Consider the following 54,147-nt stretch of genomic DNA (forward strand, 5'->3'; position numbering starts at 1 on the left):
CAATCGCAATCTCATAGCTGCCGACTGCTGGGAATAACGATGCATCCAACGTAATTTTGTCCGCCGCAACACGATATTGACCCATGTTCAATACAGTTCCATTGACCTTCACAGCGTTGATCGCACTACTCCAAGCTACATCTTGATTGAACGTAATGTCAATCGGCTGACCAACTCTATTCATAGTCGTATCTGCTGTTAATTCCGGTGTATCCAGAACACCTGAAGGGGTGCCGAATACTTCGATTTCCCAAAGAGAATAGCCATATTGCGTTGTACGTTTCGTTCCGTTCACTTTTACATATCTAGCATCCACAGCTGGGAACGTAATGTCATCGATCCCTTCATGTCCGCGTGTTGTCGTGTAAACAGTTGTCCATTCTACGCCATCCTTAGAAACTTGAACGGTGTAGTTTTTGCCTGCGGCATTTTCCCAGTTCAAGCGTACTCGGCTAATTTTGTAGGCCGATTTCAGATTCACTGTAAGGAACTGTGGATCACTGAAATCAGACTCCCAACGCGTATCCAACTTGCCATCTACGGCAAAAGCTCCATCTTTGTTCGCCTTTTCCGTAAGGGTTGGTTTATTCAACGCAAGATTAACCGTGGAACTCGTGATCACATTTTGCTGAATCGCAGCATCCGGGTATCCGTCCGCTAAAATCGTAATTGTATAGCTGTTTTCCTCTACAAATAAGCTGGAATCCAACGTGATTTTACCTGCTGCTACGTGATATTTTGAAGCATCCACGTTGTTTCCGTTCACTTTTACCGCTTTAATCGCATTTCTCCATGCTTCATTATCAGCATAAGTCAATTCAATCGCTTGCCCCGTCGTATTCTGTGAGGAATCCGGCGTTAATTGTGGAGCTATCTTGTGATTCATGTCACTAACTTTCGTAGGATCAACTTTCACAAGGCTTTTCGGACCTACAATAGCCGAACCGGTAACGCCAGCTGCATTGTGGAAAGTGACCGTAACAGGCGCATTCGTCGGGTTCCAAATCATCGAGGAATACGTTGTACCCTTTTTATAAACCGTAGCTCCAGACCAGCCTGTCGCCCAGATCTCGTTGGAACGCTGACCCAGTGTGGCCATGTTATGAACGAACCAATACGTGTCGAAAATTTCGTTCTTCTGTGTACCTTCAACTGTCCATTTGTTCAGAACACTTTGTGAATCGCTTAACGATTGGATTGGCCAAACGATGTGCTGCCAAGCCGTCTCAGGCCCTTTATTATCTTTTACAAATCCATTGTACAAATCTGCAGCCTTTTGTGTATCAAAGCCATAGCTTGTCAAATATTCCCCAGTAGGCAGCCAATGGATACCGTATACATTAACAGGATCGCCACTGAAGAACGTACCGAAATTATAAGCACTTCCGTACACTTGACCGACCGATTTGTGCTTAAACCCTGGCAGCCAGTTATCGTTGTCGTAATTGAACCAATATTGCTCTACAGCTTTCAGCTCAGTCGTAAAGCCATAAATGGCGATATCGCGACTATCTTTATTACCGGATAGCAAGCTCCACATGTACTCCCCGACCCAGCCGAAAAGTGCCTCGCCCGCTGCTTCTTGGTTATTCCCGCTGTTATTGTCTCCATATCCGCCAGCCCATGAATGGCCTTCATACGGATCAAAGTTGCGAAGGAACGGATAAAGTGGATCGTTTTTGGACGGGTTGCCATAATCACGGATAAGATGTTCAACCATGCCGCCGTAATTGTCTTTAAAATCTTGATCGTAGGTAGCTAGAATAGCGGAAGCAAACGCATAATAACCATATGTAAAATGGTGATCGGTTAGTCCTGTGTTGGCGCCGAATTCACTGGATTTGTAATACATCGTACCCCAAGTCGGATCGTAATACATGAAGTATTCCGGTTCGCCCTTCGTGTACGTATACCAATCAGTTAATATCGTTTTCAATCTGCTTAGGAACACATTTTTATAATAGGTATCGCCAATTTGATCAGCAATCAATACCCCCATAGCCAAAGGATGAAGTACTTTTCCTTGCCAGTATGCATCGCCAGCCATGATGTTTTTGGAAGTCGACTCATCGAGGAAGTCCAATTGCTCTAAGAGGGCAGTACGTGAGTATGTGGGATCACTCGGCTCCGTGAACTGAGGCACGATTCCATTGAATTTGTCTACCGTGGTAAACGAGTTGCCTTCATGCAGCTTCAATGTACCTCGAATGGATGCATATGCAAGATTCGTAAGCGTGGAATCTGTCTGTTTCCATTGATGCGGCAGCAAGGTCATCAAGGTCGTTGGTGCTAAATCAGCCCGCTTCTGATCAATCGTAACTTCGAATTTCGTCGTAACATCCGAGGTATTTTCGTTAAAGTTCGGAGTTACCGTCGTATTCGTGACGAAAGCATACGCGTGTTGATAGAAATAGTTCAAATCGCCAGCTGTAGGAATGGTAGCCAAAGATAAATAATTTTGCCCATTACCAAGTCGTACTTTAATTTTACCCCCGACTTTCGTAAAGGTGGAACCTTCTGGTGCGAACACGCCGTAGTGGCGAGTAACCGTTTGCGGTTTCGGAGCGCCATCCAAGTTGGTGACAGTGAACCCGATATGGTCCGCTTTTACAGTAGCACCTTCTGTTGCCAAGATCGCATTGTTGTTGTCATCGAAAAACTTCGTTGTAGCAGGAAAGTATAATTCCGGTGTTGTAGGATCACTGAACTCGGAGTATAGATAAGGCGAGCCTTTGACAAAAGTTGTTTTCATTTTTTCTGTCTCATTGTCGCTTAACACAACAGTGGCAGCCCAGTCGCTATACCCGGATATTTTGTTCTTGATACGGGATGCACTGATATTGCCAGACATCAAGTACACATCGGGATCTCCACCTGCGTACTGTGAATTCCCACTTTCGTCCACCCAGCCCGTGCCGGGGTTTAGAATACTAAGACCTTGATTCGTATATTTGGATTTAAGCGGAAGCGTGATGAGGCTGTCACTCAAATCTTTAATCAATACCGACTGCCACCAGTCATTGGATGCAATCGGCGCAGCGACATTATCCGTTTTATTGACCGGTGGTCTAGGCTGGGGCATTGAAACATCGTTGGTTAAATAACTGCCCTTTCCAACGTTTACCGTAGAAGCAGTAGGCAATGTCGGAATGGTATAGGTTGGTTGAGGATCCCCTTGCACGTAATCATACACGGAGAAATTGAATAGAGAATAACCGAAGCTAGTCGTTCTGCTAATGCCTTTCATTCTCACATAACGGCCACTAGCATAGACAGGCGTGTCCATTAGTCCTTCTCGTCCGTTCATTTCTCTGTAAATGGTTTTCCAATTAACAGCATCATCCGATACTTGAAGGTCATAGATTCTACCAGCTGCATTTTCCCATTGCAGACGAATACGACCGATCGTGTGAACGCTCTCTAAATCCACATACAACCACTCATCACTCGTATCTCGGGAAGACCACCGCGTTTTCAAATCCCCGTCTACCGCATTCTGTGGAATCATCAGTGGTTTGTCTTTCTCAGCAACTTGGTAGGAGGAAGCGACAACTGGTTTATTTAATGCGACATCTTCTCCAAGAACAATCGGCCGAGGATTACTTCCGCCTGTCCCGTATACCTCAAATTCATAGAGTGAGACACCATAATTGCCAGCGCGCTCAAGCGACAGCATCCGAACGTAACGCCCAGCTCCCGTTAGCGCAATCGTATCCACGCCTCCATCACCGTTCTTGTTCTCGTAAATATCTTTCCACTCTGACTCATCGTTGGACACTTGAATCTTATACGACTTGGAATAAGCATTCTCCCAACGAAGAACAACTTGATCAATGGTTGCCGCAGCACCAAGGTCAACATAAATCCACTGTGGATCTGCACTAAAGGCACTGCCCCAACGAGAGTCTTTGTCTCCATCTACCGCTTTGTCTGGTGACAAGCCTCCCTCCATCGAGGAAGCATACGTTGCTCCTTCATACGAAATTAGTTGTGAAGTACCGGCAGCTTTGGCAGCCGTTGCCCTTGGGGTAGGTACAACGTTAAAAACACTAAGTGCCATAGATGAAGCGATCGAGAAAGTAATCATCTGAAAAAACTTCTTGCGCATACTTCTAGCTTGTAAAGCCATACCTATTTCTCCTCCTTAGATGTTACCCCTGTGGGGCTCAAGCTGTGAGTACAGTCATGGGCAAAATGGAACGATTACACGCAAATTTTGTCGACTAGTTTTCACAGCCTGATTATATTATCCACTGGTAAAATAAAACAATGAGCCCATCTACCTAAGGATTCCAGTCTAGATAGTCCAACTTATCTGTATGCAGAAAGCACAGTAACCCTATTTTCACATTCATTTTTTAGAGAAGTTAGAACCACAAATCCAAGATGGACACTGCACTCAACGCGTGTGCAACCCCTCTATAAACTCATGTAAATTAATGGGTATAAATTACTATAAAATGTTATTTATGATTGTAAGTTTTATATTATATTTTTTATGTAAAAAAGATAAATTATCATTGTACGGAAGTTTTGGCGAAAATGTCGAAGACGCACGTAAACAGAACCAGCCTATTTCTCTGGAACTATTTTTCATTGCAAATGATATGTACTAGATTACTTTACCCCTTTGGAATGTTTAGCCATTGATAAAAAGAGATCACTCACACAACTTCTGGCAAGGGATCTAGATTCAGGTGTTGCTCCCATACCCACGTACTGACATGATCCTCGACTACATATTCCTATGGTTATCGCTGCTTTTTCAGCTGGTGGAAACTGACTGAACTTGAATTCCAGCGGACCTTCCTTGAGTTCAATGTAACCAACATTTTCTACAACACCTACTTGGCATACCGGACAATTGCAAACACCCATGATGTCTTCATCCTTTTCTGTTCTGACTGTTGGAGTCCCAACGACACACATTCGCAACTTGAAGGAAGGGCGATGGTGATTTTCATCATCAAAAAGCTTCTTTTTTAGGTAACAGAAAACTATTCGTAGCATAACATATAATTACATATTTAACTAGTTATTTAGTCTTTTATGTCAACATTTCCATATGCTTTTTAGGGTGATTTGTTTTTATTTTGTAGAGTGATGCGATATAATAAAGCTTGTCAAGCTACAGAAAGGTGATCATTCATGGACGAAAAAAAGCTGCCACTTCGAGTAGCTCCAGACCTAGCCTTTAATGTGAATACGCAAATCAAGGAACAATTGAAATGGCTGATTGGTATTGGCCATATCGAACCTGGCGATATGCTTCCATCAACAAGCCAATTGGCTGATGAATTAGGGCTTAATTTAAATACAATTAATAATGCTTTCACTCAACTTCGTTATGAAGGGCTTGTCACCATGCAGAGAGGGCGAGGCACACAGGTTGTAGATGGCATCCAAACGGAAAGGCTCCGAAAGGAACGGCTTTCTATGCAAAAGCTGTTAGAGAAGACCATTTGTGAAGCCGTTTCCGCAGGCCATGATTTACAGCAACTTTTCACTGCCAGTCTCGCATATGTACTCTTGAGCACACCTCGAACCCAAGAGAAGTTACATATTGTTCTTGTCGAATGCAGAGAACATGACCACCAGTTCCTAAGTGAAGCTATTGCACAAGCAACCGATTGTACGGTGTCGTTGCTTTTTCTAGAGGATCCTTATCCGAACGGGGAGGAGTCTGACGAAATTCTGCGCCATGCTAATTTCATTATTACGACGCTTATTCACGAAGATGAAGTCAAGTCCCGCTTCGCCTGCTACGACAAAAAAATAGTGGTCATCGGCACTACCGTCGACACTTCCTGTCTTCTCCAAATTTCCAGGCTAGAATCGGATACGAATGTCACGTTCGTTTGCCTTGGCAAAACGGGCGGAGAATGGATGGCGAATCAAGTACGTGATGCGGGTATTGATCACATTCACTTTGGGACATTAGGCTGGAATGACCGCGAGAGATTGCCCAGCGTATTGCAGCAATCAGACATCATTTATGCTTCCTCCTCTGTCTTTCCTGAATTAAAGAAGTTAGCTTCCGAGAAAGTGGAGTTGTTCCCCATCCGATTAGAGAAAACCAGCAAAAGCTTATTAGACGAAATCTCCAAACAAAGCATTAGACGTTAGAAGTACAACCAACTGCAAGGATTTCCTCCCCTGAATGGCGTCTACCTATCATTCTTCCTTAAACCACCATTCGTTACCCTTATGACGTATATAAAAATAATATCCCCTTCGATTCCACTCATCCCTCATGTTTCATAAGGTTGATTCTGAGTGTATCTGCAAGGGGATATTTGTCTCTTGTTACCCTACCTTAGGCGTGATTGATGGTGATACCATAGCCATCCGGTTTTTCAACGATAGGAATAATGTAAAGATTGCAAGGAAGGCCACAACGATAGCCAGAATCCATATCGCGTTGTTGAAGCCAAACACTGTGGAAGCTACCCCACCACCGTAGGCGCTTAGGCCTTGGAACAAATAAGCAACTACCAACACAGCGGAGATAAACTGTACACGATACTGAGCAGGCGAGTTGATAACCACAATCCCGATTCCCCCTGAAGCAGAGAACCCGTAACCAAGTCCACCGAGGACGGACGAGACAATGAACAGAGCGAAAGAATGTAATTCCGAAGCGCTGACCAACATAACGACTGTTAAAAAGACAGCGATCATGCCCGCCCGAATGGATGTCCGTGGCCCTAAACGTCCTGCAATGGTTGCACTAACAGCACCGAGTAGATACGATATCGACAGAACGATTCCAATCACTAGAATGTCATTCGTTCCAACGACATCACGCGCGATCTGCGCTCCTAGCGATAAAAATACAGCACCATTGGCGAAACCCACTCCTACGGCTAAGGCGGCTAACGCATAAAGTCCGCGTTGTCCTGGTGGGATTTGAATGCCTTGCGGCCTCCAGCCCGTTTTTCTGACCGCTTTATTGTCGGGAATAAAGAAAGATAAGACCATGCTAATTAACACAATGGCGGTCAACACCCAGTAACTAAAATGCAGTGGTGATGGGGCATATTTAATAAGAACTGCACCGATAATCGTTGCAAAAAATAGCCCGCTAGCTTGTGTGATGGTATTAATGGAGCCAGGATATTTCTGATTGGACTTCGGGTTAAATTCGACAAGTGCCGCGGCACCAGATCCTGCTGTCAGCCCAACCCCAATACCTTGTAGGATACGACCGCCAAATAGCCAAAATACATTAGGGGCTGAGGCAAAGGCTAGTGCACTTATGAGAAGAAAAGTAAGTCCAATCAATAACGTGTTCCTGCGACCAATGTAATCCGATATGTTTCCTAAGATAATGAGGACCAGAATCAGTACGATCGGATAGGTGGCAAAGATACCTGTCGTTACTGCCTTAGAAAGATGCCATTCCGAAGCATAAATGGGAAAAACAATCGAAGGAGCTGTACTTGCCCACAAGCTAACCGTCAAAATCCAAGCTACCGCCCAGAAAGCTGCTTTCGTTGACAATGTTTTCATTCACATTTCCTCCTTCACTTTAAAGTTGTTCAGATTCTTCAAGCGAAAGAGATCTCGTTTACTCCTTAGCTTGAAATAGTTGTGGGTACAAGCTCGCAACTCCACCTGCTAGGTTTTTCTGCACCTTACGACTCGTGTCGTCAGCTAGGATCTCCAAGCTATCGGCTTCAATGCCGTCAATAGCAATTTTGGCGATATCCGTAGGATTCACTTTTGGCGCTTGAATATTCGCGGTCATATCTGTATCCATAAACCCAACGTGAAGACTGGATACTTTTATGTTGCGAGGAGCCAAATTCAGTCTCAGTACGTTAGTCAATCCCCACTCCGCTGCTTTGGCTGCGGTATAAGCACCTGCGCTATCAATACTGAACCAGGACAGGGCTGATAGTACATTCAGAATGCTGCCTCCACCATTCCGCTCAATGATTGGTGCAAATGCACGGGTCATGGCAAGTGTACCGAACACGTGCGTATCAAATTCAATATGAATGGTTTCCAAATCACTCTCCAGCAAGGATGCCCCCGTCGAGGATCCTGCGTTGTTAAGCAACAAGGTCACATCCGTTGCTATCTCCGCGGCAGCTGCGACCGATTTTGGATCTGTAATATCTAATTGGAGCGGAATCGCTCCAGGAATATCAATTGTCTCTGGGTTTCTAGCACCTGCGTATACTTTAGTCCCTCTAGCAATCAGTTCAAGCGCTAATTGGCGACCAAGTCCTCTGTTTGCTCCAGTAATTAATGCGATTTGATTTGACATGTTCATCGTATTTCCTCCGCTCATTTTGAGTTATTTTTTAAACATTAAAGAATGATCATTCCTAAATGGGATAAAAAAAAGTGATGTGCTCTGCCCTACGCGATCTAGCATATCTTATTTAAGAACGATTGGTCAATAACTATTTCTAGCCATTCCTTATATAATTAGGTTCTCCATCTCACAATCGCATTATACTTACGGAAAAATGAGGTCATTTAAAGAATAATCATTCTTAAAATAACAAAAGAATACCTATGGCTACGGTATCTTACATGAAGATAGACATAGCCACCGCGACAGCATCTTCCAGCACTTTGCGATCCGTAGCCGTTTTGGCCAAGACCAACAAACCATTTCTTGTGCTTAAGAGAAATCGAGCCAGCTCACGAATCCCATGTTTGCTCTTGAGTGCCCCTTTTTGTTGGGCGCGAATCAAGAAATGATAGAACGACGTTTCCATATCGATCATGTAAGCTTCCACACGCAGCGATATGACTGGGTCGCTATTCCCTATATTCATCGCCGTGTTAGCCACAAAGCATCCGCGGCGTTGCTTCTCATCCTCAAGTGATAAATCAATCAACTTCGTAAAGAAGCGCTGCAATACTTCCTTAGGCTCCCCCTCTTCTTCAAGGATGTGGAACGTACGTTCCTTCGCCACCATCCGGGAATGGTCTAAGCACGTTAAGAATAATTTCTGCTTATCCCCGAACGTATCATACAAACTTCCGCGGTGAACACCGGTATGCTCGACTAAGTCTTGAATCGAAGTTCTTTCGTATCCTTTTTCCCAGAACAGCTCCAGCGCTTTATCTAACGCTGCTTCCTGATCAAACTCTTTGGGTCTAGCCATGGATGATAACCCCCTTCCCCTGCTATCATACATGTTTAAGAATGTTCAGTAAAGAATGATTGTATAGGTAACAACAGCCTTTACTACTAAAATAAAGCTCCTGAGGAATAAAATCTCAGAAGCTTTTATTTGTTGGCTCTTCGTCAACCGTTGGCGAGCTTCATGACACAATCAAAATCATGCTTCAGACGCTCGAAGCCGGATTCTGGTGTATGGCACTCCAACGTCACCCAGTTGTTGTAACCTGTTTCTCGCAACGCCTGAAACAGCGGTTCATGATCGACTTCACCCTCGCCTAGCCGACATGGGGAGAACGTCTCAACTCCCCTCTGGGTTCTGTTCGTGAAGCTGCCTGGTGCACTGCTGTCTGAGGTTCTGCGTTCATCTTTGATATGCACATGCTTCAAGTGCCTGCCCAGCTTCTTGACCGATTCAAAGCCGTATTCGGTACCTGCAATGTACATGTTTCCGGCATCATGGATGAAACCCATCCGTTCACTGTTCACAAGTCGACTAAGCTTCAATGCGTCATCTGCCGTCTCGACGAGGGTTTCGTTATGCAGCTCAACCAGCACATCCACGTTATAAGCCTTCGCTTCTTCCGCACAGCACCCCAACCAATATGCAGCCTTTGAATAATGATAATCCTGCGCTAGAAAAGCGTTCGGCCCTCCCGCCAACACGCGTATCATGGAGGCCTCTAGTTGGCCGGCCGCCTCCAGCAACCGACGAAAGTCGTCGAAAGTCGCTGCAGCTTCTTGATCGCTTGCCGACGAAAACCTGCCTGTATACGTAGCTAAGACAGGAATGGCAAGCTGCAGATCTTCAGATAATGCGTGCAATTCCTTAAGCTGGGTTCTGCTTGTCATTGGAGAGAGATGATGTTCGCGGGCAGCAATCTCGATTCCGTCAAAGCCCAATTGCTTTGTGAGTCGCATCGCCTCCTGTATACTGTAGTCGATCAACACGCCGCTGAACGCTGCGAATTTCATGAACATGACTCCTTCCAAATTAGAGGATACTTATTTTTAACCCAAGTTGCACTTTGATGTCGTTCAATTGGCTTCATTTTATCAATTTCCAACCTGCCGTAGTTGACTTTTCTATTGAAGAAATTTTACATTTCTTTCGTTATGAGAAGCCTAAACACAAAGAACCCCGAAATTATGAAAAACATAATCTCAGGGTGGAATAAATCGACCGAACGTCGGATACAATATTCCTGCACTTTTATCTTTAATGAATCGATCTATTCAACCATCAGCGTGGCTGTAGTCCATAAAATGCAGCTTCAACCAGTTGTTTTACAAACGTATCTTGCAATGGTTCGCCTGTGACCAGCAGACGATAAAAAAGAGGACCATAAATCAAGTCCACACAGATCACTAAATCAATCCCCTGTCTCAACTGCCCTCGTTCTATCCCCTTATGCAATATCGCAAGCGCCTCTGCTCTACGAGGGAGGATGTAACGGGTCCGGCAAGCTTCCATTAAGACAGGATCAACTTGACCCTCGCCGATTATCGCAGCAATCATATGTCCTTCTTGGCTAACCATGAATCTACATAGGTTCGTAGTGTGGGTCAACACGTCTTCGAACACGTCACCTGAATCTGGGACTGGCAGCCTCTCTGTTGCCGCGTCCAAGAAACCATCCATTACCACAGCTGCTTTATTGGGCCACCATTTATAAATAGTCGCTTTGCTGACTCCCGCACGTTCCGCAATCTTCTCGACTGTGACACCTTTGAATCCATATATCAGAAGAAGCTCATAGGAAGCAACCAGGATGGACTTTTGCGTGCTCGGATCTCGCGGTCTTCCTCTTTTGGATGACATGATTGCCCTCTCCTTCGTCCAGGAAATATCTATAACTTAGTATAATAAGATTCTAGAACTTGATAAAGATTAAAATCCCCTATTTACAAAACGATACGTTCAGTATATATTATTCCCATCTCAATTAATAGACGTACCGTTCAGTAATTAGGAATTTTACTTACTATGTGAAAGGATGATGACAATGAATCAACCTAATGTTCATGATAAGAAAAGCCTCTCAACCGGCATGATGTTTCTTTTAGCCGCAGCATGCGGACTTATTGTTGCCAACCTCTATTATTCGCAAACGCTAGTAGGCCCGATCAGTTCAGACTTGGGTCTTCCTTCAGGAAGCGCAGGCCTTATTGTCACTATTACACAAATTGGATATGTCGCTGGCTTACTATTCATCGTGCCTCTTAGCGATATGTTAGAGAATCGCCGTCTTATCGTTACGCTAATTGCTTTTATAGTTCTTGCCCTGTCTGTGGCTGCTTTTTCTCGAGGGAGTTTTCTGTTCATGACCGCATCTCTCATGATTGGGCTAGGCGCTGTCGTCGCGCAGATTCTAGTGCCCTTCGCGGCTTATCTATCGACCGAGGAACAGCGTGGCCGCGTGGTTGGCAATGTGATGAGCGGGCTTCTGCTCGGCATCATGTTAGCACGTCCCGTTGCAAGCTTAGTTGCCGGCGTGTGGGGATGGCAAACGATTTTTGCCATATCGGCTGGACTCATGGTGTTATTGGCGCTTTTACTGAGAAGTCGGTTGCCTGTTCGGCAGCCAAGGCAAGGTCTGACCTATGGACGATTAGTTGCCTCCCTGCTCCAATTATTCAAACAAACCCCTATTCTCCGACGTCGTGCCTTCTATCAGGCTTGTCTATTCGGCGCCTTTAGCTTATTCTGGACGACTGTGCCCTTACGATTAGCAGACCAATACGGAATGTCTCAACAAGGCATTGCCCTGTTTGCCTTAGTCGGTGTTGCTGGAGCCATTGCAGCGCCAATTGCAGGAAGGTTGGCTGATCGAAACTGGGGCCGCGCCATTACGCTCAGCGCCATAACTATTGCTCTTATCTCCTTCATACTCCTAGCACTTGTTCACAACAAATCCAATGTTTCACTTGTATTGCTTTTCATTGCGGCGATTACATTAGATATGGCTGTTTCCGGCAATCTCGTTGTCGGACAACGGGCGATCTATTCATTAGGAAATGAAACGAAAGGGCGGCTCAATGGCCTTTTCATGGCTATCTTCTTTATTGGGGGAGCCGTAGGATCATTCGTAGGCGGCCTAACCTATGCGCATGGGGGATGGGTGCTAACAGCTTGGATTGGTGCTTTACTTCCATTCCTTGCCCTCTTATATTTCCTTACTGAATCCAGAGCTAAAGCTTAAAGTACCTGGCACACTCAACTACAAAAAAGGCATATCGACTGCATGAATAGCAGTTAAATATGCCTTTTTTCATACTAACGTTCCATCCGTTTCTTGAACTCGGCAGGCGTCAATCCGAATTGCTCCTTAAAAACTTGAGAAAAGTGAACACTATTATCATAGCCTACGGCATTGGCAATCTCGTAAACTTTTTTATCGGTTCCGAGCAGCATTTCCCTTGCCTTGCCCATGCGAATTTGAATCAAATAACTCCATACGGTGGTACCGGTTTCTTGTTTGAAGATTTGCGCAAAGTGATTTCGGCTGATGGCTACCTGATCCGCAATTTCTTGCAGGTTCAGCTTTTCCGCATAATGCTTGCCCACGAAATCCTTTACTTCCTCAACAGCACGACGTGTTGGATGGTCCTTCATCGCCTTCGATACCGCAAATATGCGATAAGCCCCTTCCTCCAAGCGCCTCACCGCACATAAACGAAAATAACTGCGTACCTTCTCCTGCGGAATCGTTTTTTCCCACAGCCCAAGATCCTTACCCTCATGCAACTCAATTCGGACTTTTTCCTTCTTGAGCTCCTCAACGATCATTTCGAGCCATGCCATCGATAAGGGATTCAGCAAATAGAATCGTTCACCAGCCAAGCTCTCGAGCATATCGAGCGTGTCGACGACGAGCAGGGGCAACGTCTCAAACTGAACGGTCTGCATCTGATTAATCCAGCGACGTACCATGCTTTGATGATGTGGTAGAGACCGCATGAGCTGAATGCTCGCTTCTGCCCTCCTACGGGAGGATACTTCTTGGGCTGCTCTCGCTAGTGCGCCATCTAACTGCTGCTGATCGACCGGCTTAATAATATAATCAAGAGCACCCAGCCGCATGCTGGATTTGGCAAAATCAAACTCATCATAGCTGGACACAACTAACGTAGTCATCCAAGGATAACGTTCGTTCACTCTCCCGATCAATTCCAGCCCGCCCATAATGGGCATCTTCATATCGGTCAAACATATATCCGCATAATGAGCATCAAGCCACTTCAGCGCAATTGCACCGTTTGCCGCTGTTCCAGCGACGACCGTCTCTTCGCTATACTGCTCCACTTTACTAGAGAGACTTTCTCGAATTAGCGGTTCATCATCGACAATAAGCACACGCAGCATAAAGGTTATCGCTCCTTCTCGATGTTCTTTTTGAAAGGTACTCGTACAGTTACTTTCACTCCGCCTAGACGGCTATCTGAATCGATGTCAACACCGATCCCGTTCATTTGGTAGAAGGCGAGAATCCGATAATGGACATTCAGCAGACCGACGTTCGTTAAGGTCGTATATTCTTCTTGATTGCGCATGGGTTCGCGCAGACGTGATCGGAATGCCTCCAGCCGCTCTGGATCATACGCATTCCCGTTATCCTCGAAAACGACACAGACCAGATCCCCCTCCCGATGGACGGTCACCTCTAGTCGAGTGGGCTCCCCGGTTGTTTCAATCCCATGCTTGATCGCATTTTCGGCAATCGGCTGCAGCACGACCTTGAGACATAGAGCATCCCGACAGTCATCAGGTAAATTAATATGAAAGCTTACCCCTTCACCATAACGAATCTGACTAATATTCATGTAGTGAATCACATGGGATATTTCATCCTCAACTCTCACATAGGTATCTCTGAAATTAGACGTATAACGGAGCATGCGTGATAGTGAAATGGAAGCTCTTTCGATTCGATCGTGTCCGGCCAAATGGGCCATCGAATTAATAGATTCTAACGCATTGTATAAGAAATGAGAATGGATCTGTGATTGCATCGCTGAGAAGGCAGCCCGCTGCTGCATGAGCTTCGTATCGGTCAGCTGTTGGATCGAAGAATCTAGTTCCTCGAGCATTCGGTTAAAGGAATGGCTAAGATCCGATACTTCATCCTCGCCTTTAATATGAAGGCGACTTTTGAAATTGCCGAACTGGGCCTGCTTCATATTCGAGCGAAGACTAGACAGACGGCGGGTGACAGACGTAGCGACAAGAGTCACAAATATAATCCCCATGATCATTCCGAGCGAGGCGACCACAATCGTTACATTGCGAACGCGATTAATGCTATTCGTAATATCATCCAACGATAAGATGACGACGGTCTTCCAACCTGTATAAGGTATCGTATCGAACACAATCAGCTGGTTCGTTTCCTTCCGAATGAAGCTGCCGCTATCTGAGGTTAAATGTGCAATGATGTCAGATTCCAACACGCTTCCGATCTTGTCTGCGGACTGGTGCACGAGAATCGTTCCATCCGGTTTAGCAATCAGGCTGCTCCCTTGTTTGCCTAGCTGCATTTGACTCAGAATCGATTGAGCGGGCTCCAAGGTAATGTCCATTTTGAGGATGCCCTTCGATAAAGGCCTCCCGAACTGACCTGCCATGGTCAGTACAAATTGCTGCTTCGGATTTTTGTTAACTTCCAAGTAATTCGTACTCGGCCCCACCCGATGCTGAACCTTCTCCCAGCTTCTGACTTCACTCAACCAGCCTTCATCCAGGAGCGAGTAATCTTTAGATAACCCCACTGACAAGGCGTAATGGAATTCCCCGCCTTTATCCGACCGCATCGATACGGACAAAATTTCAGGATGACGTAAAAGCAAATAGTGTAAAAAATTATTTTCTAAAGAATGATAGCCTGAAATAAGCTCAAACTGATCCTTCGGATCGATCTGAAGCCACTTAATAAATTCGTCACTCGTACCCAGCACTAGAAAGCCTCGCTCATATTCCATGTATTGTCGGTCCAAGTTCAGATTGGCCTGTCGCAGTATTTGCTCACTCGAATGAATCGCATCTTGTCGAATCGTTCTAGACGTATCGAAATAACTGAAAAATCCAATCATCGCTACAACCGATACTAGTATCGTGATTAATAGGCTAATCAGCTTCCATTTCAAGGACGTTTTTATTTTCTTGAACATAGAAGCCTCCCCTGCTCTATATCTTCGCATGTAGCGTAAAAAGCACAATCCTCGCCTAGTACAAGACTTGGCGAGGTTATACTTTCTAGTTTTAAACCTTATTTCTTCCTGTTTTTATTGTACCAGTCCGTACGTTCCTTGACCATCTGGTCTCCACCTTGCTTGCGCCAAGTTTTGACGAATTCGTCGAAGGAATCAATCGGCTCTTTGCCCAATAGAATCTTACTGGTCGCTTCAAGGTACATCGTGGCGATGTTGTAGCTTTCCTTCGCAGGCGGCATACCAACAGATTCGCTAGGGTAGCCTTCCTTGGAGGCTATCTCACGCGCTGTTTTCAGTTTACCGTAGGCAACTGGATTATTCAGCTTCGCTTCTTCGACAGCTTCATTGGTATCATGCAGCTTGAACATAATGTTAAACGGAGCCAGCTTCTCGATTTTGGCGGCGTCTACAACGATTTTGCCGTTCTCCTTCTTATACGAGTCGCCCTCTTGACCCAAATCTGTCAGCATTTGCCCTTCATCACTCATAAGCCAATCGAAATATTTAATAATAGCTTCTGGATTTTTTGTGTTTTTCATCACGATATAGGTTTTGCCAACTGGGCTCCAACGCGTTCCGAGTGGACCTGTATACCCTGTACCGCGCGGAGTAGGAATCGCAATAACATTCGGCTTCTCATTAGGAAGCGCCTTATCGAGGTCTGACTGCCACTGCCAAGCTAGGCCAATGGAATGTGTCCACATGCCAACGACACCGGATCTAATTTTCTGCTCCCAAATCGCTCTGGAGTTCGTCAAGAACTCGGAATCCATCACTTTTTCATCGACCATCGATTTAATATAAGAGATCGCCGGCTTCATATTCGGATGAATGTTTTGGAGGATGACTTCATTATTGTAGAGCACTTCTGTCCACTGTTGGTTCACGCCCCACATACCGAACAAATTCTCGCCCCAGGTTAATTTCTCGCGCATGGAGTACGGAATCTCATCCTTCTTCCCATTCCCATTCGGATCTTTATCCCGGAAAGCTTTCAGAACCGTCATCAATTCATCCGAAGTTTTCGGGACTTGCAATCCTAACTTATCGAGCCAGTCTTTACGCACATATGTCACAGCGCCCGAAAAAGCGATCGGTTGAGGAATAGCCAAAATTTTACCGTTAACCGATACCGCATCCCATGAGGCTTGCGGAATATTTTTCTTCAGATTCGGTCCGTATTTATCAATTAATGCGTTTAGCTCCAGCACTTTCCCGGATGCAACTAAATCACTGTCGGGCCCAGACCAAGACTGGTAGACATCTGGGAAATCACCAGAGGCAAATTTAAGCGTAAGCTGATCAGCGTACTGTGCATGCGGTAAAGTGACGATGTCCAGATCGGTGTTCGTTTTCTTTTCCAAATATAGAACATTCGAATCATCAGCTGCGACAGGTGGTTGCGAGTTGTCGGATGTGAACAGGCGAATTTTCGTTGGAACAGATGGTGTAGGCGCTGCAGATGCGGATGCACTTGCTGGTACGCTCGTGCTTGTACTTGATGGGCTTGGCTTTTCATTACTACAACCTACGACGAGCAGTGAACCCGAAGCTAACAGTATTGCGGTTTGCTTGATCCCTTTTCTCATATAAACCCTTCTCTCAAATAATTTATATCAAAGAATGGTTACTCTTTGATTGAGCCGATAAGCGCACCTTTGATGAAGTGCTTTTGGATGAATGGATAAACCAAGAGTATGGGTACAGTTGCTACGAGTATGGTTGCCATTTGCAAGCCTTGTGGGGAGAGGACGACATTCGATTCAGCAGCAGCAGCGAGCTCCTCGTTCATATTGAACTGTGAAATCAAGTAATACATGTACAACTGCAGTGGTCTAAGCTCGTACGTATTAACATACAGCAGGGCGGAGTAATAATTGTTCCAATGGCCAACGGCGTAGAATAGAATCAGCGTCACCATGATCGGTTTCGACAACGGCACAGCTATTTTCCAAAGGATAGAGAATTCCTTCATGCCATCAATGCGAGCCGATTCGAACAATTCCTCGGGGAGAGATCGAAAGAAGGTCAGGCAGATAAACATATTGAATGCGGCGAGCGCGCCCGGAATGATTAGCGCCCATACGCTGTTTAATAGGTGTAAGCTTTTCACAACTAAGTAAGTAGGAATCATCGGGGCTTGAAAAATCATGGTGAAAACGATCAGCATCAGGATCAAATTTTTACCCTTCAATCCATGCTTCGATAACGGATAAGCGGTGATTAACGTCATGAACATGTTGAGCGTTGTACCGACAATGACGACGAAGACCGTAATGCCGAATGATCGCCAAAATACCGAGTTCTCAAAGACAACTTGATAATTATTCAGGTTAAAACCTTTCGGCCATAAAGTGACTTCGCCTTGTATGATCGCCTGTGGTGAGCTGAGCGAGCTTGCTACGATATAGAGAAAAGGCAGCAATACGGCAGCGCAGGCTATCAGCAGGATGGTGTAGTTAAATGTATCAAAAACTTTTTCTCCGATAGTAGTACGGTAACGCATCTTGTTGAACCTCCTCTGCTAGAATAGCCGCTCCCCCGTCGTACTTCGGCTGATCCGATTCGCAATGATCAATAACCCAAAGCCAACGACCGATTTAAACAATCCGATTGCCGTTGTAAAGCTATACTTCGTCTTCATAATCCCTTCGCGATAGGCATACGTATCGATGACATCCCCAACATCGTAGGTTATCGGATTAAGGAAGACGTAAATTTGCTCAAAGCCGAGATCTAGAATGTGTCCGATCTTCAGGAGCAGCAAGAGCATGATGGTCGGCAACATGCCAGGCAGCGTAATGTGCAGGAGCTGCTTCCACCGGCCCGCGCCGTCAATACGTGCTGCTTCATAGAGTGCGGGGCTAATTCCCGCAATAGCGGCTAGAAAAACGATGGCGCTCCAGCCCATTTCCTTCCATATGCCTGATCCAACGACGATGAAGCGGAACCAGCTGGTTTCTTGCAGGAAGAAAATCGGTTCATAGCCGAAGGCTTTTACCACATGATTGACTAGCCCGATCTGAGGAGAGAGAAGCATATAGCCGAAGCCGGCAATAATGACCCAAGATAGAAAGTGGGGCACGTAGACAATGGTCTGAATTGTGCGACGCAGCGCCATCCTGCCAATTTCATTCAAGAGAATCGCGAGTATAATCGGTGCTGGGAAGGCGAATATCAATTGATAAAAGCTGATCGCCACCGTGTTCCATAGCAAACGCCGGAAATGGATAAACTCGAAAAACTGTTGAAACCACTTAAAACCTACCCATTCGCTTTGGAAGAAGCCGCCATACACGTTATAGTCCTGAAATGCGATCACACTTCCCAAAAGAGGTACGTACTTAAAGACTAAGAAATAAAAGAGTCCCGGAATCAACATAACGTATAAGGGCCAAAACCGTTTCATGTATCGATAGCTGGCAAACTTGGCTTTGGGATTCGATTTGAGTTGTGTTTCTGAAACACCTTTATTGGTTGAAACTGAGTGAATGACGTTCACCTCCTCGTCTAAGCTGCATTTTTACTTTATACCCTTATTGTAAATGAAGCGTTTCCATTGGGGAATGAGGGCATCCACCGAAAAGCATAGGAATCGTCTGCTCTTCATTCTTTCTCCCTATGAGCTAAGTAGCAGAACCCGAATATCTTGAGCCGCTAATTCGATCGGACCACTAACGGCCTGATTCGTCCAAACGTCGCGATAGCCGGAGCTAAGTGGTACGGACACTTCAGAGAAGGAGTGGTTAATAATAAAGAGCAATTCACGCCCACCTGCTCCCGCTTCTTTTCGAATAACAGCCTCCACACCATCTGGCAAATGAGCGAAATCTGTCTTAACCCTTGTCTCTTCTACAAGCTGATCCAGCAGTCGATACAATCCGTCCTGGTCAGGCGCCGTTCCAATATATACAGCGCAGCCCTTGCCATGCGCTCTTCTAGTGGCTGCAGGGGTATCACGATAATAACCATCCGTGTAAACCGCTATTGGCTGCGCAGCCGAATCAAGATCCAGTATGTCAATGACTTCATACCATTTCTTCGCAGCACTTACTTCACCACTTTTCAAATCTCGCATGCCGATCTGCTGACTAGCTTCGATGATCCCATAGTCTTCAATGCCGATGCCAAGTAAATCTCGAAATGCGCCTGGTAAACGCTTTTGTGTAATCTGGTTGCTCATTTCCTTCGCACCTGAGCGGAAATCCATGATCAAACAGCCGCCCTCTTCCACGTAACGGTACAGCGATTGGACCGTTTCGTCCTTAGCCATCATTAGATTAGGGGCGACAAGCAGCTCGTAATGCCCAAAGCTAGCTTCAGGTGATACGATATCCACCGTAATGCCGCGATCGTAGAAGTAGTTATAGTACGTCTCGAAATGCTTGATGTATTCATACCCTTCCATATGAGGCTGCAGCTCTAAGGACCACTCATTGTCAAAGCAGCGAATCATGGCAACTTTAGCCTGCGGGGAAGTACCTGCGAGCAGCGGTGCTAATTGCTCCAGCTCCTGCCCGATCTGCTTTACCTCTTCGAACTTCCGCCCAGGCTCGCCATGATGCTGCAAAATGCCATGCCATAGATTTTCGATGGAATACGGAAGCGTTCGAAAGCGGAAATACATGATCGCATCCGCACCGTGGGCGATGGATTGATACGTCCATCTACGAATCTCACCCGGCACGGGTGTCGGATACAACACGACCGCTCCTGGCGAACCGCTTTGGTGCTCTGTTATCCAAAAGTTCTGTCCACCTTTGAACCCTCTCGTTATATCAAGCTGCTCCGCCATGTAGGAAGGACGAGCCTTGGGATCCGATTTCATATTCGGGTACACATCCAGCGCGCACAAATCTAGTTCTTTGTTGAGGTCATAGTGGTCAAGTTGATTGAACTTGCCCATCGTGTTCGTTGTAATAAGATGACTAGGCGCGTACTTCCGGAGAATTTGGAGTTGCAGCCGCTGGTAATCGACAATAGAATCTGAAGCAAAGCGGCGGTAATCAATCGCCAGACCTGGGCTGTGGTGCGGATGCACGGAATAGGTCGGCAGATGCAGTTCGTCCCAAGAGCGATACATTTGGCTGGAGAAAACCGTCCCCCATGCTTCATTGACCGCATCAATCGTATCATATTTTTGCTGCAGCCAAACTTTGAAAGCCTGAAGGCAATGATCACAGTAGCAGCGTGCCGTATCGCATACGCCGAATTCATTATCGATCTGCCAGCCGAGCACATCCGTTAACGCGCCATAGTGCTGGGCCATCTGTGTCACAATGCGCTCTGTACAACGGTGAAAATCCGGATGGTTCATGCAATAATGCTTTCTTGTCCCGAAGCCTCTAACTTGCCCGTTCAAATCTCGCTGATACGCATCATATCGATCCATCAGCCACTTCGGTGGACCAGCCGTAGGCGTGCCGAGTACAAATTTTATCCCATATTGGCGCATGACATTCATCGCACGGTCAAGCCACGAGAAATCGAACTCCCCTTCAGACGGCTCCAATTTACCCCAAGCAAACTCAGCCAGCCGAATGACGTTAAACCTCGCCTCATACATGAGCTTAGCGTCTTTTTCCCAACGCTCCTCCGGCCAATGCTCCGGATAATAACACGCACCAAAATACATATTGTTTCCTCCTACTCTTAGTTGATTACTACTGAATATCGAACAGGCTTCGAATGGTTAGTAATTCCCGATTTACCGAAAAGAAGCGAGAAAACTCATAATCATGTCTTAATAGCTCCAAGGTCGGATCCACGTTGTCTCGATAATAAGGATCTTCAATCGCCCCATTATCCAAAAGAGTACGCAGCACTGATCCAGGGATTGCAGCCGCGTATGATTGTTCCATTGCGTCCGTGGAACATTTCCGCATGTTCCAAGTACCGTTTAAATCAAAGATCTGCATGTTTGGTTACACTCCTCGCTGAAATTAACATAAGCATTTAGTTCGATTTTGCACAATTAAATCCACCTTATGCTTCCTCATTGGGCGAATAGTCAGGTTTTGCTCAACTAATTTGCCCTTTTCAACTCTCGCACCTGAAAGATGGGCAAATAGTTCGTCAGAAACGGACTAAACGTGATATTTCGCTCGGAATCTCCGATTTAGTACGGCGAAACCGGACTAAATGAGATAACCAGCTACGCCGTCCACCAAGAGAACCTTATAAAGTCTTATATTTCAAAAAAGGGAGCGTCATGAAATTGACGCTCTCTCTTGGAAACTTATTTAACTTCTCGCGCATCATTATCCGGAAGGCTAGGGAACGGGGCATGCGGCTCCGCTTGATACCAGAACACCGTCGATGCAATGTCGCTTTGCTGTGGCAGATACCGACGGTCCGCACGCCAGCCGAGATCTTGAATCGTCACTTTCAGATCGTTTTCGAAGCGAATTGGATCCAAAACATGCCAACGATACATCCCAAATCGCTGCTGACTCCGATATAAGCCATCCGGCTTGATCGCTTGATGCATGCCCAGATATGCCGTCGAATACGTTCCGTAAGAACCGGCCGGCTGCTCCCAGTTCCATGCACCGCCGAAATAATCTTCCGTCCCGGTTCCACAGATCGTTGGAAATTCTTTGTCTCCGTCCATGTAGAACTTGATTTCTCCTTCTCCCCACCATCCACAGTTGTTGACCTGCCAAGCTAGGTAGGTGCCCACAAAATGGCCCTTTCCTTGGATGCCATCAATAAGCGTGTGTACGTCCTTGTAGGCCACTGGATGGCTTCGGCGCCATTGTGCATGGAAATATGCCGAATCATCAGGCACGTCCGTCAGCGTGTAATCGATCTGGTAATACAAGACAGCATTGTTGTCGTTCTTGTTTTCCATCGTGATCCTGGCGCTCTTACGGAAAGGCATTAGCCAATAGCTATTAAAGCCGCCTGCCGGATTAACGGCGATCGGAATGGAGTTGACGTTCGCCCGCTCCTGCCAGCCGTTGCAGAAGAAGTCACACACGGGCACTTCGACCGAAGGGTGCTCCTCATCATCCCAGTAAAACCGGAAAATCAGGTTTCGCCATCCATTGGGATGACTGGTAAGCCAAATATGCTGAATCGCGCCAGGACCTTGGATTTCTCCCATCGTGAATTCCACACCTGGTTCGATTTCCACAGAAGGGGAAACCTTCCAACCGATGCCGAGATCGCGCGCGCCAGCGGCTCCAGTCCCTTCCGTCGCCATAGCTCCTTGACCTTTGGCGCCCGTGAAGTTCTCGGGGCTAATCGATCTTGTCACCGCGTTCGATAGGCGTGACAAATTGCCCAATCCCATATCCAATCCGTTAAATGAATTCATGTTGTCTTCCAGCTCCTTATATATGATCTATTTCCACTTCAAAATAGCAACGTCATACGATTCCAGCTCGATCCGTTCCGCAAACGAACTTCCCGTGATGAGATCGACGCAAGATCTGCCTTTCAAATCAATCACGACGGGGTGTTCGAGGTGATTGAGCACAAATTGAAAAGATTTTCCGTTATCCTCGCGAACTGAAGTCTCCACGCCAGAAGGCACCAGGATATCCGGGAGCAAATCCAACCTCTCGGCAAGATGGCGAATCAGCTTATCCGCGAGCTTCTGCTCCGGAAACATGCCAACATAAAGCGCGCTGCCCTTCCCGTAAGCGTTCTCAGTGACCGCAGGATATCCTTCGTAATAATCCGCGGTAAACACGCCGAGTGCTTTTGCTCCCTCCAACCGGATGATATCGGCCCACAAGCTGCACGAATAGTCTCCCGAGCAATCGGGGTCCACCATTTGGAGACTTGACGTTTGCTCCGGTGTGAACGGATCGAACTCTTCCACGTGGATACCCAGAAGTTTGCGAAGAGGAGCCGGATATCCGCCGAGATGAATGCGGTCGTTCCGGTCAACCATACCGCTCCAGAAGGTCGTCAGCAACGTCCCGCCGCTCTCGACGAAGCGCTCCAACCGATCTGCTGTTGCAGCATCGATCATATAGAGCGTCGGTGCAAGCACCAGGTCGTATCCGCTCAGATCCGAGTGCGGCTGCACGATGTCTACGGCAACGTTCAATTCGTGCAGCGCCGTATAATATTTCATGACCTGTTCACGGTAGCGAATGTCGGCGCTCGGTTTGCCCGCCATCTCCACCGCCCACCAGTTCTCATAGTCGAACAGAATTGCCGTTCGGGCCTTGATTCGGGAGCCGACGACCGCTTCCAGACGTTGGAGTTCTTCCCCCAGCTGCCTCACCTCGCGGTAAACGCGGCTGTTGACATCGCCGGAATGGGGAACCAGCGCGCCATGGAATTTTTCTGCTCCTGCTTTTGACTGCCTCCATTGAAAAAACAGAATGCCATCGCCGCCTCGGGCAATGGACTGATAGCTCCACAGACGCATCTGCCCCGGTTTTTTCTGGGCGTTGTTCCGCCTCCAGTTCACTTGGGTCGTCACCTGTTCCATCAGCAAGTACGGCTGGCTATCCTTCATGCTGCGCAGCATGTCGAAATCCATCGCTTGGCTAACAGGAATACCCAGTCTCGGATCGGGATACGTATCCAAGCCTACGACGTCCATATGCTTGGCCCACTCGTAGTAGTTCAACCATTTGAACTCCATCATAAAGCTGGCGAGAATCGGCACGTCTGGCGTCACTTCTCGGAGTATCCTGTATTCATTCAAATACAGCTCTAGTAGGCAATCGTTCATGTAACGACTGAAGTCCAGCTCCTGACCAGGATTGCAGAAGGCGATAGGCGTCGTGCTAGGCGGCCCGATCTCCTCCCAATCGGAATACTTCTGGCTCCAGAACGCTGTTCCCCACTGATCGTTCAATTCATCTAACGTTCCGTAACGTCGTTGCAGCCACTCGCGAAAACCCGTGATTGCATCCGGCGTGTAGTCTTTTTGCAAATGACCGCCGTGTTCATTATTGATATGCCACATGAACAGCGCCGGGTGGTTCTTGTACCGTTCGGCAATCTTGCGTACAAGCTCAGCGCAGTACTGTCTGAACACCTTACTAGCCGGACTGTAATGCTGCCTCGAACCATGACGGTACGGATGACCGTTGACATCCACGTTCATGGTCTCGGGATATCGATGGGTCAACCAGGCTGGAGGTGATGCCGTCGCTGTAGCCAAATGCACGGCGATTCCGTTCTCTGCGAGCAAATCCATGATCCGGTCCAGCCATCCAAACTCAAATCGGTGTTCTTCTGGCTGAATCGACGCCCAAGCAAAAATGCCGAGGCGTACGATGTTAACCCCTGCTTCTTTCATCAACTTCATATCTTCGAGCCATACTTCTTCTGGCCATTGTTCGGGATAATAATCCGCGCCGTACAAAATTTGCCCCATCTTCTCTCTTCTCCACGTCATCGGTAAAGCTCCTCCCAGTCAATCGTTCAGTCATTAGGCTTGTTCATTATCTCAACATTCAAACTATACGCTTCCATCATAACAAGTTGCTCAGTACCCACCAATATGGGGATCGAACGATTTGCATTGTTATGGTCAGGTTATCCCCTCGCATTACATAAAAAAACACCCACCACCTCATAAGGTAGTGAATGTTGAACAGTAAAAATCGCTCTTGCCACATTGGTGAGGTGGATATATAATTACGCTAATTCAACTAGGTTGAATATCAAGATATTATGTTTAACGATCGGAGAGTGTGCGATGAATTTTTCACCCGTGCAATATAACTTCGAATTTGAGAAAAAACTGCGCATTTGTTTTATCGGGGCAGGTGGACACTCGTTCCGGAACATTTACCCTACGCTGCAATATGCGCCGGTAGATCTAGTCGCCATATGTGACACGAATGGGGATCGGGCAATGGCTTATGCACGTCAGTTCGGTGCGAATGCGACTTACACCGATTATAAGCTGATGTTCGCAAAGGAGAAACCGGACGCCGTCTTTATCGTTACAAGCTATACGCCAGATGGGCGTGTGCAAGCAACCGATATTGCAATGGACGCTTTGCGTGCAGGCATTCACGTGTGGATGGAAAAACCTACAGCCACTAGCAGTGACGAGGTGCATCAGCTGATTCAAGCAAGCAGGGATAGTGGATATTTCGTGATGACCGGACTAAAGAAACAGTTTTTCCCAGGCGTAGAGAAAGTAAAACAGATCATTAGCTCTCCTGAATTTGGTACACCGACATCGATCTCCATCAAATATCCGCAATCGATGCCGCCTTTTTCCCAGCGAGCTGACCTCAACAACGTAACAAGTTTTCTGGATCACATCTACCATCCCGGTTCTATTCTTCATTATTTAATGGGCAAAATCGGCACAATATCGTATCAGTGGGAGCCTGTAAATGGCAGCTCAGTAACTAATCTGCGCTTCTTATCTGGTGCAATCGGCACGTTGCATATGGCTCCTGGCATTGCTCGCAGCTCTCCGCTCGAACGGCTTGAGGTCTTCGGCCAAGGAGCCAACGTGGTTCTGGAGAATGGCGTAAAATTAACCTATTATCGCAAAACGAAAAGCGCTAGACCGTATGGAAGAACCGCTTCCTACCTGGTTGAGGACGATGAGGCACCGCTTTATTGGGAGCCTGAATTTTCATTAGGGCAATTATATAACAAGAACATATTCATGCTTGGTTACGTTCCGGAAGTGCTCCATTTTTGTGAAAGCATTCTATCTGGACAGCCGCCTCAAAAAGGAACATTGGAGGATTCCCTGGAAATTGCGAAGCTATTTGAAGCTTATCGGACAACACCGGAGGACACTCTGGCAACAATTAATGAATCTTGACTCAGAATGCTGGAGAATTCACAGAAAAAAACGAAGCACATTATTTCGTATGTGCTTCGTTTTTTTTATTCCGGTGTCCACCTTTACTCTGGTTCATGTTAAACCAAGACCATAACAATGCAAATCGTTCGATCTCCATATAGGTAGATAGTGGGCAACTTGTTATGATGTAAGCGCATACGAGTAAAAATCTTTCCATTTTAGAGGTCAAAGAGAATGGAGGTGTATTCCAAAGCAAGTAAGAAGGAGGTGCTCACTCTCTTTTTGATAAAGATTCGTTTTACCACGCGTACGTATCGGTAAAGCTGAAAAAGGATCACCTTGTCTCTAAAGTAGCCAATGGAAAACTTATATGGAGGATTGCTTAATGAGAAAATTCGCAAGAGTTCCATCCCTTATTCTCTCAATTTTTATCCTGCTTACCTCTTTCTCTTCAAACGTTTTAGCTGCTCAACCACCAACAGGTAGTCCGTCTAATTTCCTGGAGAAAGCAGTGAAGAGAACCTTCACACAAACGGAACCGGGGCTGACTAATCTTCCATACAGACTATATGTTCCGGAGGGAGCTGCGAGCATGGGACCTCTTCCCGTCGTTCTGTTCCTGCACGGAACCGGAGAATCTGGCACGGATAACGAAAAACAAGTCAATTCGAATGCTGACATCCTGTATCGACTGACCGACACCTATTATCAAGACCACCCCGCTATCATTATAGCGCCGCAGTCTCCTACTGTCGGCACCGCTGGATGGGGAAATGAACAGATGACCAAATCCCTGTGGGCCCTTGTCAATAGCGTACAGCAGGAATTTAACACGGATCTGAGCAGGCTGTATGTGATGGGTCTGTCTATGGGAGGTTGGGGAACTTGGGGGCTGCTTGAGCACTATGCCGATAAAATAGCTGCTGCAGCAACATTCTCGGGCTGGAGCAATGATCCCAAGACTCAAGCTTCCCTTAATAAAGACATACCCGTTTGGATATTCCACGGAGACGCTGACACCACAATCGTTCCAGCCCACTCGAGAAACGTGTTCAACGAGTTGAAAGCAGTCGGAAACACGAAAGTCAAGTACACCGAATTCCCTGGTGTCGGGCATAGCAGCTGGGTTAACGCCTATACGTATACGGATCCGAACGATGGTAACACAAACTTAGTCGATTGGTTGTTCGCACAGACCAAACCGACATACAATATTACCACGACTACGTCGTCGGTTTATGGCACAGTTACGGCAAATACTTACAGCAGTATCGCCGGGGAAACAATTGGGCTCACGGTTACACCTGCAAGCGGTTACAAGTTGACACTCAACTCACTTAAGGTGGGCGGTGGGGCTATTGAGCTGAAGTCTATTGGCAACAATGTTTTCACGTTTGTGATGCCTGCCGAGGATGTTACTGTCGCTGCTTCGTTCGAGTCCGCCAGTGCTTCAGTCCCGTACAATGTGAACGTGGCTGGTCCGTCTGCAAACGGCAGTGTCGCATCGGACAAGGCCACGGCCCAGACTGACGACACAGTTACCCTATCCGTCTACTCGGCAACGAACTATAAGCTTAAAACACTCACAGTCTCACCGAACGGATTTGGCATGAAGGTTGCGTTAACACCTGCTGGCAGCAACCAATTTACATTTAAAATGCCCGCTGGAAATGTCAACATTACGGCTGAGTTTGAGATCATCTATCAAGTCCTCTATGCTGAAACCTTTGACGCCAGTACTAGTGTTGGTGGAGGTGCGTGGGCCGGTGACACAGCCGCCATTGTCGCACGTCCAGGGGGAACTGCAGGCGACAAAGTCGTTGAAATTACTCAGGGCACAGGCAAAAACTTATATCAATTACCTGAGCTTTCCTACCAGTCGGGTGTCGACTATACCTTTGAATATGACTTCAGGGGTGACAACAGTATCGGTGGAAACAGTTTTTATTTTAACGACAGCCAAATGGTGTTCGATGACAATGGTTCTGCTACGGCAGGCAGTATGAATCTCTATGCATACAACAATTGGACCAAAAGGACTTATACCAAATACGAGTGGCACCATTTTAAATTACAGTTCAAACACGATGGTGTGAAATGGTACTTTAATATCTTCATCGACAACGTCCTTAGAGCTGATGGTGCTGTCTATTCCGTTACCGCACTTGGAAACCAGTCGGTGATGCTGAAGAACGGCAACAAAAGCGTTCCAGGTGGCAAAGCCTATTATGACAACTTCTTCCTCTATCGAGGTCAGAAGGAGCCTGTAACCGGCATTACTGTATCAGGTGCAGGCGGTAAATCCTCTGTCAAAACGGGAAATACACTGCAAATGTCATCTGCCGTTGTGCCAAATGCTGCAACAAATCCATCAGTTACATGGTCTGTTGTCAATGGAACAGGCAACGCAACGATCGATACAAATGGTCTTTTAACTGGAGGTTCTGTAGGTCAAGTAACGGTCAGGGCAACCTCTCAGGATGGATCAGGCGTCGTAGGATCATTGGTTGTTACGATTTCAGGCTTAGAAACATTCATACTACCTACGCCTGCCCAAGGTACCACGACTATGATTTATCTAGATGTTCAAACCTCTTTTCCTCAGGTAAACTGGCAGACCCTTGACCGCCTTTATATTCCAGCAGGGAATTATACACAATTTCAGGTTGGAAATCTGCCGCAAAGAAGTGCGAGTGAGCCGTTGATCATTACAAACTATGGCGGACAAGTAAAAATTGCAGGCACAGGCACTCCTTATGGCGTAAAAATTCGGGGCGGTTCGAATTGGATTTTTACTGGGAAATATGATCCAGTGCTTCGGACAGGAGACGTTAACTATCCTGGTCATTTGAACGGAAATTATACAAACTCTTCAGGCGATTACGGTATTGAAATTAAAAATGGCGCTGGTCATGGAATTGAAGTTATTAATGCTGCAACCCCAATGTACGCTGTTCAAAATAATGTAACGAATTATGAGATTTCATTCATTGAGATTGCTAATACTGGATTTGCAGGAATTGCTCTTAAAACAGATGGTGCGTCTAATATCGTGGATGGCGTCAAAGTTCATGATATGTATATCCATGATGTTGAAGCGGAAGGCATGTATATCGGTTATACTTTGGCAGCTACTGGCCAGAATAAGTTTACGAATCTCGAAGTTTACAACAACAGGGTTTTGCGTACAGGTGCTGAGGGCATACAACTAGTGAATATGGGGAATGGCGTCAATGTTCATCACAATACGGTTGTCATGACCGCGATGGATTGGAAAGATCCTTTTCAAGCGAATCAAGAGGGGAACTTGCAATATTACCAAAGAGACGGCAGCGCTTCCATCCATGACAACATCTTTATCGGCGGCGGCGAAATTATGTTCAACTATAAAACTTACAAAGCTACCACAGATGTGCTTAATTCGAATGACGAAGTGCATGTGTATAATAACTATTTCGCACACGCAAGAAGTTATTTTGGATTTATCGGTGAGGATACCACGAATCAGACTACCAAACTGAGATTTGAAAACAATGTGATAAGAAAGATTTCTTTCAGCTGGAATGAAGAAGTACATCCCACTGCAACAGACCGAAACATCTTATTTTATACCAGCGCCAACACGGCTAATCCGCTTATCTTCAACAATAATACTAGGGATGGCAGTCAGAAATTTATCGATGTGCTTACAGGTAATAATGGTACGACAAGCCACGTTAGTGCTTCTGGAAATACCACTGTCGCCACTATCGCTCCTGTACAATTTAGAGATCCGAATCTCCCAGCTGACTTTGACTGGCTCTTGGTTGAACGTTGGGCGAATGTTTCCGTTGATAAAGCGTGGCCTGGTATTGCTATTAATTTTCAATACGGAGATTATGTCTATCAGAACGGAAAAGATTATGCCTATCAGAACGGAAATTGGTATAAAAACATTCAAGCTGGAACGCATACTGGTAAAAACCCATTAACATCACCAGAAACTTGGCAACTACAAACACCAATGACAGATGATTTCAGGCTTCACTCCTCATCTCCGTATCAGAGCATGGGACTTTTCGCTGGTCAAGAATCTGCGCAAATGAACACATCATTGAGTGGTCCAGTTAGTGTACTGGCCAACCAAGAATTCAAAACAACCTATAGCCTATCGAATGTAGCGAACAGCGTATATGGAAATATTTATGCCCAGCAAGTATCGTTAGCTTTCGATCCGAATTTGGTTGAGTTCGTATCGGCAACTCCGATTAAACCGGGATTATCGCTGGTCACAAATACAGATACACCTGGGCTAGTTAAGCTTGTAGCGGTTTCCCCTGGTGTTGCGATTACGAGTGACGGAGGGGTTGTAGAGCTAACGTGGAAAGCGAAAGCTGTTACAGCTACCCAAAACGCATCAATCTCAGTAACTAAGGCTAAACTTTCAGACGGTCAGGGACGTGAGTCGGATGCGAATTTATCCACATATTCCATTTCCCTTGTCTATGTAGATAAGACCGCATTGCATACGAAGATTAGTCAGGCTCAAGCTGCTTATAACGCTGCTGTTGAAGGAACAGGACTTGGACAATATCCGACAGGAAGCAAAGCAACGCTATTAGCCGCAATTCAGGCAGCGCAGCTAGTCGCAGCAAATGGTCAGGCGACACAAGTAACAACAGACGATGCCCTTACAGCATTGAGCAGCGCACTGCAAACCTTCCAAAGAGCGGTGATAACCTCTATCAAAGGTGATGTTGTAGGAAACGATGGGCTCATCACGATCGGAGATCTTGGCTTAGTTGCGGCAAATTATGGTGCGGAACTAGGTCAAGCGAACTGGAATTTGGTGAAGAACGCAGATATGGATGGCGACAATAAAATCGGGCTATATGATTTGGCGACCCTTGCACGTAAGGTTCTAGAGTAGAACGAATTTGGTAAGTGATTCTCTGTCAGAGGAGGGCCGCATGTGAGGCTCTCTTCTCTGGCATGATCAGAAAGGAAAGATACAATGAGACAGCTTATGAGCAAAATCATGTTCCTTTCATTGGCAATTCTACTGCTGATTCCTGGGGGATGGCTTGTCCAGGCAGCGGAAAGTGCTTCTAGCACGCGGTTTCTACTATCGGTCTCCAGTACCGATGTCAAGGTCGGTGACGTGATCTCTATCGAGATCCAAGGTCGACAACTGACAGATTTATACGCTTATGAAGCGATAGTGGAATTCGATGCGGCTAAGCTGGCCTATAAGAGCGAGTCCAGTCTAAGGCAAGGGATATCGGGCGCGCCTATTCTCAAGAACGGAGAAGTCATTGTCGCGAATACGTTTGTCGGCAATAAACTTGGATCTACAGGGGATACCGCAATTCACCGAGTTACGTTTGAAGCGCGAGCAACCGGTCAGACCGTAGTGAAGCTGAAGTCAGTGTCTATGATGAATTCCACAGTTAACGGTGTTATTACCAAATGGAGTGAAGGATCGCAGATCGCAGTCACCGTGGGCAATGGGGTTAGCGCGCCACCGTCAAATTCAACGCCACCTTCAAGTAACCTCCCTATTATCTCTAAAAATGGTGATTTGACATTGCCTGTGGGTAAGGCAGGCGAGGTTAGTTTGAATGATCAGGTGACGATTACAATCCCAGCGGATGCTTCAGCCAAGGACCTTAAGGTCACGATCGACAAAGTGTTAGATACTCAAAAGTTACTAACAGGTAACGAGGTTTTAGCTAGTCCGATTTTCGAAATCTTGAAGAATTTCTCGGAAAACTTCAGTAAACCCATCACATTAACGTTTGCTTTTGACAAAAACAGCTTAAAAGCTGACCAGAAAGCAGCAGTTTTCTATTTTGACGAAGTGAAAAAAGTTTGGGTGGAAGTCCCTGGCGGTAAGGTAAATGGGAATCAGATCACTGTAGAAGTAAACCATTTTACGAAGTATGCGGTATTTGCTGTAAATCCAAACGCAGTAGTTCCTGAAAAGCCGCTCTTCGATACCATATCGAATCTTAGTGACATTGCGGGGCATTGGGCAGAAATTGATATCCGAGCTACGCTCCAATCAGGCATTGTGCATGGCTATGAGGATGGCACATTTAGGCCGAACCAGTTCGTGTCGCGTGCGGAATTCGTTGTTATGTTAACGAACGCGCTACACCCGAACGCAGGGCCAGAGAAACTGCCGAATTACACAGATGCCGCCGTAATCGGCGATTGGGCGAAACAAGCAATTGCGCTAGCCGCTAAAGGAAACCTCGTGCAAGGCTACGAGGATGGCAGTTTCCGTCCTGCTGAGCAATTAACGCGCGCACAACTGGCTGTTGTGCTGGCAAATGCGCTTGGCGTTGCAGCGGTAGAATCAAGCGGTTCAGCAGTATTCGCTGATGCTTCCGACATTCCTGCTTGGGCTTTGGATGCTGTAGGCATCGTGGCGAAAGCAGGGTTAATGAAAGGGTACGAAGCGAACCGATTCGGCCCGCTTCAAACGGTAACTCGTGCAGAAGCGATTATGGTAATTAACCGATTGTTGCAGATGCAACAGCAAAAATAAATGCTAACAAAATAACCAGAAAGACGCACGCTTCGAGTTCAAGCGTACGTCTTTTTTTAATTATTGGCTAATAGTTCGTTTAACCTGACGATAACCATGCAAATCGTTCGATCTCCATATTGGTAGCTACTGAGCAACTTGTTATGATCAAGGCGAATAGTTCGAAAAGGAATTGGCCTATTGGTACCTTATCGGCTATGAATGAAATCTTGTCATTTCAGAGATCAAAGAGAGCGGAGGTGAATTGTGATGTAAGTAAGAAGTGTTGTCGCTCTAGCAAGGTCAATGTAATGATGATTTGCAGGTCTTTCAAATGAAAGCGTTAACAAACCATGAAATTCATTTAAATGTAAAACACTTTATTTTTAGGAGGTAACTAATGAAAAGAATCAATCGTACACTTCTCTGCCTCGTAATCGCATTTTTAGCATTGACACAGGGACTTATCTTAACAGCATCGGCAAGTGTTACCATGCAGATCATTTCCCCTTATGCATCAGGGCAGGCAGGTACTTCTTGGTTTCCTATGCAAAATGCTTTTGAAGGGCCACCCACTTTGAATGGAAGTGGAAATCCTGTAGGCGGAACAAGCACGACGGATGCCCCCTATTATGTAAACGGTTATGGTTATATTGATTTTGGACCTAATTGGTCTAATACAAGAATATCATCAACATGGACGCAATACAGGCAATATACCAGTGGGAACCAGACGCCTTATGCTGGGCTTTGGTGGGACGATGATATCGACACCGTCAATGATAGCGGTTTGAACGAAACCCGGATAAACTTCAACAGTGCTCAGAATCTTGCATCCGTAGGAACCACAGAGCCCTGGATTAAGGATAGCGATGTCAGTAGTAACGCTGTTATTCCTCTGGGAAGGTATCTCATTTTGCATGCTCCGGCCACGATGACAAGACAGGCAAAAGAATATGCCATAGTTGGATGGATTGATGTACCTGTGACAGGAATAACCGTTACAGGGGCAGGTGGTGCAACAACAATAAGCACACAAGGTGGCACATTGCAAATGAATGCAAATGTAACACCAGCAAATGCTTCTAATAATACAGTCACATGGTCTGTTGTGGGCGGGACTGGAAGTGCGACTATAAGTTCAAGCGGCCTTCTTACCGCAGTTTCCAACGGAACTGTTACTGCAAGGGCAACAGCTCAAGATGGTTCTGGTGTGACTGGTTCTCTGACAGTGACAATCAGTGGTCAAGGCGTAAGTTACACTCAATTCACATTGCCTGTCCAAGGCGCGAGTATAATTTATTATCCGGATATTCAAGCGTCTTTTCCTCAGGTAAACTGGCAGACCGTTGACCGGCTTTATATACCAGCAGGGAATTATACACAACTGCAGCTTGGAAATCTGCCCCAAAGAAGTGCGAGTGATCCTTTGATCATTACAAATTATGGAGGACAAGTAAAAGTTGGAGGTGTAGGCGCTAATTATACCGCAAAACTCTTGGGCGGTTCGAACTGGATTTTTACAGGGAAATATGATTCTGTCCTTCAGACAGGAAACGTGAACTATCCTGGTCATTTGAATGGAAATTATACGAACTCTTCAGGTGATTACGGAATTGAAATTACAAATAACCCAAACATAGCTCATGGAATGGAAGTTTTAAATACATCAGGAAATACAAATATTGTATCGAATTATGAGCTTTCATTCATTGAGATTTCTAATGTCGGATTTGCAGGTCTTGTCCTTAAAACAGATGGTGCGTCTAATATCGTGGATGGCGTCAAGGTTCATGATATGTATATCCATGATGTTGGAGCGGAAGGCATGTATATCGGTTATACTTTGGCAGTTAATGGCCAGAATAAATTCACCAATCTCGAAATTTACAACAACAGAGTTTTACGTACAGGTGCTGAGGGCATACAATTATCCAATATGGGTAATGGCGTCAATGTTCATCACAATACGGTTGTCATGACCGCGATGGATTGGAAAGATCCTTTTGCTGCGAATCAGGAGGGGAACTTGCAATATTACCAAAGAGACGGTAGTGCTTCCATCCATGACAATATCTTTATCGGCGGCGGCGAAATTATGTTTAACTATAAAACTTATGCAGCTACCACAGATGTGCTTAATTCAAATGACCAAGTGTATGTGTATAATAACTATTTCGCACAGGCAAGAAGTTATTTTGGATTTATCAATCAGGATGCTTCCAATCAGGTTACCAAACTGAGATTTGAAAACAACGTTATCAGATCCATTGTTTTCACTTGGAATGAAGTACATCCCACAGCAACAGCCAGAAACATCCTATTTTATACCAGCGCCAACACGGCTAATCCTCTCATCTTCAACAATAATACCAGGGATGGCAGTCAAGCATTCATTGATGTACTTGGAGCAAACAATGGTACCAACAGCCATATAACCGCATCAGGAAATACCACTGCTGCAACTATTTCTCCTGTCCAATTTAAAGATCCAAATTTTCCGGCTAATTTTGACTGGAGCTTGGTTGAATTATGGGATGATTATTCGCAATGGTGGAACATCGCTATCTATTATCAATTCGGAGATTATGTCTATCAAAACGGTAATCTGTACAAATGCATCCAAGCAGGCACGCATACTGGCATCAACCCATCCACATCGCCAAGTACTTGGCAACTGCAAACACCGATGACAGATGATTTCAGGCTGCACGCCTCATCTCCGTATCAGAGCATGGGACTTCTGGATAAATAGTCGTAACAAAAAAACCTGCCCCTTCCAAGAGGGCAGGTTCTTCGCATTCATTTAGTCAGCAATTAGCGAAGATGCGCCGAAAATTTGCTGGAGCATACCCGTAGCAGCGCCTTGTAGGGCTCCCTTTTCCCCGTAGGATGCGGCGGCAAAACGATCTTCCGTGAACGCGATCGGGAACGGAAATAAAGCAAGTTCAGCATGAAGCTCGCGGATGAATCGGGGGCTGTCATTCATCCAGCCTTCAATGACCAGAAATTCAGGACTCAGCAGATTGATTGCGGAAGCAACCATCATCGTCATGGTGGTCAGCACTTTTGCAAATACCGGTTGAAGCCACGCTTCACCTTGTTCGTAGGCAGTAATGACATCCTCCATCGAATTCGGCACAGGTTGTTCGGCAACCCGGGCTGCCGCTTGGCACTTGTCCAAGAGGTACGGTGTTGTGAGAACCGTCTCGATGCAGCCATGCCTGCCGCACAAGCACAATGCCCCGTTCGATTCAACGGGAATGTGGCCAATTTCACCGGCAGCTCCCAGAAAGCCTGAATATATTTCACCATTCAGAATAATACCCGACCCGATCCCCTCATGAATGGTGATATAGAGCATGCTTCGCTTATTTTTCCCGACACCTGAGTAATATTCGGCAAATGCGGCTGCATTCGAATCATTCATCACGCGAATCGGAATGTCCGGATAGTTCGCCTTGAGCTGCTCTTTTATGTTAAGATTCGCCAGTTTCAGATGGTTGGAGTAGACAATCGTCGCTCCCTTCTCATCAATAATGCCTGGAGCTGCAATACCAACACCCATAATCGTACCGGAATCGAGCATGCTCTGCTGATCCAGACAGCTTTGAAGGGCAATCCTTATCTGCTCTGCGACAGCTTCATTCCCGGAAGCAATTTTCGCTTTGAATTCAGCGATGCATTCCCCGTGCAGGTTAAGCACAGCGCTGATGAGATAGTTGCTGCCCAGCGATATGCCGACCACATAGCCTCCGTCTTTATTGATTTGCAGCGCGATAGCCTTGCGTCCTGCTCCAACGGATGGTCTTTCGCCCGTCTCGGTCACAATGCCCTGGGCTATCAGATCCTCAACCAGCGCAGAAACGGTCGTCGCACTGAGCTTCGTTACCGTTGAAATTTCAGCGCGTGAGAGTTTGCCTTCTCGATGAAGCAAGTTCAATACGGACGCCGTATTGATTTCTTTCATGAGCTGCAAATTACCTTTAATTGCTTTCATAAGTATCCCTTCTGCCTTCCTAGCTCTTCTTCCTACATTATAACAAAAATAATGCTTAGACATTAGTCATGCGAGCCATTCTAATTTGGACTCCAACAATGCAGCTCCGCAAATGCTCGCATGGCATAATCCGATGTGGAACACATCAGTACCTTGCTGGCCTCCTGCGGCAAAAGCGCAGCATCATACGGATTGCGCAGTACGATGGCGAGCAGCGGCTTTGTTTTTGCAATCCGCCGAGCTAACTGAAGCTGTCCCTCATAAATATGCGCATTAATCGTTCCTAACATCACAACATCGTAACGCGTAATCTCCGCCATCATTGCTTCAATCTCGTCCTCGCTTGGCTGCATGGACGTATAGACGGTCTTCACGTGGATGTTGCGTTCCTGCAACTTCGCCCCGAGTATCAGTTCACTGACAGCGGCATTATCTGCAATGGTTAGCTGTTCCTGTCTTGGAACCAAAAGCACATACTTCGTAGACGGAGATAACGGCAGCAGTGCAGCTGGATCCCGCTCAACGACGATTGTTGCTTTGGCAATCGCCAGCGCCTCTGCCTCCCATGTCTCCATAGGAAGCGGCTGCGCCTTTTCACGGTACAGGCCAAAATTGTTTTTGAGCCGCTCAATCCGGACCAAGGAAGCATCAATTTGCGATTCGGCAATCTCTCCAGCTCTCACCGCTTGGACAATGCCATTCATGACTCTCTGTTGAAAATCCGGGGTATGGCACATAAGAATCATGTCATTCCCCGCTTGAATCGCCAATCTGCCGACTTCCTCAGGCTCGAAATTGTTTTTGATTGCGCCCATCTCCACATCGTCCGTGCAAATAACGCCTTCATAGCCAAGCTGCTCCCTCAGCAAATTCGTCACGAAATACTTGCTTAGAGATGCAGGAAGTCCCTCAGACTCCGGGATGTTTGGAAAAATGAGATGAGCCAGCATGATCGAATCCACTTGCGCTTCAATCGCCCTTTGAAAAGGGATCAACGGTCCCGTCAATAGATCCTCCACCGTGAGCTCGCACTCCGGCAGCACATAATGCGAGTCACCGCTGACCTGCCCGTGGCCTGGAAAATGCTTCGCCGTGGACGCAATCCCTGCGCTATGCAGCCCTTGAATGTAAGCCTCCCCAAATGCTGCGACAAGCTGCGGATCTTCACCAAACGCGCGGACACCAATGACCGGATTGTCGATGTTCGTATTCACATCCAGGACAGGAGCCCAATTCATCGGAATACCGAGTTCATGCAACTGACTGCCAACCAATCTTCCAAGCGCATAAGCAGCTTGTGGATCTTCCCTTAACGCAACAGCTCGATTCCCAGGGATATAAGGGAAAAATTCCTTAAAATTCGACAAGCTCCCTGCTTCCTCATCGATCGACATATAAAAGGGTACTCCGCCCCGATTCTGGCCTGCCGCTTCACGCACCTCTTGCAGCAGCTTCTTCGTATAAGCATACGACCCAATATCATGCGGAAAAATGCCGACGCCGCCAATCTGTCCCAGCCTGCTCTTGTCTTCGGACGGCGGCGTCTGCTTCGCAAGTCCGAGCACACACATTTCGGCCACTTTCTCTTCTAGCGATAAGTTACTGATGCTCATGATGATTGGTTCAAAATGGTGGTTTGTCATAGGTTCAAATCCTCATACTTCTTATTTTTTAGCTTTATCCAGTACGGCTTGAGCGGCTTTATCTCCTTCGGTCAACAGCTTGTTGATGTCGATTTTGCCAGACAAATAGTCTTTAATGATAGGATCAACAGCCCCCATCCACTCTTCCCATACCACGTTGTCGCCTAAGTCACCCGCATATTTCATATTATCTAAGAAAACTTTGATATGTTCTGGCGCTCCTTTGTGATCGGCAATGGCAGCTTGAGCTACCTTCTTATTCGCCGTAATGCCTTCAGCAAGTGTCGAATTCAACTTTTGCGCATCTTCACCCAGGAAGTATTTCATAAACTCCCAACCCGCTTGCTTCTCCGCCTCAGTAGCTTTCGCGTTCATCACCCACGTATTGGCAACGAATGCGCTGTAATTCACGCCGCCAGTCGGACTTTTTGGCACAACGGCAACATCATACTTCACACCTTCTTTGTCGTTGGTCAATCTTCTGGCGTAGTTATCGTAGAACATCGCAACGATTTTGCGCGACATCCATGTATAGTACTTATTACTGATTTCGCCTTCTTGATCCTTCAAACCAGGCGTCAAGCTTTCATCCCAAAATTTCTTCATATATTCGAAGGCTTCTTTTACTTTAGGATCACTTACCATCGTGCTTTTCGTACGTTCCTTGTTCAGCATATCTCCGCCAAATTGACGTACAACCGTGTACCAGCCATAGCGGATATGCTGTGGAAGGCCGATACCGAACTGTTTGCTGTTCTTGTCGGTCAACTTCTTCGCCGCTTGATAGACATCGTCAGTTGTCCAATTATCGTTCGGGTAAGCAACCCCGGCTTTATCAAACATCTCTTTATTATAGTAGAGAGCATTTACCTGAATCGCCTGTGGAACGCCAAAGATTTTACCTTGCGGCGTCTTAATCGCATCAAACCCGTAGTAATCGTCCAGCTTGATGTCCTTCGTATAAGTGGTTAAGTCCTGAATCGTTTTTTCCGTCGAATATTGAGGTATGTAAGGGCCATCCAGCAAAAATACAGTCGGTCCCTGCCCTGCCGCAAGGTCCACTTTCAGATTGTCATAGTGTGTCTGCCAGTCGGTGGCGATTTCTTCGACCGTAATGCTCTTGTTGGTCTCCATGAACTTCTTGATGATGTTCCCCATCGTAGCGCGTGCCGTTTCATCGGAGTAATACGCGACTTTGATTTTAACAGGCTTCGATGACGCAGCACTTGCTGAGCTCGATGCCTCAGGACTAGCAACAGATCCACTGTTCGAGCTGCAACCGGACAATAAAATGGATGAAGAAATGACGGCCGTTAAGGATGTTAACATGACTTTTTTCAAGAAAAAATCCCCCCATACTCAATATTGTTGTGTTTACATATATAAAAGGATGCTATCCTTTCACACCGGAAGAAGTCAGACTCTTTGTAAAATACTTTTGGGCAAAAATAAACAATAGGATGACGGGAATGACGAGCAAAACATCCCCCGCCATTTCGAGTTCAGGACGAGCATTATACTGACCTGTGGAAATATCCTTGATTCTCAACACCATCGTCCATAAATCTTTATTTTTGCCAATAAAAATCATCGGGTACAGCAGCTCAGCCCACTTTTCCTGGAATGTGAGAACCGCAAGGGTAATCATGGGGGAGGCGACGATGGGCAAATGGATTTTGGCGTAAATGGCGAACCATCCCGCCCCATCCATCTTGGCTGCTTCATCAAACTCTTTCGAGATCGACCGGTAATACTGCCTCATCAATACGATCCCAAAGGCTCCTCCAAAAAAGGAAGGTACGATAAGCGGCAAATGCGTACCGATCCAACCAAGATCCTTGAAGATGATAAACTGCGGAATCATGGTTACTTGAGCCGGTAAGAACATCGAGATAACAGCAAATCCGAATATGAAATTTTTCCCTGGGAAATCGATGCGGGCAATCGCAAAAGCGACCAGGCTGCACGAAATGACCATGCCAACAACGGATAGCACCGTGATTTTCACGGTATTGAACACGTACAGCAAGAAGGTTGGCCCCTGTTTGGGAAATATCAATTCCTTATAGTTGCTCCATTGAAGCTTGGCAGGCATCCAGTTAAAGGAATTGTAGAACTCCGCATTTGTTTTTAGCGATGCGAGGATGAGCCATATGAAAGGAAGCACCATACTCGCTGCTCCTAGCAACAGGATAATGGTAGAGACGATGCCCCAAACCGAATTTTTGGTGGATCCTTCGGCCTTTTTACTGTTTAATACGGTGGTGTCCAGTACTGCGTTATTTGCCATCATCTTGTCTCCTATTCTTCATAATGCACCCATGTTTTCTGGAGTTTAAGAATGACCAGTGTAATCAGGATTAAGCAGATGAAGACCACCCAAGCAATCAGCGAGGCATACCCCATATCCAGAAAGCGGAACGCTTTTTCGTACAGATAGACCATGAGATGCGACTTCGAATACATGTTGCTGCGGTTATACACCATCACAAAATGCTGATCAAATGTTCGGAAAGCATCGGAGATCGCCATGATTAGCACGAGGAAAATAGTTGGAGAAAGCAGCGGAGCCGTTATATTTCGCAGCCGCTGCCAGCTGTTCACCCCATCGATTTCTGCGGCTTCGTACAACGTCTCAGGAATGTTATTGAGCCCTATGTAATAGATGAACATGGCATAACCCAAGCCTTTCCATACGCCTACCGCTGCGAGCGTCGGAATAATCGTTGCCGAATCTACCTGGAGAAATGCCACCTTAGACATGCCTAGCAGCGATAAAAGTTGATTGACAATGCCGATGTCAGGGCTGAGCAGCCAAATCCACACCATACCGATAATGAACCAGGATGGGATGGCCGGAAAATAATAAACGGCGCGAAGCACGCTAGCAAATTTCCCTTTGATGTAACTACCTGAGCTGTAAAGCAGCACAGCGAATATCAATGGGATTATGACCTGCATAGGTACATATAGAAGCGCAAACATCCATGTGTTTTTAAATGCAATCCAGAACTGCTTGTCGTCCATCAGTTGTTGGAAGTTAGCCAATCCGGTGAAGGTTGGCGCTGAAATGACCTTGAATCTTGTAAAGGAATAATACAAGGACATGCCTGCTGGAATCAGGAAGAGTACGAACGCCCCTATCAAATAAGGAAGCGTGAAAGCGTAACCAATCGCATAGTCAGTATATTTTCTTTTCACGTTATGCCCCCGTTTCCATTAATTTGTTCACTGGACTAATTATTTTGATTATATGCCTGAATTACGATTTACGTCAATAATTAATATAATAATTGAATTCGAATTGTTTATTTTCACAGAAATTGACTGATTTATTGGTAATTTAATTAATCCACTGTACAAATTAATTGTTTAGAAGATATATTGATCATTTAACTCATTATAGCAAAAAAGCCCAAGCCGCGATTCTCGCGCGAGCTTGAGCTTTTGTTTTGTTGTTCCTTTGGATACTACTTTAATTACTCAACTGTTACGCTTTTGGCAAGGTTCCTTGGCTTATCAACGTCATTCCCACGCGCCAACGACGCATAGTAAGACAACAACTGCAAAGGAATCACGGACAACGCAGGTGTCAACAAATCCAACGTTTTCGGAATAATAAATGTGCTGTCTACCGACTTCTGCAGCTCCGTTTCACCTTCCACAGCAATACCCAGCACATTCGCGCCGCGCGCTTTCACTTCTTTAATGTTGCTCACCGTTTTCTCAAGCAGCTCATGCTGCGTCGCTAATGCGATTACCGGGATATCATCCTCAATCAACGCAAGCGTACCATGCTTCAACTCACCCGCTGCATACGCCTCAGAGTGAATGTAAGAGATCTCTTTCAGCTTCAATGAGCCTTCCAGCGCGACTGCATAATCTAAGCCTCTGCCGATAAAGAACAGATTATCATGTTTCGTCATCTCTTCAGCAACAACCTTCAACGCATCCGCTTGCTCTAGGATCTCGCTAACCTGTTCAGGCAACGCCTTCATAGCCGTAATGACTTCTTCGATTTCCTCAGGTGTTTGCGTGCCCAACGTTTGCGCTAAGTGCAAGCCTAAGAGATAAAACGCAATCAATTGCGAAGTGTACGCCTTCGTCGAAGCTACCGCAATTTCCGGTCCTGCCCATGTTGTAATGATATCGTTCGCCTCACGCGCAACGGAGCTGCCTACAACATTCGTAATCGCTAACACGTGTGCACCGCAACGTTTTGCTTCACGCAGTGCTGCTAACGTATCCGCCGTTTCACCGGATTGGCTCACGACAATCACAAGCGTATCCTTTGTGATAATCGGGGAACGATAACGATATTCAGACGCTACATCCGTTTCCACCGGAATACGCGCCATTTTCTCAATCACATATTTCCCTACCATACCTGCGTGGAATGCAGTTCCGCAAGCGACGATATGCACGCGGCTGATATTACGAATAGCCTCTGGCGTAATCGTAAGCTCGTTCAACGTCACACTCTTACCGTCAGGTGAAATACGACTTCCCATCGTATCGCGGTATGCTTTCGGTTGGTCATAGATTTCTTTCAACATGAAATGATCGAATCCGGCTTTTTCCGCCGTAACAATGTCCCAATCGACATGGAACATTTCCCTGGAAATAAAATTCCCCTCTAAAGTCATTAATTCGACAGAATCCCGCGTCAATAACGCCATTTCGCCATCATTTAGAATAAACACATTGCGTGTATACTCTAGAATCGCTGGGATGTCTGAACCAATAAAGTTTTCACCTTCGCCGATACCAATGATCAATGGGCTAGCCTGACGCACAGCAACAAGACGGTCCGGTTCGAACTCTGTCAAAACACCAAGTGCAAACGCACCTGTCATGTGCTTCACGGCCTTTTGAACAGCTTTGAGGATATCTCCCTCATACAAACTCGCGACCAAATGCGAAATAACTTCTGTATCCGTTTCCGATACGAACACATGCCCTTTCGCGATTAACTCTTCTTTCAGCGTAATATAATTCTCAATAATCCCGTTATGAACAACGGAGAATTTCAAAGAATTATCGGTGTGTGGATGCGAATTCACGTCCGAAGGCTTACCATGTGTAGCCCAACGAGTGTGCCCGATGCCAACGCTTCCGTTCAATGGCGTTTCACCAAGCTTTGACTCCAGGTTCGCAATACGGCCTTTGGCCTTCTTAATTTGCAAGCCATCCGCCGTATACACCGCTACCCCAGCAGAATCATAGCCTCGATACTCTAACTTTTTAAGGCCATCCAATAAAATCTCCTGAGAATTACGCTTTCCAATATAACCAACAATACCGCACATAGTTACAACCTCCATATTTTTATAAGCCGCATCGTAAAGGGCTGTTTGTCAAGGATCTGAATTCACAATCAAACATAACTAAATAAACCATCTATAAGGGCGTTCTTTACGTGTATATTCAAAATAAAGCTAATAGATGTTGGATACTTGTCTGCTCGGTCGCCCAAACGATTTTGCTCTCCAACTTAACGGCACTCCTCGTGCCGGAAGGTCCCCGCCGAATGTTTCGAACACCTTCACCTCGTCAACTCACCGCGTAGTAGTAGCTGTAAAGCCTACATGTCCGTCCCGCTTATGAGTTCTGGCGCTATTTGTTACCAATAACCTCTACCCTGCCTTTCCTTCTTGAGTAACTTCATCATATGCATTTTAACTTGGCATTGCAACTTGTTTTTGGCATGCCGGGTCCCCCATCTCGCCATTTTCTAGCAAAATGGGGGACTAGCACCCTATGATTAGACCAATTGCTCTTGAATGACCTTCGCAATATCGTGCACATATGCTTCTACTTGCTCTTTATCTGGGCCTTCCGCCATAACACGAATCAAAGACTCCGTACCTGATGGTCGAACCAATACACGGCCGTTATCGCCGAGCTCATCTTCTACCTTACGGATTGCTTCTTCAATGACCGCGTTATCCTTCAGCTTACTTTTATCCGCTACTCGAATGTTAACAAGCAATTGCGGGAATTTACGCATAATTCCTTTCAAATCACTGAGCTTACGCCCCGATTCAACTAGCGTATTGACCAATTGTAGAGCTGTTAGAATCCCATCACCCGTGGAGATGTAATCCAAGAAGATCACATGACCAGATTGCTCGCCACCAAGGTTGTAGCCGCCTTTACGCATTTCTTCCATCACGTAGCGATCGCCTACAGCTGTTTGCAGAGCCTTCAAGCCCGCTTTTTCAATGCCTTTGAAAAAGCCAATATTCGCCATCACCGTCGTCACAATGGTGCCGTGGTTCAGCTTACCTTTGCGATTCAGCGCATCGCCAAGAATACTCAAGATGAAGTCGCCGTCGACTTCATCGCCTTTCTCATCGATCGCGATCAGACGATCCGCGTCGCCGTCAAAAGCAAGCCCGATGGCTGCGCCATGCTTAACCACCTCGGCGCGAAGCTTCTCAGGGTGGGTGGATCCGCAATCATCGTTGATGTTGCGCCCATTCGGCTCTGCGCCGATGGTGATCACTTCCGCTCCCAGCTCGCGGAAAATCAAAGGCGCCAGCTCATAGGCGGAGCCATTCGCACAGTCAAGCACAACCTTGACGCCGGCGAAAGACGCGGACACCGTCTCCTTCAAGAACGCCAGATAGAGGTGCTTCGCATCCATCTGGTCCAAAACCGTGCCAATCTCGCCGCCTACAGGGCGAGGCAATTCATCCACAGCTGCATCAAGCAGCTGTTCAATCTCAAGCTCCGTCTCATCCAACAGCTTGAAGCCGTCGCCGCCAAAGAACTTAATCCCGTTATCCTCAACTGGATTATGGGAAGCAGAGATCATTACGCCTGCGTCTGCGCCTAGCTTTTTCGTCAAATAAGCAACCGCTGGCGTACTCACTACCCCAATACGAATCACCTCAACGCCAATCGATAACAGGCCAGCTACAAGGGACGCCTCAAGCATTGGACCCGAAATGCGTGTATCTCTCCCGATCACGACTTTCGGATGCTTTGCCTGTCTGGTTAACACATACCCGCCGCAGCGTCCTACCTTATATGCCAATTCTGGTGTGAGTTCGCCATTGGCGACACCGCGCACACCATCTGTACCAAAATATTTCCCCATTTTCGTATTCTCCTCTTTCTCTATTCCCCATTATGGATTTGTTGCTTTAACATTTTTCTCACTGATTTCAACGATCGCCTTCACATCTTGTGGAAGCCCCAGCTTCACGAAGGTCGGCATATTTAAAGTTACTTTCAATTCATGTTTGCCAGGTGGTAAATTACTAACATCTAGTATCGCTTGAATGTCTTGAACTTTCAATTGGTCAATGATGGCAGGAGCACCCTCTACCGTAATATTCAAGGTAGCCGTAGCAGGCTGCGTTACTTTGGTTTCGTAATTTTCATTGGGGCCAATAATCGTAATCGGTACATTCTCTACAGCTTTCGTTATCGAAGGCACAACTTCAACGTGGACCGTCACCTTCGCAGGATCTAATTGTGTTACTTTATTCCTGAGAGGAATGTCCAGTGCAAAATCCTTCGTTTCTTTCAAATCTTGCAGATTTAGCTGTGGACCTTGGTAAAATTCCAGACGATCTACGACATCTTGAGCTCCGTATACTGTGACTTTATCAGGCGTTTGTGTAATCATCGCGATACCAAAACCTGCAGGCGGTTCACCGGTTACTTTGATCTGCAACGGAATCGTTTGGAACGGGCTTGTGATCGGCACCTCTACATCGACAACCGAAGGGTTAATGTTCAGCGTAACTTCTTTGCCCTCTTTATCAAAAGCCTGCAATCTAACCTGCTTCGTTACCGCTGATTGTGCCTTATCCACAGAGACTTCGCCGCGGACATTTTCAATCTGATCAAGTTTACTCGTCTGCGCCGTAATGTACACCTTACCAGGCTTCACAATAGGTTGTCCCGCTTTGAGGCCTGCTGCAGGCGTTCCTTTGACATTAATGACCACAGGTACCTCTTTCATCTGCAACTCTTCTATCATGACGTGGACGGTCCTAGGAACGATCTCCACATCGATATCTGAAGGAATCCCTACAGGTGCAAGCGTAACTTGATGATCACCTTTGCCTACCTGCGTCAAATCAAGCTGAATCTGATACGTGTTGCTTGCTGTCACTTTTTTGACAGAAGATTCCTTACCACGCAAGATCACTTGAACATTCGCTGGCGACATCGACGATATGTAATAATGTGTTTCATCATATTTTGTTGTAATGGAGACATTATTGATCGTTTCCACACGTTCACGCAAAGGTGAATTCCCCGAAATATTGGTCTCTTCCATGTGAACAACAACCCATAGTAGAACCCCAATGACTAGGGCTACAATCCGGACAACATTCGTGTTACGTAACCATTTATCCATTCGAACGCCCCCTCCATTTCAAGAAAGGGTTCTTTTCTTTTGCCTTTGTCTTGGGCTTTAACTCTTCAAACAGCTTAGATATCAGCGATTCCTCTTTAATATCTCGCACAATATGTCCATTCATCGTGAGTGAAATTTGACCTGTCTCCTCCGAAACAATGACACACATTGCATCCGAAACCTCACTCATTCCGATTGCTGCACGATGCCGCGTTCCCAATTCCTTCGAGATGAACGGATTTTCAGACAGGGGTAAATAACAACCCGCCGCCATCAACTGCCCTTGTCGAATAATAACCGCGCCATCATGAAGAGGGGTATTGGGGATGAAAATATTTATTAACAGCTCTCCGCTGATTTTGCTCTCTATCGCAATACCGGATTCTACATAGTCTGTAAGTCCAGTGTCTTTCTCAAAAACAATTAATGCCCCGATCTTACGCTTAGCCAAATAATTCGCAGCCCGAATCACTTCGCTGATTCGTTTGGTCACATCTTGATCCTCTTCTGAAGAAGATCTGCTGCTGAATAGCTTTCCTCGACCTAACTGCTCTAGAGCTCGTCTTAGCTCAGGTTGAAAAATAATAATAACCCCAAGCACCCCGAACGTAAATGCTTGATTCATCATCCATTGGAGCGTACTTAATTGGAACCAAATACTAATGACCCATGTAATGACAACTACGAGGATACCCTTCATCAGCTGAATGGCCCTTGTTCCGCGCACCAATAGGATCAATTTATAAATCACATAGCTAACGATGAGTATATCGACGATATCCTTAGCCGAAATGCTCGTGAGTAAATCCATTGTATTCTCCCCCAGGCGACTTAACAAAGTTCTCTCTATAAAAGGATCATATCATAAACCTAGGTATACTTCTATTTATCTAGACTCATCGTACAAGAATTGGTTCATTTTTCCTATATAAAAATAAAAAAAGTCCCCTATAGTCTCCGCTATAAGGGACGTTCCGTTAAGGCGTGATTTTTCCTACGAATTCACCTAATTTGTACCAGACCCAGCTCAATGCTTCATCGACTTGTTTGACTTCCCCTGATATATGTGCCGTTGAGGCTAGATTGACTGAACCATCGATCACGACGACATTCCCCGTTACATCGCCTTCAACCTTTAGTTCGCCGCGTTTCACCACAAGATCACCATTCACAGTATGTCCCTGCGGTACAATCACCGTATCCCCTTGAATCACGACGTCCTGTAGGTTACTCCCCTGCACCATAAGATTCTGATCGTCATCCCACATAGATATGAAGCTACCGAACATAACGGCTCCAAAAACAACAGCAACTGAAACAGCAGGATGTCTGCGTACCCAGTCAGTCCAGGTATTCTTCTTTTTCGTTGGTGGTAATCCGCTCATAATCTGTGCAGTTAAGTTATCAGGTATTTTGATGGAGGGCAGCATTCTAACCAAAGCATCCGTTTTCTCTAGTTGCTTGAAAGAATTATTACACGCCTGACAGGCGATCAAATGTTCTTTCAATTGTAGAGCTTCCGTCTTTGGTAAATCACCGTCGAGGTATTCATGTATGAGCGGGAGGGCTTCCTTACAATTCACGTTACAGCCACCCCTTTCTTAGACTTTTGCATGTTGTGATATACCATACGTTTCGATTTCAAATATGTTTCAAATTCGAACAGGATTTGTACTAACAACTTGTTCCTCCTGCTCTAGCCTTTTCCGTAAGTACTCTCGTCCCCTGTGAACACGCGTCTTAATGGTCGTCACGGGCATATCGAGAACATCGCTTATTTCTTGCAGGGACATATCATGCAAGTATCTGAGAATGACAACCGATTTATATTTCTCAGGCAGCGTTTCAATCGCTCGGTGAATTTGTGCCTGCGTTTCCGATACGATCAATTGCTTTTCCGGTGTGTCCTCATTGCTTGGGAGCATCGCGTAGTAATCATTGCCTTCACCATCAGTCATTTCTGCATCCAGCGAGTATGTCATCTTTCTTCGTCTCAGCTTATCAATACATAAGTTTGTCCCTATCCGAAAAATCCATGTCGAAAACTTCTGATTCTCATCATATCGATGCAAATTCGTATACACGCGCAAGAACGTTTCTTGCACAGCATCTTCGGCTTCTTGCTTATTATTCAGCATGCGGTAAGCCAAATGAAAGATCTTGTCTTTATAGAGCTCCACGAGCTCTGCAAAAGCATTACGATCCCCATTACTGGCCAGCCTAGCCAGTCGTGCTTCAACAAAGTTCAATTGGTTTTCCTCCGGCTTCTCGACAATTCAACTACCCTTTAGTGAACATTCAAATCCCTCTACTACTTATATACGCAGAAATTACGATTTGTTTTCAGAAATTATAATTCCGCCTAGAATTAAGGCCATGCCTCCCCATTGTAACCCACTAATTGGCTCCCCAATAAGCAGCGCAGCAGCGAGAATAGCCACAGGCAACTCCACAGAACCAAGCATAGCAGCCAGCGTACTACCGATCTTAGGAATACCGATGTTAAAGGATACCGTAGGTATCGCTTGGCCTAGCAAGCCTAATAACAACCCCCATAGCAACAGCATACCACCATTTTCGTGAACAAACACGGTCGGCGGGTACAAAACATACATAACCGGCAACGCAGCTGTAAGCATAATCGCGGAATTCATGAGCGGAGGCAGTGTACTCACCACTTGTCCCGTGAAGAACAGAAAAATACTATAAGCTAACGCGGATAGAAGTCCAAATAGTATACCCAGAATGCTGAGCTCTCCCCAGTCGGTATTGAACACATTCACAGCGAGCAGTGTCCCTGCCAAAATGAGTACAATTGCTATCCCTTCCATTTTTTTAGGCAATCTGCGCTTCACGATACAATCCATAGCGATTGTCATCCACGTAAATTGAAAAAGAAGAATAATGCACAGCGAGGCATCGAGCTCCTCCAACGCAATATTATACATGACTGTCGTTAACGACAGTCCAAAAATCCCAATCAACCCAAGCTTAATCCAAGGTCCCTGGAATGGATTTACCCACGATTTTTTGTGAAAAAGAATCAAGACCCAGACCAATAGTGTACCCATCGTCATCTGCGCAGGTGTAATTTGTCCTTCTGTATAACCTTGATCATAGGCCATTTTGATAAACGAAGAAAGCAAGCCGTAGCTTGAAGCTCCAATAAGAACAAGAACGATCGCCAACCAACGCCCCATGCTGCCGCGCACCTCCTGACTTGGGCAATTCCCATACTTACAGGAAAAGCCGAGCTGCCTGCATTGCTGCAAGCCCCCGACTTTATCATCCTGTTACTTTGCTATGTTGTTATTGGATCAGCCCGTATTGCGAAGCCCCGCGGCAATCCCGTTGATGGTAAGTAACACTTCACGAAGAAGAATCGCATCATCTTCATTGTTCTCTCTTAGTGCGCGTAGCTCAGTAAGCAGTTCAACCTGCATATAACTTAGCGGATCCACGTAAGGGTTACGTAATTTAATAGATTCTTGAATGACAGGAACATTATCCAGAATCTCTTGCTGACCTGTAATTTGCAAAATAATCGAGGACGTCAATTCATACTCGTCTTTGATTAGATTATAAATACGATCTGCAATCGCAGATTCTTTGACTAAGCTGCCGTATTCCTTCGCAATTAGAAGATCTGCTTTCGCTAACGCCATTTGCAGATTATCAATCATTGTACGGAAGAAGGACCAATCCTCATACATTTCTTTGAGGACCGCTAGGTTGCTCTCATTGCCTTGTGCGAAGCTTTGTAAGCCAGTTCCTGCTGCGTACCAGGCTGGTAACAGATATCTTGTCTGCGTCCATGAGAATACCCATGGAATCGCACGCAAATCTTCGAACTTATCACTATTCTTACGCTTCGATGGACGGGAACCGATATTCAGCTCACCAATCTCCGGAAGCGGTGTGGATTCTTTGAAGAACGTTAAGAAGTCTTCGTCTCTGAAAATAAGATCTTGATACTTCGTTTGAGCTTGTTCCGAAATCCCACGCATAATGTTCTCCCACTTGTCTTCTAGCGGGTGTCTTTGCGGAGAGCGGGACAGCTTTGAAGCTGTAATTAACGCAAATGTTGCCTGCTCCAAACTACGGTAAGCAATTCCTTGTAGGGAATAACGGGAAGATAGTACTTCACCTTGCTCTGTAATTTTGATGCCGCCACCTAGCGTTTCAACAGGTTGTGCAAGAATGCTTCGGTTTAGTGGCATACCACCGCGTCCTAATGCGCCGCCACGACCATGGAAGAACTTCAGCTTCACGCCGAATTTCTTAGCAGCCTCAGTGATATCTTGCAGCGCCATGCGAAGCTCCCAGTTCGCTGTAATCACACCGCCATCTTTATTACTGTCGGAGTAGCCCAACATAATTTCGTGCAGCGGGTTTTCAGGATCTAGGCTTGCCCGGTAAGCAGGGATCGCTAGCAACGTGCTCATGATACCAGGAGCCGCGTGCAGGTCGTCAATCGTTTCGAACAGTGGAACTGACTGAACCGTACTTGTTACCGTACCGTCGCTCTCTCTGCGGTATAGGCCCGCCTCTTTGGCAAACACAACAACCTCAAGCATGTCACTTGCGCCCTGCGTCATCGAGATGAGGTAACTGTTGATACAGTTGCGTCCGAACTCTTTTTGCGCTTTCCCAACCGTACGATAAACATCTAAACATTCCTTCGTACCATCGGAGTAGTCCAAATACGTTGAAGTGATCGGACGTGGATCATTCAGCACATTCGTCAGAAGAGTGATCTTCTCTTCCTCAGATAGCTTGCTGTAATCTGGCGTAATGCCCATTTTCGCCAAAATTTCGGTCATCGCATTCTCGTGCTCTTTACTATGCTGTCTGATGTCCAGAGCAGCTAAGTGAAAGCCGAACAGCTCAACTTGACGAATTAGCTTCTTAATGTATTTATCAGCCACATAGTCTGCAAAGTGCGCACGCAAACTTGTATCCATCACTTGCAAATCTTGAATAAACTCTTCCGGACTATTGTACTTCTGGGAAGAAGGTACATTCACAGTGCCCGTGTTGTGAATTTTCTCAATCATATAGGTCGTCTTGATGCGATATGGCTCTTTCTCATTGCGCCATACATCTTGAACATTCCCCATCGCTTCACGGTCACATTGGATAGACGCGATAAGAGCATCGCTCACATTCACAATGTTCTTGCTGAAACTCATATGAGCCAAAGATTCTCTCAGAATCTCCTCATACTTTTGCAAAGCCAATTGACGGTGCAAACCAAGGGTTTCCCATGTTACATTCGCTCTAACTGAAGGATTTCCGTCACGGTCTCCACCGATCCAAGAACCAAATTTCAAGAAGGACGGCACATGCCATTTATCTTCTGGGTAATATTTATTTAAGCAACGTTCAAGCTCATGATACACTTCTGGCAGTACATCGAATAGCGTCTCATCAAAATAGTACAGCCCGTTACGCACTTCATCGATTACCGTTGGTTTCCGATCACGCAGCTCATCGGTTTGCCACAGATTAAGTACTTCTCCTAACAGCTTCTCACGTAATTGCTGGCGTTCACGGTACGTTAGGTTAGGGTTGTCCAGCTTCATCATATCATCCGAAATACGCAGATTAATATCAAGCACAGCACGACGCATAGCTTCTGTTGGATGTGCTGTCATAACGAGTTCTAGCGAGATCGCTTTAAGAATCTCTTGTACCTCTGCGTAAGGAATATGCGTATTCTTCAGCTCTTGCACAATGCTCTCTATAGAACCTGGTTGTACAGATTCACCAGAGGAGCGCTCGTAATCACGCTTACGACGAATTCGATGGTTTTGTTCAGCAATATTAACTAGTTGGAAGTATATAGCGAAAGCTCGTATCACTTGATGACGAATTTCTGGATCTAGTGAAGATATCGTTTTCTTAAATTCATCGTAGATCTCAATGACATAGTGTGCTCTTAACGACTTACTCATTTCACGAATTCTCTCGACAACATCCAGCAGATCATTCCCGCCTTGATGTACAAGAACTTCACCTAGTATGTGCCCAAGAAAACGAATATCTCTACGCAGCAGGTTATTCGTACTTTGTTTTTGTTGGACGATCTCACTCTCTACCATTACTCTCCACCTCATCTATTCACTATGATGCATTAATGCTTCTCTCTGCAAAAGCTAGTCGCTATAAAAACTCATTTCAGAATATTTTACCACAATCTCTCCGCTACACATAGTATTAAAATAAAAAAACCGTACGTTTTACGGTGGTAATTAATGTATTGATAAGATTCTACTAGTCTGTCCTAACTAAATAACCCCTATGAGTAGGCCATTTACAGCATATATAATTAAACTGTAAATATAAAGAAAAAGCCACCCGAAGGTGGCTCAGTCTTTGTTAAGCGGGCGGCGGGAATCGAACCCGCGCGATCAGCTTGGAAGGCTGAAGTTCTACCATTAAACTACGCCCGCGTAGTTTAGAAAATGATCGGGATGACACGATTTGAACATGCGACCCCCTGCTCCCAAAGCAGGTGCTCTACCAAGCTGAGCTACATCCCGATACCTTATAACTTATAATGAAGAATGGCGCGCCCTGAGAGATTCGAACTCCCGACCTTTTGATTCGTAGTCAAATACTCTATCCAGCTGAGCTAAGGGCGCATAAACAATTGGAGCGGAAGACGGGGATCGAACCCGCGACCCTCGCCTTGGCAAGGCGATGCTCTACCGCTGAGCCACTTCCGCAGGGTACCTCATTTGCATAAATGCAAGTGAGGATTTAATGCGCGTAGAGGGACTTGAACCCCCACGGTCACCCGCTAGATCCTAAGTCTAGTGCGTCTGCCAATTCCGCCATACGCGCATATAGGCAATAAATCTGAGAGACTTTAGTCTACGCCTAAAGATCCCTATGAATAAAAATGGTGAGTCATGTAGGATTCGAACCTACGACACCCTGATTAAAAGTCAGGTGCTCTACCAACTGAGCTAATGACTCAAAAATGGCTGGGGATCAAGGATTTGAACCTTGGCATGACGGAGTCAAAGTCCGTTGCCTTACCGCTTGGCTAATCCCCAATAAAGACATGCCGTCGAGAGGACTTGAACCCCCAACCTACTGATTACAAGTCAGTTGCTCTACCAGTTGAGCTACAACGGCATATAAAGTTAATGGTGGAGGCTGACGGGATCGAACCGCCGACCCTCTGCTTGTAAGGCAGATGCTCTCCCAGCTGAGCTAAGCCTCCATGGGACTTAAAAATGGTGACCCGTAGGGGACTCGAACCCCTGTTACCTCCGTGAAAGGGAGGTGTCTTAACCACTTGACCAACGGGCCTTACTAAAAATTACTGGAGCTTCCAACCGGAATCGAACCGGTGACCTCATCCTTACCATGGATGCACTCTACCGACTGAGCTATGGAAGCAATGGCTCCCCGAACAGGACTCGAACCTGTGACAACTCGATTAACAGTCGAGTGCTCTACCAACTGAGCTATCAGGGAATGCAGAGAGACTTTTG

At 46.1% G+C, this 54,147-nt stretch carries 34 protein-coding genes and 12 tRNA genes (1 of these 46 cut by a window edge); 6 read left to right on the forward strand and 40 right to left on the reverse strand.

What is annotated here, in order from left to right; genetic code table 11:
• A protein-coding gene (locus J2736_RS29970) for a galactose-binding domain-containing protein (RefSeq protein WP_310502252.1) crosses the window boundary here: on the reverse strand, positions 1–4,129 show its 5' portion. The gene continues 1,778 nt to the left of window position 1, outside the view; 4,129 of the gene's 5,907 nt are visible here — the first part of the coding sequence; the start codon lies at positions 4,127–4,129; its stop codon lies off the left edge, out of view.
• Between the two features lie 1,019 nt (positions 4,130–5,148).
• Here J2736_RS29970 and J2736_RS29975 point away from each other — a divergent pair.
• Entirely contained in the window at positions 5,149–6,126 is a 978-nt protein-coding gene (locus tag J2736_RS29975; RefSeq protein ID WP_310502253.1) for a GntR family transcriptional regulator, read from the forward strand.
• A 180-nt stretch (positions 6,127–6,306) separates the two neighbouring features.
• Here J2736_RS29975 and J2736_RS29980 read toward each other — a convergent pair whose 3' ends face one another.
• The 5 genes from J2736_RS29980 to J2736_RS30000 all read right to left on the reverse strand — a co-directional run bounded on the left by J2736_RS29980 (position 6,307) and on the right by J2736_RS30000 (position 10,967).
• Positions 6,307–7,512, reverse strand: a complete 1,206-nt coding sequence (locus J2736_RS29980; protein WP_310502254.1) for an MFS transporter — start codon at positions 7,510–7,512, stop codon at positions 6,307–6,309.
• A 58-nt stretch (positions 7,513–7,570) separates the two neighbouring features.
• Positions 7,571–8,281 carry an SDR family oxidoreductase gene (locus tag J2736_RS29985; RefSeq protein ID WP_310502255.1) on the reverse strand — a complete coding sequence of 237 codons (711 nt, stop codon included), beginning with the start codon at positions 8,279–8,281 and terminating at the stop codon, positions 7,571–7,573.
• A gap of 262 nt (positions 8,282–8,543) precedes the next feature.
• Positions 8,544–9,128, reverse strand: a complete 585-nt coding sequence (locus tag J2736_RS29990) for a TetR/AcrR family transcriptional regulator (RefSeq protein ID WP_310502256.1) — start codon at positions 9,126–9,128, stop codon at positions 8,544–8,546.
• A 143-nt stretch (positions 9,129–9,271) separates the two neighbouring features.
• Entirely contained in the window at positions 9,272–10,120 is an 849-nt protein-coding gene (locus J2736_RS29995; protein WP_310502257.1) for a sugar phosphate isomerase/epimerase family protein, read from the reverse strand.
• A gap of 268 nt (positions 10,121–10,388) precedes the next feature.
• On the reverse strand, positions 10,389–10,967 hold the full coding sequence (locus tag J2736_RS30000; protein ID WP_310502258.1) for a TetR/AcrR family transcriptional regulator: 579 nt from the start codon (positions 10,965–10,967) through the stop codon (positions 10,389–10,391).
• 184 nt (positions 10,968–11,151) lie between these two features.
• Between J2736_RS30000 and J2736_RS30005 the strand changes: the two genes are divergently transcribed.
• Positions 11,152–12,348 (forward strand): MFS transporter, encoded by a 1,197-nt coding sequence (locus tag J2736_RS30005; RefSeq protein ID WP_310502259.1) that lies wholly within the window; start codon positions 11,152–11,154, stop codon positions 12,346–12,348.
• Positions 12,349–12,422: 74 nt separating this feature from the next.
• Here J2736_RS30005 and J2736_RS30010 read toward each other — a convergent pair whose 3' ends face one another.
• From J2736_RS30010 to J2736_RS30050, 9 genes are all read right to left on the reverse strand, one after another.
• The gene (locus J2736_RS30010) at positions 12,423–13,511 is read right to left on the reverse strand and encodes a response regulator transcription factor (RefSeq protein WP_310502260.1); all 1,089 of its coding nucleotides are present in this window, start codon (positions 13,509–13,511) and stop codon (positions 12,423–12,425) included.
• A gap of 5 nt (positions 13,512–13,516) precedes the next feature.
• The gene (locus J2736_RS30015) at positions 13,517–15,313 is read right to left on the reverse strand and encodes a cache domain-containing sensor histidine kinase (protein WP_310502261.1); all 1,797 of its coding nucleotides are present in this window, start codon (positions 15,311–15,313) and stop codon (positions 13,517–13,519) included.
• A 98-nt stretch (positions 15,314–15,411) separates the two neighbouring features.
• Positions 15,412–16,944, reverse strand: coding sequence for an extracellular solute-binding protein (locus J2736_RS30020; protein ID WP_310502262.1), 1,533 nt, complete (start codon positions 16,942–16,944; stop codon positions 15,412–15,414).
• Between the two features lie 38 nt (positions 16,945–16,982).
• Entirely contained in the window at positions 16,983–17,861 is an 879-nt protein-coding gene (locus J2736_RS30025) for a carbohydrate ABC transporter permease (RefSeq protein ID WP_310502263.1), read from the reverse strand.
• A gap of 18 nt (positions 17,862–17,879) precedes the next feature.
• Entirely contained in the window at positions 17,880–18,764 is an 885-nt protein-coding gene (locus J2736_RS30030) for an ABC transporter permease (protein WP_310502264.1), read from the reverse strand.
• A 210-nt stretch (positions 18,765–18,974) separates the two neighbouring features.
• Entirely contained in the window at positions 18,975–20,990 is a 2,016-nt protein-coding gene (locus J2736_RS30035) for a beta-galactosidase (RefSeq protein ID WP_310502265.1), read from the reverse strand.
• A gap of 28 nt (positions 20,991–21,018) precedes the next feature.
• Complete coding sequence (locus J2736_RS30040) at positions 21,019–21,273, reverse strand: glycosyl hydrolase 2 galactose-binding domain-containing protein (RefSeq protein ID WP_310502266.1); 255 nt, start codon at positions 21,271–21,273, stop codon at positions 21,019–21,021.
• 320 nt (positions 21,274–21,593) lie between these two features.
• Entirely contained in the window at positions 21,594–22,676 is a 1,083-nt protein-coding gene (locus J2736_RS30045; protein ID WP_310502267.1) for a glycoside hydrolase family 172 protein, read from the reverse strand.
• 27 nt (positions 22,677–22,703) lie between these two features.
• Complete coding sequence (locus J2736_RS30050) at positions 22,704–24,725, reverse strand: beta-galactosidase (protein ID WP_310502268.1); 2,022 nt, start codon at positions 24,723–24,725, stop codon at positions 22,704–22,706.
• A 303-nt stretch (positions 24,726–25,028) separates the two neighbouring features.
• Between J2736_RS30050 and J2736_RS30055 the strand changes: the two genes are divergently transcribed.
• The 4 genes from J2736_RS30055 to J2736_RS30070 all read left to right on the forward strand — a co-directional run bounded on the left by J2736_RS30055 (position 25,029) and on the right by J2736_RS30070 (position 35,371).
• Positions 25,029–26,123 carry a Gfo/Idh/MocA family protein gene (locus J2736_RS30055; RefSeq protein ID WP_310502269.1) on the forward strand — a complete coding sequence of 365 codons (1,095 nt, stop codon included), beginning with the start codon at positions 25,029–25,031 and terminating at the stop codon, positions 26,121–26,123.
• Between the two features lie 574 nt (positions 26,124–26,697).
• Positions 26,698–31,014: an InlB B-repeat-containing protein gene (locus J2736_RS30060; protein WP_310502270.1), complete on the forward strand. Its 4,317-nt coding sequence runs from the start codon at positions 26,698–26,700 to the stop codon at positions 31,012–31,014.
• Between the two features lie 96 nt (positions 31,015–31,110).
• The gene (locus J2736_RS30065) at positions 31,111–32,637 is read left to right on the forward strand and encodes an S-layer homology domain-containing protein (protein ID WP_310502271.1); all 1,527 of its coding nucleotides are present in this window, start codon (positions 31,111–31,113) and stop codon (positions 32,635–32,637) included.
• Between the two features lie 379 nt (positions 32,638–33,016).
• A complete protein-coding gene (locus J2736_RS30070; protein WP_310502272.1) occupies positions 33,017–35,371 on the forward strand; it encodes an Ig-like domain-containing protein in 2,355 nt (784 codons plus the stop codon).
• Between the two features lie 51 nt (positions 35,372–35,422).
• Here the strand turns inward: J2736_RS30070 and J2736_RS30075 are convergent, their stop codons facing one another.
• The 25 genes from J2736_RS30075 to J2736_RS30195 form a co-directional block, all read right to left on the reverse strand.
• A complete protein-coding gene (locus J2736_RS30075) occupies positions 35,423–36,616 on the reverse strand; it encodes an ROK family transcriptional regulator (RefSeq protein ID WP_310502273.1) in 1,194 nt (397 codons plus the stop codon).
• An 80-nt stretch (positions 36,617–36,696) separates the two neighbouring features.
• Positions 36,697–38,259: a glycoside hydrolase family 3 protein gene (locus tag J2736_RS30080; RefSeq protein WP_310502274.1), complete on the reverse strand. Its 1,563-nt coding sequence runs from the start codon at positions 38,257–38,259 to the stop codon at positions 36,697–36,699.
• 21 nt (positions 38,260–38,280) lie between these two features.
• Positions 38,281–39,600 carry an ABC transporter substrate-binding protein gene (locus J2736_RS30085; RefSeq protein WP_310502275.1) on the reverse strand — a complete coding sequence of 440 codons (1,320 nt, stop codon included), beginning with the start codon at positions 39,598–39,600 and terminating at the stop codon, positions 38,281–38,283.
• A 52-nt stretch (positions 39,601–39,652) separates the two neighbouring features.
• A complete protein-coding gene (locus J2736_RS30090; protein ID WP_310502276.1) occupies positions 39,653–40,552 on the reverse strand; it encodes a carbohydrate ABC transporter permease in 900 nt (299 codons plus the stop codon).
• A gap of 8 nt (positions 40,553–40,560) precedes the next feature.
• A complete protein-coding gene (locus J2736_RS30095; protein ID WP_310502277.1) occupies positions 40,561–41,460 on the reverse strand; it encodes a carbohydrate ABC transporter permease in 900 nt (299 codons plus the stop codon).
• 278 nt (positions 41,461–41,738) lie between these two features.
• Positions 41,739–43,568 (reverse strand): glutamine--fructose-6-phosphate transaminase (isomerizing), encoded by a 1,830-nt coding sequence (glmS, locus tag J2736_RS30100; RefSeq protein WP_310502278.1) that lies wholly within the window; start codon positions 43,566–43,568, stop codon positions 41,739–41,741.
• 455 nt (positions 43,569–44,023) lie between these two features.
• The gene (glmM, locus tag J2736_RS30105; protein ID WP_310502279.1) at positions 44,024–45,364 is read right to left on the reverse strand and encodes a phosphoglucosamine mutase; all 1,341 of its coding nucleotides are present in this window, start codon (positions 45,362–45,364) and stop codon (positions 44,024–44,026) included.
• Positions 45,365–45,394: 30 nt separating this feature from the next.
• On the reverse strand, positions 45,395–46,639 hold the full coding sequence (locus J2736_RS30110; RefSeq protein ID WP_310502280.1) for a CdaR family protein: 1,245 nt from the start codon (positions 46,637–46,639) through the stop codon (positions 45,395–45,397).
• Positions 46,632–47,450 (reverse strand): diadenylate cyclase CdaA, encoded by an 819-nt coding sequence (gene cdaA / locus J2736_RS30115; protein ID WP_310502281.1) that lies wholly within the window; start codon positions 47,448–47,450, stop codon positions 46,632–46,634. The genes J2736_RS30110 and cdaA overlap by 8 nt, the downstream gene beginning before the upstream one ends.
• Before the next feature lie 166 nt (positions 47,451–47,616).
• Positions 47,617–48,222 (reverse strand): zf-HC2 domain-containing protein, encoded by a 606-nt coding sequence (locus J2736_RS30120; RefSeq protein ID WP_310502282.1) that lies wholly within the window; start codon positions 48,220–48,222, stop codon positions 47,617–47,619.
• A 69-nt stretch (positions 48,223–48,291) separates the two neighbouring features.
• Positions 48,292–48,888: an RNA polymerase sigma factor SigW gene (gene sigW / locus J2736_RS30125; protein WP_310502283.1), complete on the reverse strand. Its 597-nt coding sequence runs from the start codon at positions 48,886–48,888 to the stop codon at positions 48,292–48,294.
• 81 nt (positions 48,889–48,969) lie between these two features.
• Positions 48,970–49,839 carry a DMT family transporter gene (locus J2736_RS30130; protein WP_310502284.1) on the reverse strand — a complete coding sequence of 290 codons (870 nt, stop codon included), beginning with the start codon at positions 49,837–49,839 and terminating at the stop codon, positions 48,970–48,972.
• Positions 49,840–49,956: 117 nt separating this feature from the next.
• Positions 49,957–52,743 carry a phosphoenolpyruvate carboxylase gene (gene ppc / locus J2736_RS30135; protein WP_310502285.1) on the reverse strand — a complete coding sequence of 929 codons (2,787 nt, stop codon included), beginning with the start codon at positions 52,741–52,743 and terminating at the stop codon, positions 49,957–49,959.
• Between the two features lie 280 nt (positions 52,744–53,023).
• A tRNA-Gly gene (locus J2736_RS30140) sits at positions 53,024–53,094 on the reverse strand.
• Between the two features lie 16 nt (positions 53,095–53,110).
• Positions 53,111–53,184 (reverse strand) — tRNA-Pro (locus tag J2736_RS30145).
• Positions 53,185–53,209: 25 nt separating this feature from the next.
• A tRNA-Arg gene (locus tag J2736_RS30150) sits at positions 53,210–53,286 on the reverse strand.
• Between the two features lie 9 nt (positions 53,287–53,295).
• Positions 53,296–53,370: transfer RNA gene (locus J2736_RS30155), tRNA-Gly, on the reverse strand.
• Positions 53,371–53,408: 38 nt separating this feature from the next.
• A tRNA-Leu gene (locus J2736_RS30160) sits at positions 53,409–53,488 on the reverse strand.
• Positions 53,489–53,547: 59 nt separating this feature from the next.
• A tRNA-Lys gene (locus J2736_RS30165) sits at positions 53,548–53,623 on the reverse strand.
• A gap of 5 nt (positions 53,624–53,628) precedes the next feature.
• Positions 53,629–53,703 (reverse strand) — tRNA-Gln (locus tag J2736_RS30170).
• A gap of 9 nt (positions 53,704–53,712) precedes the next feature.
• Positions 53,713–53,785 (reverse strand) — tRNA-Thr (locus tag J2736_RS30175).
• A gap of 12 nt (positions 53,786–53,797) precedes the next feature.
• Positions 53,798–53,873 (reverse strand) — tRNA-Val (locus tag J2736_RS30180).
• 14 nt (positions 53,874–53,887) lie between these two features.
• Positions 53,888–53,962, reverse strand: a tRNA-Glu gene (locus J2736_RS30185).
• Between the two features lie 14 nt (positions 53,963–53,976).
• Positions 53,977–54,052: transfer RNA gene (locus J2736_RS30190), tRNA-Thr, on the reverse strand.
• 2 nt (positions 54,053–54,054) lie between these two features.
• Positions 54,055–54,130, reverse strand: a tRNA-Asn gene (locus tag J2736_RS30195).
• Positions 54,131–54,147 lie beyond the last annotated feature (17 nt).

The organism is Paenibacillus qinlingensis (assembly GCF_031455095.1).
Lineage (GTDB): Bacteria > Bacillota > Bacilli > Paenibacillales > NBRC-103111 > Paenibacillus_E > Paenibacillus_E qinlingensis_A.

Excerpts from the sequence above, each read along its gene's own strand:
- J2736_RS29975 (WP_310502253.1), top strand. The coding sequence starts at position 5,149 with ATGGACGAAAAAAAGCTGCCACTTCGAGTAGCTCCAGACCTAGCCTTT.
- J2736_RS29980 (WP_310502254.1), bottom strand. The coding sequence starts at position 7,512 with ATGAAAACATTGTCAACGAAAGCAGCTTTCTGGGCGGTAGCTTGGATT.
- J2736_RS29985 (WP_310502255.1), bottom strand. The coding sequence starts at position 8,281 with ATGAACATGTCAAATCAAATCGCATTAATTACTGGAGCAAACAGAGGA.
- J2736_RS29990 (WP_310502256.1), bottom strand. The coding sequence starts at position 9,128 with ATGGCTAGACCCAAAGAGTTTGATCAGGAAGCAGCGTTAGATAAAGCG.
- J2736_RS29995 (WP_310502257.1), bottom strand. The coding sequence starts at position 10,120 with ATGAAATTCGCAGCGTTCAGCGGCGTGTTGATCGACTACAGTATACAG.
- J2736_RS30000 (WP_310502258.1), bottom strand. The coding sequence starts at position 10,967 with ATGTCATCCAAAAGAGGAAGACCGCGAGATCCGAGCACGCAAAAGTCC.
- J2736_RS30005 (WP_310502259.1), top strand. The coding sequence starts at position 11,152 with ATGAATCAACCTAATGTTCATGATAAGAAAAGCCTCTCAACCGGCATG.
- J2736_RS30010 (WP_310502260.1), bottom strand. The coding sequence starts at position 13,511 with ATGCTGCGTGTGCTTATTGTCGATGATGAACCGCTAATTCGAGAAAGT.
- J2736_RS30015 (WP_310502261.1), bottom strand. The coding sequence starts at position 15,313 with ATGTTCAAGAAAATAAAAACGTCCTTGAAATGGAAGCTGATTAGCCTA.
- J2736_RS30020 (WP_310502262.1), bottom strand. The coding sequence starts at position 16,944 with ATGAGAAAAGGGATCAAGCAAACCGCAATACTGTTAGCTTCGGGTTCA.
- J2736_RS30025 (WP_310502263.1), bottom strand. The coding sequence starts at position 17,861 with ATGCGTTACCGTACTACTATCGGAGAAAAAGTTTTTGATACATTTAAC.
- J2736_RS30030 (WP_310502264.1), bottom strand. The coding sequence starts at position 18,764 with ATGAAACGGTTTTGGCCCTTATACGTTATGTTGATTCCGGGACTCTTT.
- J2736_RS30035 (WP_310502265.1), bottom strand. The coding sequence starts at position 20,990 with ATGTATTTTGGTGCGTGTTATTATCCGGAGCATTGGCCGGAGGAGCGT.
- J2736_RS30040 (WP_310502266.1), bottom strand. The coding sequence starts at position 21,273 with ATGCAGATCTTTGATTTAAACGGTACTTGGAACATGCGGAAATGTTCC.
- J2736_RS30045 (WP_310502267.1), bottom strand. The coding sequence starts at position 22,676 with ATGAATTCATTTAACGGATTGGATATGGGATTGGGCAATTTGTCACGC.
- J2736_RS30050 (WP_310502268.1), bottom strand. The coding sequence starts at position 24,725 with ATGACGTGGAGAAGAGAGAAGATGGGGCAAATTTTGTACGGCGCGGAT.
- J2736_RS30055 (WP_310502269.1), top strand. The coding sequence starts at position 25,029 with ATGAATTTTTCACCCGTGCAATATAACTTCGAATTTGAGAAAAAACTG.
- J2736_RS30060 (WP_310502270.1), top strand. The coding sequence starts at position 26,698 with ATGGGACCTCTTCCCGTCGTTCTGTTCCTGCACGGAACCGGAGAATCT.
- J2736_RS30065 (WP_310502271.1), top strand. The coding sequence starts at position 31,111 with ATGAGCAAAATCATGTTCCTTTCATTGGCAATTCTACTGCTGATTCCT.
- J2736_RS30070 (WP_310502272.1), top strand. The coding sequence starts at position 33,017 with ATGAAAAGAATCAATCGTACACTTCTCTGCCTCGTAATCGCATTTTTA.
- J2736_RS30075 (WP_310502273.1), bottom strand. The coding sequence starts at position 36,616 with ATGAAAGCAATTAAAGGTAATTTGCAGCTCATGAAAGAAATCAATACG.
- J2736_RS30080 (WP_310502274.1), bottom strand. The coding sequence starts at position 38,259 with ATGACAAACCACCATTTTGAACCAATCATCATGAGCATCAGTAACTTA.
- J2736_RS30090 (WP_310502276.1), bottom strand. The coding sequence starts at position 40,552 with ATGATGGCAAATAACGCAGTACTGGACACCACCGTATTAAACAGTAAA.
- glmS (WP_310502278.1), bottom strand. The coding sequence starts at position 43,568 with ATGTGCGGTATTGTTGGTTATATTGGAAAGCGTAATTCTCAGGAGATT.
- glmM (WP_310502279.1), bottom strand. The coding sequence starts at position 45,364 with ATGGGGAAATATTTTGGTACAGATGGTGTGCGCGGTGTCGCCAATGGC.
- J2736_RS30110 (WP_310502280.1), bottom strand. The coding sequence starts at position 46,639 with ATGGATAAATGGTTACGTAACACGAATGTTGTCCGGATTGTAGCCCTA.
- cdaA (WP_310502281.1), bottom strand. The coding sequence starts at position 47,450 with ATGGATTTACTCACGAGCATTTCGGCTAAGGATATCGTCGATATACTC.
- J2736_RS30130 (WP_310502284.1), bottom strand. The coding sequence starts at position 49,839 with ATGGGGCGTTGGTTGGCGATCGTTCTTGTTCTTATTGGAGCTTCAAGC.
- ppc (WP_310502285.1), bottom strand. The coding sequence starts at position 52,743 with ATGGTAGAGAGTGAGATCGTCCAACAAAAACAAAGTACGAATAACCTG.